At 70.8% G+C, this 57,671-nt stretch carries 41 protein-coding genes and 2 pseudogenes (1 of these 43 running past the window's edge); 10 read left to right on the top strand and 33 right to left on the bottom strand.

Features of this window, described 5'->3' with window-relative positions; genetic code table 11:
* The 10 genes from L6E10_RS38225 to L6E10_RS38180 all read right to left on the bottom strand — a co-directional run.
* On the bottom strand, positions 1 to 118 hold the start of the coding sequence (locus L6E10_RS38225) for a hypothetical protein (RefSeq protein ID WP_236225038.1). Its footprint begins 656 nt before the window's first position; only the first 118 of its 774 coding nucleotides appear in the window; the start codon lies at positions 116 to 118; the stop codon falls past the left edge of the window.
* Positions 115 to 1,857 carry a methyltransferase domain-containing protein gene (locus L6E10_RS41105; protein WP_236225037.1) on the bottom strand — a complete coding sequence of 581 codons (1,743 nt, stop codon included), beginning with the start codon at positions 1,855 to 1,857 and terminating at the stop codon, positions 115 to 117. Before L6E10_RS41105 ends, L6E10_RS38225 begins: the two co-directional genes overlap by 4 nt.
* On the bottom strand, positions 1,854 to 2,981 hold the full coding sequence (locus L6E10_RS38215; protein ID WP_236225036.1) for a glycosyltransferase: 1,128 nt from the start codon (positions 2,979 to 2,981) through the stop codon (positions 1,854 to 1,856). Before L6E10_RS38215 ends, L6E10_RS41105 begins: the two co-directional genes overlap by 4 nt.
* Positions 2,978 to 3,745 carry an alpha/beta fold hydrolase gene (locus tag L6E10_RS38210; RefSeq protein ID WP_236225035.1) on the bottom strand — a complete coding sequence of 256 codons (768 nt, stop codon included), beginning with the start codon at positions 3,743 to 3,745 and terminating at the stop codon, positions 2,978 to 2,980. Before L6E10_RS38210 ends, L6E10_RS38215 begins: the two co-directional genes overlap by 4 nt.
* Positions 3,738 to 3,998 (bottom strand): acyl carrier protein, encoded by a 261-nt coding sequence (locus L6E10_RS38205; protein ID WP_036014077.1) that lies wholly within the window; start codon positions 3,996 to 3,998, stop codon positions 3,738 to 3,740. The genes L6E10_RS38210 and L6E10_RS38205 overlap by 8 nt, the downstream gene beginning before the upstream one ends.
* Positions 3,998 to 7,663 carry a beta-ketoacyl synthase N-terminal-like domain-containing protein gene (locus L6E10_RS38200; RefSeq protein ID WP_236225034.1) on the bottom strand — a complete coding sequence of 1,222 codons (3,666 nt, stop codon included), beginning with the start codon at positions 7,661 to 7,663 and terminating at the stop codon, positions 3,998 to 4,000. The genes L6E10_RS38205 and L6E10_RS38200 overlap by 1 nt, the downstream gene beginning before the upstream one ends.
* A complete protein-coding gene (locus L6E10_RS38195; RefSeq protein WP_308102970.1) occupies positions 7,651 to 13,962 on the bottom strand; it encodes an SDR family oxidoreductase in 6,312 nt (2,103 codons plus the stop codon). The genes L6E10_RS38200 and L6E10_RS38195 overlap by 13 nt, the downstream gene beginning before the upstream one ends.
* A 195-nt stretch (positions 13,963 to 14,157) precedes the next feature.
* The gene (locus tag L6E10_RS38190) at positions 14,158 to 14,334 is read right to left on the bottom strand and encodes a hypothetical protein (RefSeq protein ID WP_236225033.1); all 177 of its coding nucleotides are present in this window, start codon (positions 14,332 to 14,334) and stop codon (positions 14,158 to 14,160) included.
* A gap of 129 nt (positions 14,335 to 14,463) precedes the next feature.
* Complete coding sequence (locus tag L6E10_RS38185) at positions 14,464 to 15,219, bottom strand: HpcH/HpaI aldolase/citrate lyase family protein (protein ID WP_236225032.1); 756 nt, start codon at positions 15,217 to 15,219, stop codon at positions 14,464 to 14,466.
* On the bottom strand, positions 15,216 to 16,385 hold the full coding sequence (locus L6E10_RS38180; protein WP_236225031.1) for a Xaa-Pro peptidase family protein: 1,170 nt from the start codon (positions 16,383 to 16,385) through the stop codon (positions 15,216 to 15,218). The genes L6E10_RS38185 and L6E10_RS38180 overlap by 4 nt, the downstream gene beginning before the upstream one ends.
* Before the next feature lie 92 nt (positions 16,386 to 16,477).
* Here L6E10_RS38180 and L6E10_RS38175 point away from each other — a divergent pair, with 92 nt between their 5' ends.
* A complete protein-coding gene (locus tag L6E10_RS38175) occupies positions 16,478 to 17,293 on the top strand; it encodes an SDR family NAD(P)-dependent oxidoreductase (RefSeq protein WP_236225030.1) in 816 nt (271 codons plus the stop codon).
* A gap of 18 nt (positions 17,294 to 17,311) precedes the next feature.
* On the opposite strand, the gene L6E10_RS38170 is transcribed toward L6E10_RS38175, so the two are convergent.
* From L6E10_RS38170 to L6E10_RS41095, 12 genes and pseudogenes are all read right to left on the bottom strand, one after another.
* Positions 17,312 to 18,586: a sedoheptulose 7-phosphate cyclase gene (locus L6E10_RS38170; RefSeq protein WP_275677295.1), complete on the bottom strand. Its 1,275-nt coding sequence runs from the start codon at positions 18,584 to 18,586 to the stop codon at positions 17,312 to 17,314.
* Between the two features lie 159 nt (positions 18,587 to 18,745).
* Positions 18,746 to 19,660: a hypothetical protein gene (locus tag L6E10_RS38165; RefSeq protein WP_236225028.1), complete on the bottom strand. Its 915-nt coding sequence runs from the start codon at positions 19,658 to 19,660 to the stop codon at positions 18,746 to 18,748.
* 131 nt (positions 19,661 to 19,791) lie between these two features.
* The gene (locus L6E10_RS38160; protein ID WP_176959729.1) at positions 19,792 to 19,932 is read right to left on the bottom strand and encodes a hypothetical protein; all 141 of its coding nucleotides are present in this window, start codon (positions 19,930 to 19,932) and stop codon (positions 19,792 to 19,794) included.
* Between the two features lie 163 nt (positions 19,933 to 20,095).
* The gene (locus L6E10_RS38155) at positions 20,096 to 21,331 is read right to left on the bottom strand and encodes a salicylate synthase (protein ID WP_236225027.1); all 1,236 of its coding nucleotides are present in this window, start codon (positions 21,329 to 21,331) and stop codon (positions 20,096 to 20,098) included.
* A 116-nt stretch (positions 21,332 to 21,447) separates the two neighbouring features.
* Positions 21,448 to 22,701: a cytochrome P450 gene (locus L6E10_RS38150; RefSeq protein WP_236225026.1), complete on the bottom strand. Its 1,254-nt coding sequence runs from the start codon at positions 22,699 to 22,701 to the stop codon at positions 21,448 to 21,450.
* Between the two features lie 63 nt (positions 22,702 to 22,764).
* On the bottom strand, positions 22,765 to 24,729 hold the full coding sequence (locus tag L6E10_RS38145) for an FAD-dependent oxidoreductase (RefSeq protein WP_236225025.1): 1,965 nt from the start codon (positions 24,727 to 24,729) through the stop codon (positions 22,765 to 22,767).
* Positions 24,726 to 25,691, bottom strand: a complete 966-nt coding sequence (locus L6E10_RS38140; protein ID WP_236225024.1) for a thioesterase domain-containing protein — start codon at positions 25,689 to 25,691, stop codon at positions 24,726 to 24,728. The genes L6E10_RS38145 and L6E10_RS38140 overlap by 4 nt, the downstream gene beginning before the upstream one ends.
* Positions 25,692 to 25,715: 24 nt before the next feature.
* On the bottom strand, positions 25,716 to 29,021 hold the full coding sequence (locus L6E10_RS38135) for an amino acid adenylation domain-containing protein (protein ID WP_236225023.1): 3,306 nt from the start codon (positions 29,019 to 29,021) through the stop codon (positions 25,716 to 25,718).
* Between the two features lie 5 nt (positions 29,022 to 29,026).
* Positions 29,027 to 32,899: an acyltransferase domain-containing protein gene (locus tag L6E10_RS38130; RefSeq protein WP_308102968.1), complete on the bottom strand. Its 3,873-nt coding sequence runs from the start codon at positions 32,897 to 32,899 to the stop codon at positions 29,027 to 29,029.
* A 46-nt stretch (positions 32,900 to 32,945) separates the two neighbouring features.
* Positions 32,946 to 33,602: pseudogene (locus L6E10_RS38125) on the bottom strand (beta-ketoacyl synthase N-terminal-like domain-containing protein); the annotation flags it as partial.
* A 675-nt stretch (positions 33,603 to 34,277) separates the two neighbouring features.
* A complete protein-coding gene (locus L6E10_RS41100) occupies positions 34,278 to 34,577 on the bottom strand; it encodes a cupin domain-containing protein (protein ID WP_308102967.1) in 300 nt (99 codons plus the stop codon).
* 23 nt (positions 34,578 to 34,600) lie between these two features.
* Entirely contained in the window at positions 34,601 to 34,879 is a 279-nt protein-coding gene (locus L6E10_RS41095) for a helix-turn-helix transcriptional regulator (RefSeq protein WP_308102966.1), read from the bottom strand.
* Positions 34,880 to 35,031: 152 nt separating this feature from the next.
* On the opposite strand from L6E10_RS41095, the gene L6E10_RS38115 reads away from it, so the two are divergent.
* Positions 35,032 to 35,649: a bifunctional 2-polyprenyl-6-hydroxyphenol methylase/3-demethylubiquinol 3-O-methyltransferase UbiG gene (locus tag L6E10_RS38115; protein WP_236225022.1), complete on the top strand. Its 618-nt coding sequence runs from the start codon at positions 35,032 to 35,034 to the stop codon at positions 35,647 to 35,649.
* A 1-nt stretch (position 35,650) separates the two neighbouring features.
* Positions 35,651 to 36,766: an alkene reductase gene (locus L6E10_RS38110; RefSeq protein ID WP_236225021.1), complete on the top strand. Its 1,116-nt coding sequence runs from the start codon at positions 35,651 to 35,653 to the stop codon at positions 36,764 to 36,766.
* 40 nt (positions 36,767 to 36,806) lie between these two features.
* Here the strand turns inward: L6E10_RS38110 and L6E10_RS38105 are convergent, their stop codons facing one another.
* On the bottom strand, positions 36,807 to 37,637 hold the full coding sequence (locus L6E10_RS38105) for an IclR family transcriptional regulator (protein ID WP_236225020.1): 831 nt from the start codon (positions 37,635 to 37,637) through the stop codon (positions 36,807 to 36,809).
* A gap of 452 nt (positions 37,638 to 38,089) precedes the next feature.
* Here L6E10_RS38105 and L6E10_RS38100 point away from each other — a divergent pair, with 452 nt between their 5' ends.
* From L6E10_RS38100 to L6E10_RS38090, 3 genes are all read left to right on the top strand, one after another.
* A complete protein-coding gene (locus L6E10_RS38100) occupies positions 38,090 to 39,013 on the top strand; it encodes an ACP S-malonyltransferase (RefSeq protein ID WP_236225019.1) in 924 nt (307 codons plus the stop codon).
* Positions 39,014 to 39,215: 202 nt separating this feature from the next.
* Complete coding sequence (locus L6E10_RS38095; protein ID WP_236225018.1) at positions 39,216 to 40,556, top strand: glycosyltransferase; 1,341 nt, start codon at positions 39,216 to 39,218, stop codon at positions 40,554 to 40,556.
* Positions 40,557 to 40,685: 129 nt separating this feature from the next.
* Positions 40,686 to 41,828, top strand: a complete 1,143-nt coding sequence (locus tag L6E10_RS38090) for a hypothetical protein (RefSeq protein WP_275677294.1) — start codon at positions 40,686 to 40,688, stop codon at positions 41,826 to 41,828.
* 104 nt (positions 41,829 to 41,932) lie between these two features.
* Here the strand turns inward: L6E10_RS38090 and L6E10_RS38085 are convergent, their stop codons facing one another.
* Entirely contained in the window at positions 41,933 to 43,414 is a 1,482-nt protein-coding gene (locus L6E10_RS38085) for a multicopper oxidase family protein (RefSeq protein ID WP_236225016.1), read from the bottom strand.
* A gap of 89 nt (positions 43,415 to 43,503) precedes the next feature.
* Between L6E10_RS38085 and L6E10_RS38080 the strand changes: the two genes are divergently transcribed.
* Entirely contained in the window at positions 43,504 to 43,839 is a 336-nt protein-coding gene (locus L6E10_RS38080; protein ID WP_236225015.1) for a hypothetical protein, read from the top strand.
* A gap of 162 nt (positions 43,840 to 44,001) precedes the next feature.
* On the opposite strand, the gene L6E10_RS38075 is transcribed toward L6E10_RS38080, so the two are convergent.
* The 8 genes from L6E10_RS38075 to L6E10_RS38040 form a co-directional block, all read right to left on the bottom strand.
* On the bottom strand, positions 44,002 to 44,907 hold the full coding sequence (locus L6E10_RS38075; protein WP_236225014.1) for a nuclear transport factor 2 family protein: 906 nt from the start codon (positions 44,905 to 44,907) through the stop codon (positions 44,002 to 44,004).
* A 111-nt stretch (positions 44,908 to 45,018) separates the two neighbouring features.
* Positions 45,019 to 46,053 (bottom strand): alcohol dehydrogenase catalytic domain-containing protein, encoded by a 1,035-nt coding sequence (locus tag L6E10_RS38070; protein WP_236225013.1) that lies wholly within the window; start codon positions 46,051 to 46,053, stop codon positions 45,019 to 45,021.
* A complete protein-coding gene (locus L6E10_RS38065) occupies positions 46,050 to 48,311 on the bottom strand; it encodes an SDR family NAD(P)-dependent oxidoreductase (protein WP_236225012.1) in 2,262 nt (753 codons plus the stop codon). Before L6E10_RS38065 ends, L6E10_RS38070 begins: the two co-directional genes overlap by 4 nt.
* 37 nt (positions 48,312 to 48,348) lie before the next feature.
* On the bottom strand, positions 48,349 to 49,035 hold the full coding sequence (locus tag L6E10_RS38060; RefSeq protein WP_236225011.1) for an O-methyltransferase: 687 nt from the start codon (positions 49,033 to 49,035) through the stop codon (positions 48,349 to 48,351).
* Positions 49,032 to 49,796: an L-tyrosine 3-hydroxylase gene (locus L6E10_RS38055; RefSeq protein WP_236225010.1), complete on the bottom strand. Its 765-nt coding sequence runs from the start codon at positions 49,794 to 49,796 to the stop codon at positions 49,032 to 49,034. The genes L6E10_RS38060 and L6E10_RS38055 overlap by 4 nt, the downstream gene beginning before the upstream one ends.
* Positions 49,793 to 51,304, bottom strand: coding sequence for a histidine ammonia-lyase (gene hutH, locus L6E10_RS38050; protein WP_236225009.1), 1,512 nt, complete (start codon positions 51,302 to 51,304; stop codon positions 49,793 to 49,795). Before hutH ends, L6E10_RS38055 begins: the two co-directional genes overlap by 4 nt.
* Positions 51,305 to 51,946: 642 nt before the next feature.
* Positions 51,947 to 52,876, bottom strand: a complete 930-nt coding sequence (locus L6E10_RS38045; RefSeq protein ID WP_240011865.1) for a LysR family transcriptional regulator — start codon at positions 52,874 to 52,876, stop codon at positions 51,947 to 51,949.
* Between the two features lie 311 nt (positions 52,877 to 53,187).
* Complete coding sequence (locus L6E10_RS38040) at positions 53,188 to 54,081, bottom strand: LysR family transcriptional regulator (protein ID WP_236225008.1); 894 nt, start codon at positions 54,079 to 54,081, stop codon at positions 53,188 to 53,190.
* 493 nt (positions 54,082 to 54,574) lie between these two features.
* Here L6E10_RS38040 and L6E10_RS38035 point away from each other — a divergent pair, with 493 nt between their 5' ends.
* Positions 54,575 to 55,186: a TetR/AcrR family transcriptional regulator gene (locus tag L6E10_RS38035; RefSeq protein WP_236225007.1), complete on the top strand. Its 612-nt coding sequence runs from the start codon at positions 54,575 to 54,577 to the stop codon at positions 55,184 to 55,186.
* Between the two features lie 12 nt (positions 55,187 to 55,198).
* On the opposite strand, the gene L6E10_RS38030 is transcribed toward L6E10_RS38035, so the two are convergent.
* A complete protein-coding gene (locus L6E10_RS38030) occupies positions 55,199 to 55,903 on the bottom strand; it encodes a helix-turn-helix domain-containing protein (protein WP_236225006.1) in 705 nt (234 codons plus the stop codon).
* Between the two features lie 545 nt (positions 55,904 to 56,448).
* On the opposite strand from L6E10_RS38030, the gene L6E10_RS38025 reads away from it, so the two are divergent.
* A complete protein-coding gene (locus L6E10_RS38025) occupies positions 56,449 to 56,766 on the top strand; it encodes an aromatic amino acid lyase (protein WP_236225005.1) in 318 nt (105 codons plus the stop codon).
* Between the two features lie 6 nt (positions 56,767 to 56,772).
* Positions 56,773 to 57,650 (top strand): annotated as a pseudogene (locus L6E10_RS38020) (IS5 family transposase).
* The last annotated feature ends 21 nt before the right edge of the window (positions 57,651 to 57,671 follow it).

Here is a 57,671-nt window from a genome sequence, read left to right as displayed (position 1 = left end):
TCAGCACGCCCGGCGCGTACCAGACGCCCCGGGCGGGCCTGCCGAACGTGCGCCGGAACGCGTGCGGCACCAGCCTGAGCTCCGGCGCCAGCTCGGGCCTGTCCGCGAGGTCCGTCATGCCCGCGGGGTCTTCCGCGCGAGCAGCCGGTAGGCGTTGCCGGTGCCGGTGCGGTGGGCCAGGAACCGGTTCACCGTCTGGTCCAGCAGCATCGCGGCGAAGAACGCCGGGATGCCGAACGTCCACACCAGGAAGCTGCGGGTCCGGCGCAGCCGCACCTTCTCCGGACGCCACGGCGCCGGCGTGCGCGGTGCCTTGTCGCCGAGCCACAGCAGCAGTGCGAGCGTGAAGTCGTTGCAGAGGTGGGCTTCCTCGCGCTCGGTGGCCACAGTGGTCAGTCCTCGTTCGGCGAGGGTCTTCTCGAGGTTGCCGATCGGCATCATGTGCTGGTGCTGCGGCTGGAACCACGGCATCCAGTACTGCCCGAAGAGCCTGCCCAGCCGCCATTCCGGGTCCGGCAGCTCGATCAGCAGGTAGCCGCCGTCGGGCAGCACGTCCGCCGCGATGTCGAGCTCCTCCCACGGATCGCGCACGTGCTCCAGGTAGTGGTGCATGCTGATCACGTCGTAGCGGCCCCGGAGCTCGCCCGCGAAGTCCTTGAAGCTGCCGCGGTAGGCGTTCTCGATCCGGCCGAGGCGGGCCGCGTCCTCGATGGCCGCGCCCTGGTCGAGCCCGTCGAACCTCGTGCCGGGCAGCACCTCTTTGGCCCCCAGGCAGAAGTGCGCGTGCCCGGAGCCGACGTCGAGCCACCGCCGGGGTCGCACGAACGGTTCCACCATGCGCGCCCGGCCGTAGTACGGCTCGGTCTTGCCGGAGAACACCGCCTCCGCCGACGTCTCGCCGAGGCCGTCGTAGAAGTCGCGGTAGTAGAAGCCCAGGCCCTCCTCGGTCAGCCGCGGGTTCTGCCAGACGTGTCCACATCGGACGCAGCGGTCCATGGTGAACGTGCCGGGCTTGCGCTGCACCAGGTCGTGCGCGGTCACCCAGCGGCGCAGCTCGGTGCCGCCGCACGAGGGGCAGTTCTCGCGCGGCGGCTCGTGGAAGTTCCGGTCGCGGTTCTGCTCGTACCAGGGCGCGGCCTGCTCCAGGTGCGCGGCCTGCCGCTTTTCCGCCGTGGACTTCCTGCCGCCCGCCGTCTTGAACCACAGGTGGGGCGTGCGCAGGACTCGCGGCACCCACAGGTCGCGTGGCCGCAGCGGCGTGCCGGCGAACACCAGCAGCGGGTGCGCCGAGTAGGCGGCCAGCGCGACGAGGCCCCACCGCCAGTCGGTGACCAGGGCGCCGAGCACGGCCGCGTAGCCGATGACCGAGCCCGCGATCCACAGCGACGGCCGCTTGCCGATCTGCCGCAACGTCGCCGCGCGGTAGCCGAGGTCGTACGGCCCGGCCTCCAGCCCCGGCGCGACCGCGATGTCGACCTCCGCGTGCACGTGGTCCTTGACCCGCCGCACGTACGCGACGAACTCCGTCGGGTCGTCGGGGTCCACGTCCTCCCGGTACTTCTCGCGCACCAGCACGGCCTGCGACGCGCTGATCCCGCGCGCCCACCGGTCCTCGCGGTACCGGCCGGGGTCGACGGCGCCGAGCAGGTCGAGCGCCGCGACCACCGGCAGGTCGCGGGGCACGAGGTCGACCAGGTCGTCGTCGGTCGCCCACGAGCCCTCCGGGTGCACCCCGGTGGCGGTGAGCAGGATGTGCTCGCCCGCTCCCCGGGACAGCACCCGCAGCTTGGACGCGCGGGCTCGCAGGCGCACCACGTCCAGCAGGACGACCAGCACCACCACCACGCTGAGGATCACCCGGCCACCACCTTCTCGAGTCGGTCGGCCGCGGCCGCCGCGCCGCCCGCCGCCAGGAACGATTCGCGCACCGACCCGGCGGCGGCCGCGTACTCCGGCTCGTCCAGCACGGACCGCAGTGCGCTGCGGATGTCCGCCGCCCGTGCCCGCGAGTAGGTCAGCCGGACGCCCGCTCCGGCCGCGACGACCTGAGCGGCGACGGTCGGCTGGTCGTCGCGGATCGGGGCCACGACGAGCGGGAGCCCGTGGGCGAGCGCTTCGCAGACCGTGTTGTGGCCGCCGTGGGTGACGACCGCGTCGAGGTGCGGCAGGAGAGCGAGCTGCGGGACGGACGGGACCACGAGGACGTTCTCCGGGGCGGGCCTCGGAGGCGCGACCACCACGGCCTGCACGTCCAGTCCCGCGACGGCGTCCAGCGCCTGGCCCACGAAGCGCTCGCCGGCGGGCCCGTTCAGCGTTCCCAGCGAGATCAGGACCCGCCGCCCACCGGCCAGCCGTTCCCACGGGAAGCCCACCCGTTCGACCCGGTGCGCCAGGGCGGGACCGACGAACGCCACCTCGTCGCCGAACTCCCCCGCCACCAACGCCTTCGAGCTGTAGACCAGCACCAGCTCCTCGGAGAACCGGACGTCCCCGCCCGCGAAGCCGTGCAGCAGGTCCCGCACCCAGGCGTCGACCTTCGGCATCGTCCTGAGCGGGTTGACCAGCTCGGCGGACGTGCTCGCCGACGTCGCCCACGGCAGCCCGGCGCCCCTCGCCACCACCGGCCCGGCCAGCGCCTGCTGGTCGGCCACGACGACGTCCGGCTGGAACGCGCGCACCGCCGTCTTCACGCCGGGCACCATCGAGTGCCCCAGCGGGATCAGGAACTCCTCCCAGAAGAACTTGAGCACCGCCATCCCGCGCAACGCGAGCCAGCGCTCCCGTTGCGCGCGGAGGCCGGCTTCCAGGACGTCGTCGATGGCCGGGAAGGTCCTCGCCCCGTCCGGGAGCAACGGCGCGAGCGTGCCGGGGTGTCCGACCCACGCGACCTCGTGCCCGCGGGCGAGCAGCTCACCGCCCACCGAGGCGGTCGGGTTGACGTGGCCGGTCAGCGGCGGCACCACGAAGAGGAACCGGCTCATGACGGCAGCCAGCCCAGCAGCACGTCGAGCAGCTCGGCGGTGGCCTCGCGCAGCACCGTGTGCCCCAGGCCGGGCACGACGTGCAGCCGGGCCGACGGGATCCGCTCGCACAGCTCCGCGGCGGCACCGACCAGCTCGGACTCGGCGCCGTAGACGCCGAGCACCGGGCACCGCACCCGCGTGAGGTCGAGCTTCGTGCCGCAGCCGAGGTCGTCGATCAGCGTGGTGCCGTTGAGCAGGGCGTCGGCGTTCACGGCGAGCTTCGCGATCTTGCGCTGCCCCAGCGCCATCAGCTGGTCCTGCGTGCGGTCGAACTCCAGGCCCAGCGCCGCGACGGTCAGCGTGTTCGTGATGTCCTCGAACCACGCGTCGCCGACCACTCCCCCGACCGCCGACTCGACGAGCACGACGCCGCCGACGCGTTCGGGCGCCCGGACGGCCGCGTGCATCGCGACGACGCCGCCGTAGCTGTTGCCCAGCAGGAAGACCGGCTCGGTCACGCCGATCCCGTCGAGCACCGCGACGAGGTCCAGCGCGCTCTCCTCCGGCGTGTACCCGGACGGCGGCCGCTCGGACAGGCCGTGCCCGCGCAGGTCGAACAGCACGGTGCCGAACCCGGCCCGGGCCAGCGGAGCGGCGAGCGTGTAGTAGAAGCTCGACAGGTTGTCCATCACCAGGCCGTGGACGAACACCACGGTCGGCGCGTCCTGGGGCCCGAGCCGTTGCACGTGGAAGCGCAGCCCTCGGGCGTGGACGTCAGACACGGGCCGTGATGTGGTCGACGAGGCGGCCGACGGACATCGCCATGATCTCGTCGATGTCCATGTCCGCCAGGAACGCCACGAGGTCGACGCCGTAGTGGGCGTTGAGCTTGTCCGCCAGCGCCACGAACTCGATCGACTCCAGGCCCAGGTCGTCGCTGAACGTGGTGTCGCGGGTGATCTCCACGCCCAGCAGGAAGTCCGGCCCGACCACCTCGGTGATCAGCTTGGCGACCTGCTGCAGCACCTCGTCCATCATGTCTCCGTTCGCACTCGGGCGGCGGCTCGCCCTGGTTCGGATGTCACGTCGGTGTGCGGGACGGCGAAGGCCCCGCGGACCCGCGTGTCCGCGCCGACGGTCAGCTCCGCCGGGTAGACCGGCCCGGCCCCGCGGTCCCAGAGCCAGGCGCGCACGGCGTCTTTCAGCGCGATGACGCGCAGCAGCCAGTCGCGCTGGGCCGGCACGTCCAGTCCGCCGTAGTGCAGCCGTTCGGCGGAGTTCAGGTAGCGGCGCATGATCAGGTCGCGCGTCGCGCTGTCGGACCAGTTCTCGGCGACCCGCAGCCATTCACCGTCCCGAGTGGACAGCATCTCGGTGCCGGGACGGAGCTTGACCTGCCAGATCCGGTCGTCGGTGGTGAACCGGCGGGTGGTCCAGCCGGTGATGCGGCACCACAGCTCCCCGTCCACCCGCAGCTCGGCGTCGGCGGTCATCGCCTGGGCCGTGACCTCGCGGATCCACGCGGTGCAGTGGACGTCGCCGGTCGGCACCGGGCCGCGGAAGACGACCTGCTCGATGCCGGTCGGCAGCACGGTCTGGTCCTCGGTGCGGCAGACCTGCATCCAATGACCGATCAGCTGCCCGGCGCTGTCGAGCAGCGCGCCGGGAGCGGGCAACGGCGTCAGCACCCCCGCGATCCCGTTGTCCGCCAGGCAGTCGATCTCCTTGACGCCCGCGAACGCCGGACCGTGGAACATCCAGTTGTCCCGGTACAGCTCGGCGGCGGTCACCGGGGCCTCGCGGACGCCTTCGAGCCGCTCGCCGACCGGCTGGGGTGTCCGCGGTGCGGTCAGCACGACACCTTCGGCGTAGTCGCCGACCTTCACCAGCACGCGGCCGGGTCCTTCCACCCCGGCCGAGATCTTCACCGTCGTCGCGGGCAGCGCCGTGAGCCAGCGCTTGGCCCTGACCTGCGCGAAGCCGTGCACGGTGCCGCCGGTGAGCCGGCGGGCGGCGTCGGCGAAGACCTCGAGCAGGCCGGTCGCGGGCACGATCGGGAACCCGTCGGCGAGGTCGGGCCAGCCGGGTGCCTGCGGGAACACCGAGTGGTCCACGAGCTCGGGCATGGTCCGCAGCGAGAACTCGCGGGTGAAGCCGGCCTCGTTCGGCCTGAGCGCGCTGACGACCTCGCGGGCGACGGCGGTGGTGTGGGCGAGGAGCTTGTTCACGGCCGCGGACATCGGGCTGTCGTCGGCCACGGGAACGGGTGCGGTGCCGAGCGGGTCGACGTGGATCTTCGGCGTGCCGAGCCGCAGCTTGACCCTGTGCGCGGTACCGCGCTTGAGCCCGAACGCCCACAGCGCTTCCGGCGCGATGTCGGCGTTCACGGCGAGGTGCGGCCTGTCGTGCAGCGTGTCGCCGACGAAGCCCGGCAGGCTGCCCTGTCCGATCTGGACGAACGCCCGGAAGCCACCGCCGTGCAACTCCTCCAGCAGCGGGCGGAAGCGGACCGGCTCGACGAGGTGCCGCAGGACCAGGTCGCGGACCTCCGCGGCGGCCATCGGTTCGAGGGAGTTCGCGGACCACACCGGGATGTCCGGGGTGCGGACCGGCAGGCTGTCGAGCATCTGCCTGGCGCGCCCCAGGTGCGGGGCCAGGGCCGGGGTGTGGAAGCCGGTGCGGAACGGCATCAGCTGCGCGATGACGCCGTGGGCCTTGAGCGTGGCGAGGACCTCTTCGAGCCGGTCGAGCGGCCCGCAGATCACCGACTGGTGCGGGCAGTTGTCGTGGCTGACCGTGACGCCGTCGACGAGGTGCCGCTCGGCGACGTCCGCGGAGCACCCCAGTGCGGCGTAGGCGATGTCGACGACCGCGACCGCGCCGGGCCCGAGCGCGGCGACGAACTCGTCGATCGTCGGGTAGATGCCGCCGACGACCATCGCGGTCCACTCGCCCATGCTGTGCCCGGCGAGCGCGCCGGGGGTGATGCCGAGCGCCATCAGCTCGCGAGCTTCGCGCCTGCCGTCGCGGAGGAGCCCGACGGCGTGGTCGACGACCTCGCCGGTGAACTCGCGCTCGAAGCCGGGGAACAGGAACGCGACCTGGTCGGTGCTCGTCAGCAGCGGCTCGGGCGAGAACCAGATGTCGTGCCTGCCGGGCCACGCCTTGCCCTGTGCCAGGACGCGTTCGGCCAGCTCGAGCTTGCGCTCGTCCGGGTTGCCGACGGCGAGCCGGAACGCCCTGTCGGCGTGGGAGGTGCGCCGGTCCCTGAGCGCTTCGGCCAGTGCCTCCGCGGTGTCGGCGGCGAAGGTCATGACCGGCTTGCGGGGCTTCGCGATCGTGTGGCCGTCCAGGACGGCGTGCGCGTTGATGCCGCCGAACCCGAAGGCGTTGACGACCGCGCGGTGCCGCCCGGTCCACTCGCGGGCCTCCCGGACCGGCGTGAACCTGGTGTCCCGCAACGCGGGGTGCGGGTTCTCGACGTGCAGGGTCGGCGGCAGGGTGTTGTGGTGCAGGGCGAGCGCGGCCTTGATCAGCCCGGCCATGCCGGCGGCGGGCATGGCGTGGCCGATCATCGACTTGACCGTGCCGATGCCGATCTCGTCGCCGTGCCCGCCGAACGCGGTGATCATCGTCCGCAGCTCGGCGGCGTCCCCGGCGGGCGTGGCGGTGCCGTGGGCCTCGATCAGCCCGGGCGGGTTCTCGCGGGGGTCGAGGCCCGCGTCGGCCCAGGCCCGTCGCACCGCGAGGAGCTGACCCTCGGGGTTGGGCGTCATCATGCTCGTCGCGCGGCCGTCGCTCGCGGTGCCGATGCCGCGGATCACCGCGTAGACGCGTTCGTCGCCGACGTCCTCCAGCCGCTTGAGCACGACCATGCCCACGCCCTCGGACAGCAGCGTGCCGTCCGCGCTCTCGTCGAACGGGCGGATGCGCTCGGTCGGGCTGAGCGCGCGGAGCTGGGTGAAGACGCTCCACAGCGTCGGGTGGTGGCAGACGTGGACGGCGCCGGCGAGCATGGCGTCCGCGCGACCCTCCTGGAGTGCGCGGACGGCGTGCTCGACGGCGACCAGCCCGGACGCGCACGCGGCGTCGACCGTGTACGCGGTGCCCTGGAGGTCGAAGCGGTTGGCGATCCTCGACGCCGCGAGGTTCGGCACGAGACCGATCGACGACTCGGGCTGCTCCGGCCCCATGCGGTCGCGGATGGCCCGGCGGACCGCGTCGAGCTCCGCGGCCGCCAGGTTAGGGAAGAGGTCCCCGACCACCGACACGACCTCGTCGGCGAGCCGCACCCGCTGGTCGAGCCGCGCACAGCCGGGCGTGAGGTAGCCGCCGCGCCCGACGACCACGCCGACGCGGTCGCGTGAGGGCAGCGCCGCCTCCCCACCGGCGTCCGCGATGGCCTCCGCGGCCGTGGCGAGGGCGAGCAGCTGGTCCGGCTCCGCTCCGTCCACAGTGGACGGCATGATGCCGAACCGCGTCGGGTCGAACTCCGCGAGGTCGTCGACGAACCCGCCCCTGCGGCAGTAGAACCGGTCACCGCCGGTGCTGCCCCGGTCGTAGTAGGTGGCCGGGTCCCAGCGCCCGGGCGGGATCTGCCCGACGGCGTCGACGCCACCCGCGATGTTGCGCCAGAACGCCGCCGCGTCGGGGGCGCCGGGGAAGACGGCGCCGATCCCGACGATCGCTACGCCTCCCATCGGTAGACCACCTGCACGTCCTCACCGCCGGCGATCTCGTTCAGCAGCGCGTCCACACCCCGCTCGGGCTCGATCAGCGGGATGCCGCGCCGCGCGTACTCCCCGGCCAGCCCGGCGGCCATGCCCGCACCGGCCCAGGGGCCCCAGTCGACGGCGACGACCCGGCGCTGCGCACCCCAGAACCGCGCCATCCGGTCGAGGGCGTCGTTCGCGGCCGAGTAGTCGGCCTGACCGCGGTTGCCGAACACGCCGCTGACGCTGCCGAACAACACGAGGAAACCGTCTTCGAACGTCTTGGCACCGTTGACCTTCGTGGCCCAGACGCGGTCGAACGACTCCTGGGTCTTGTCCTCGATCAGCCTGTCGTCGAGCACCCCGGCGCCGTGGACCACGCCGTCGAGGCGGCCGAACCGGGCCTTGACGTCGTCGACGACCCTGGCCACGGCGGCGGCGTCGGTGACGTCGCACTCGTGGTACCGGACGCTCGACGCGGTCGCCCTGAGGCGTTCGAGGGTGGCGCGGACCTCGCGTTCGGCCAGGACCCTGCGCGCCTTGGCGGGGACGTCGTCCTTCTCCCCCCGCTCGAACAGGGCCTTGACGAGCTCGGCCTCGGTGGTGGCGTGGCTGAGCCGGTGGTCCTCGGGCGCGATCGGGGTCCGGCCGATGAGCTCGACGTGGCACCCGGTGCGTTCGGCGAGTGCCCGCGCCGCGAGGGCGGTGATGCCGCGGGCACCGCCGGTCAGCAGCACCACGCTGTCGGCGTCGAGACCGAGGGGCTTCGCGTCGAGTTCCTGTTCGACCGCCTCGACGACCTGGCGCCTCCCGGCGTGGTACCCGACGACCGCCGGGCCGGGCCCGATCTCGGCGAGCAGCGCGGTGGCGATGTCGCGGTGGCTCTCCTTGGGGTTGACGTCGACCGAGCGCACGACGAGGTCCGGGTACTCGAGCGCGGCGGTGCGGACCAGCCCGTGCAGGCCGATGTCGGCCGGCAGTTCGTCGGGCTGGTGGTCGAAGCCGAACGTGCCACCGCCCGTGGTGACGACGAGGAGGTTCACGCCGTTCGTCACGCAGGCCTTGACCTCGCTGAAAGCCTCCGGCAGCCGCGCGCCGAGCCTCACCACGACGTCGACGTCCCGCAGGTCCGCCGGGAAGGCCGGTTCGACGCGGGGACGGGCGGTGTGGCGTTCGAGGAGGTCGGCGAGCTCGAGCCCGATGCCGTTGTCGTCGATGATCAGGACGGTGGTGCCGGTGAGGTCGGCGGGGGCGGCCGGGTCGGCGGGGACCACCCGGGGCACGAGCCGGACCAGGCGTCCTGAGGGCTGAGGGGGTGCGGCCTGTGCGGTGAGCGCCCGTGGCGAGGTGGCCTCTTCACCGGAGGCCTCGCCGAACCACGCGACGATCCCGTCGATGGTCTTGAGCTGCGCCAGCTCGTCCACCGCGCCGGTCGCCCCCAGCTCGGCCACCAGCTCCCCGACGATCTCGGTCCGCTTGATCGAGTCGATCGACAGGTCCGCTTCCAGGTCCAGCCCCGGCTGCAGCATCTCCACCGGATAGCCCGTGCGCGTGCTGATCGTCCGCAGCACGACCGTCGCCACGTCCTCCCGCGGCGCGGCACCGGCCTGCGGCACAGCACCGGTCGGAGTGACAACGCCGTCAGGCACCGCCTCGATCACCTGCCGCACCGCCGGCACGTTCCCCGGCACGGAAGCGGGCGCGGTGCCGAGGTAGCTCAGCAGCACGTCCCGCTGGGCGCTGACCGCGTCCCGCATCCCGTCCAGGAACTTCTCGACGATCTCGTCACGCCCCACCCCCGACCCGACCCTCACCACGGGCATCTCGGTCGCCGGTCGGAGACCGCCGGGCAGTGCGTCGCCGTTCGCGTCGCGCACGAGTCCTCCATCCACGTACCAGGACGCCCGTCGCGGCACGGTCGTCGCCGGCTCGGCCCTGTCCTCGAACAGCGGTGCGGTGTCCACCTCGACACCGGCGACCGCCAGTGCCGCCAGCGTGCGCAGGAAGGTCACGTGGCCGTCGCAGCGCAGGGCGGTGTGCGGGCGGTCGCCGAGGGTCTTGGCGACCAGCGAGCCGAGCACGCCGCCGGGGCCCGCCTCGACGAAGATCCGCGCGCCCGCGGCGTACATCGACTCGATCTGCTCGACGAAGCGCACGCGCCCGGAGAGCTGGGCGGACAGTCCGTCGAGCACGTCCACGTGCGGCGCGGCGGACACGTTCGACCACACCGGGAACCTCGGGGAGCCCCAGGACACGCGTCGGAGACGGGCGGCGAAGCGGTCGCGGGCGCCGGCCATCAGCGGGCTGTGGAACGCGGCGGCGACCGGGATGTCCTTCACGGCGAACCCGGCGCCCTCCATCACCTCGGCCGCACGACGCACAGCCTCCGTGGCACCGGAGATCACGACCTGCGCGGGCGCGTTGTGGTTGGCCACCACGACGTCCGCGGGCAGTAGGGCCTCGACCTCGTCCAGCGGGGCCGACACCGCCGCCATCGTGCCGGGGTCCTCCCCCGCGGCCGCCAGCATCGCCTCCGCGCGGGCGGCGCTGAGCTCCAGCAGTTCGGAGGCGTCGAACGCGCCCGCGGCCGACAGCGCGACCAGCTCGCCGTAGCTGTGGCCACCGGCCAGGTCCGGGCGCACGCCGACGGCGTCCAGCAGCGCGGTGACCATGAGCCCGGCGATGCCGAGCGCCGGCTGGGCGTTGCGGGTGTCGGTGATCTCGGCGCGCTGGCGGGCGACGTCCTCGGCGGTCAGCGCGGCCGGCGGGTACATGACCCGCTCGTAGCGCGCGTCGAGGAAGTCCTGCAGGCGCGGGAAGGCCGTGACGAGGTCGAGCAGCATGCCCGGTCGCTGGCTGCCCTGGCCGGGGTACAGGAACGCGATCTTCGGCCGCTCCCCCGTGCGCAACGACACCACGTCCGACGCGCGCCAGGCCTCGACGTCGGCCAAGGCGCGGCGGAGCGACGCATGATCGCCGGCCACGAACGCCGCCTGCACCGTGCCCGAGCCGCACGCCGCCGCCAGCGAACGCAACGGGGTGCGGTCGTCGGCCAGAGCCGAGAGGCGGGCGGCTTCCCGTCGTGCCGCGGCGGGATCGGCGCCGCGGATCAGGAACAGCTCGGCGGGCCACGCGGTCAGGCCGTGCCACGGCTCGTCGGCACCGGTGTAGCCGGCCAGGACGGTGTGGAAGTTCGTGCCGCCGAAACCGAACGCGCTGACGCCCGCGACCCGGTTGCCGCTCGCCCACGTGCGGTGGCCGAACGCGAACGGGCTGCTCTCGGCGTCCCAGAAGGCGTTGGGCTGCTTGACGTGCAGCGTTCCCGGGCGGACTCCGGTGTGCACGGCCAGCGCCGCCTTGATCACGCCGGCGAGCCCGGCAGCGCACTTGGTGTGGCCGATCTGCGACTTGACCGAGCCGATCGTGCACGTGCCGGGTTCGACGCCCGCGAACATCTCCGTCAGCGACCTGAGCTCGGTGCGGTCGCCCACCACGGTTCCGGTGCCGTGCGCCTCGACCAGGCCGACCTCGGTGACCGGCACCCCGGCGGAGGCGTAGGCGCGGCGCAGGGCCCGTTGCTGGCCTTCGGGACGGGGTGCGGTGAGGCCCATCGACCGGCCGTCGCTGGACGCGCCGATGCCCTTGACCACGGCGTAGATCCGGTCGCCGTCGCGTTCGGCGTCGGCGAGGCGCTTCAGCACGACCGCGGCCACGCCCTCCCCGAGCGCGATGCCGTCGGCCGCCGAGTCGAACGTGGCGCAGCGGCCCCGGGCGGACAACGCCTTCACGGAGGCGAACATCTGGTAGTCGTGCGCGCTGTTGTGCAGGTCCACCGCGCCGCACAGGACCATGTCGCTGGTGCCGCCGACGAGTTCCTTGCACGCCACGTCGAGCGCGGCGAGGCTGGACGCGCAGGCGGCGTCGACGGTGTAGTTCGCGCCGCCGAGGTCGAGGCGGTTCGCGACGCGGCCCGCGATCACGTTGCCGAGCACGCCGGGGAACGAGTCCTCGGTGAGCGCGGGCAGGTGGTCGTCCAGGCCGCGGATTCCCAGCGCGGGCAACGCGGTGCGCACGGTGTAGGCGTTCGCGAGGTCGGCTCCGGCCTCGGCGCCGAAGATCACCGACGTGCGCTCGCGGTCGAACACGCGGGTGGCGTAGCCGGCGTCCTCGAGCGCCTTGGCCGACACCTCCAGCGCGAGCAGCTGCGCGGGCTCGATGGACGTCAGCGAGGCGGGCGGGATGCCGTAGGCGAGCGGGTCGAACGCCGTGCGCGGCAGGAAACCGCCTTTGGTGAAGGTGCTCCCGTAGCGTTCGGGCGACCAGCGCTCCGGCGGGACCTCGGTGATGGAATCGGTGCCCGCCACGACGTTCGCCCAGAACTCGGCGACGTCGCGGGCGCCGGGCATGATCGCGGCCATGCCGACGATGGCGACGTCCAGCGGCGCCGAGCCGGTCGGCTCCTCGTCCGTCCCGGGGAGCACGCCGGAGACGATGTCCTCGTGCAGCCGGGCGATCGTGGTGCGCTCGGACCGCAGCGTCGCGACCTGGCCGATCATGAACATGCCCTCGCGGCGCTGCTCGTCCTCGCCGGCTTGCCGGAGACCGTCGTCGTCGCGGACGAGGCCGCGGCTCGCGAGGCGCAGCCGCCCGAGGTTGAGCTGTTCGAGCCGCTCCCAGCGCTCCTGCTTCGACAGGCCCGACACCTCGGCCCGCGCGCGTTCGAAAGTGTCCACATAGGACGTCTGCGCGCAGCGGACCGCGTGGCCGGGCGAGGTCTCCAGCAGCGCGGTGTCCTCGCACTCCAGTGCGACCTGCTGGAACACCGGCTGGATCGCGCCGTGCGCGACGGCTTCCTCGGTGAACAGGTAGGCCGTGCCGACCAGGACGCCCACGGCCGCACCCCGTGCCGCGATCGGCGCGGTCATGGCGGAGATCATCGCGGCCGAGCGGGCGTCGTGGATCCCACCGGCGAACAACGCGACGACGTCGGTCTCCCGGCCGCGCAGCACGTCGATCTGCTGCTGCCACAGGGTGAAGCTGGACCGCGGACCGGTGTGCCCGCCGCACTCCGAGCCCTCGAAGACGAACTTGCGCGCGCCCTCGTCGAGGAACCGGCGCAGCAGGGCGGGAGACGGCACGTGCAGGAACGCCTCGATGCCGGCGTCCTCCAGCTCACGGGCCTGCGTGGGCGTGCCACCGGCGACGATCGCGTACTTCGGCCGCACCGCCAGCACGGCCTCCATCTGCCGCGCCCGCAGTTCCGGCGGCGCGAAGCCGAGCAGGCCGACGCCCCACGGCCGGTCGCCGAGCCTCGCGGCGGTGTCCTCCAGCAGCATGCGGACGGCCGAACCCTCCATCAACGCGAGCGCGAGGAACGGCAGCGCACCGCCTTCGGCGACGGCGGCGACGAACGCCGGTTGGTCGCTGACGCGGGTCATCGGGCCCTGCGCGATCGGGTAGCGCAGGCCGGGGACGCGGTCGCAGAACGGTCCGGCGGGCCGGATCGGGCGGTGCTCACCCGCCAGGGTGAGATTCTCGCGAATCCCGCGCACAATCGCGCCCACGACACCACCGACGGTGCCGAACGAGCTACGGTAGAAATCAGCCAAGCACCCTTCTTGGCCGATTTCGAGCGTGTTTTGACGAACATGCACGCGCACCCCGTCGTTCACGACGGTGTCGGCGCCGTCCATCATCCGGATCGCGTTGACAAATTCGCCGGAAATGTGTTTTCGAGCTTCCGCGACGAGCGCGAGCTGTCCTTCCAGCACCACTCCGCGCGCACCGCCGGCGACGGCCGCGGCCGCCGTGTCGGGGCCGATCGACCCGGCCGCCCAGACCGGCAGATCGGTCAGCGCGAGCACCTGCTGGAGCAGCACGAAGACAGGAGAACCACCCACTCGGCCGCCGGACTCGGCACCCTTGGCGATCAGTCCGGTGGCCCCGTACTCGATCGCCGCAACGGCCTCCGCCACCGAGGTGACCACGACCAAGACGCGGCTTTCACCCAGCTCAGCGCGCTCGGGCCGGTGCCGGGCAAGATCAACCACCACCGTGTCGACGGCTTCGGGCAGCGGCACCGCCAGCGGTCCGCGCAGCCTGACGCCGAACGCGCGCGGGTGCCGCGCGCGGACGCGGGCGAGGTCGGCGGCGGCATGGGGCCCGAGGTCGAGCACACCGAGCCCGCCCGCTCGTTCGGCGGCGACCACGAGGGCCGGGTTGGGCGTGCCGAAAGGACTCAGGCACAGCACCCGTTCACGATCCGACAGCATGTTCACTGCGCTCACTTCCTCACCCGGCAGGGGTGGGGAGAAAGGAATTCAGCTAGGGTTACTACTGACCGGTACGGTGACAACGCGCTCACCGTACGCACAAACCCGAGGCGGCGTCGAGAGGGTGCTGAAACTTTCTCACATACGTAACCTGACGAATGGACCCGGATGGCGGGGCGGCTTACTCCGGTTCGCGGCTAGCGCGATGTGCTATGGCCGCGGGAGCACTTCCGCGATGTCCACCCGGACAGACATCACCCGTTCACCACGATCAGCGGGCATCTCCGCGCGATCGAAGTCGATACGCACCAACCGAGCGCTTGGCAGGGTGCGGACGACCGACTCGACGACCGGTTCGTCCTCCGCGCACCCGTCGAGTGCGATCAAGCCGTCCACAGTGGACTTCAGGACGAAGGCGCCGGTGGTTCGGCCCGGTTCCCTCGTGACACGAGGCCGCCTTCCCGAAAGCCGGGAAGGCGGCCTCGTCGGCGGGACGGGACGCATCCACTTCGTCCGCTACCGGCGCACGCTGCTCACGATGGCGCGCAAACCCTCCACCACCACGGTGTTGAAGTTGAAGAGGAGAACGCCGGCGCCCCGTTCCCGCCACTCCCCGACCTTGCCGGGATGATCCACCAGGACGCACAACGCGCACTGCGGTGCCGACACCACCGCCTCGACCACCCGGTCGACGGCCGCCCGGTAGCCCGCATGGCCGAAGTTCCCCGGCACGCCCAGGGAAAGCGACAGGTCGGTGGGGCCGATCCACACGGCGTCGACGCCGTCGGTCGCGGCGATCGCGTCGCAGTTCCGGACGGAGTCCCGGTCCTCGGCCTGGACCACGACCACCGTCTCGCGAGCGGCCTCGGCCAGGTGCTCTTCCAGGGTGCGGGTGCCGTGCCGTCCCGCCCGGGTGCTCACCGCGAGGCTGCGAATTCCTCGCGGTGGGTAGTGCGCGGCGCGGACCGCGGCTTCGGCGTCCGCGGCGTCCGACACGTGGGGCACGACGATTCCCGCCGCGCCGGCGTCGAGTGCGTGCAGCGCGGCGGCGGGATCGTTCCCGGCGAGACGCACCAGCACCGGGATGCCGGCGGCTTCGCCCGCCCTGACGTGGTGCTCCACCTCGACCGTCTCGGCGGGCGCGTGCTCGGTGTCGAGCAGCACGAAGTCGAAACCCAGGTGCCCGGCCAGTTCCACGGCGGAGTGGGCCGGCACCTTGAGGATCAGACCGAGCAGCGGGTCGCCGCCGGCCATGCGGGATCGCAAGCTCACCTGGCGCCGCCCGACAGCGGCCGGTTCCACCCGCGCGCCTCGTCTCCCGGTGCTTCCCACCCGTCCTCCGTGACGATCAGGGTGTCCTCCAGCTTGACGATGCCGACCTCGGGGTTGGACAGCGTCGTCTCCAGGGACAGGACCATGCCCACCTCGAGCGGGGCTTCCGCGTGGTCCGCGGGGTAGGGCACCGGACCGGTACCGGTCAGCCGGGGGACCTCGTGCGTGATGAGACCCATGCCGTGGGCGACGAAGAACATCTCGTCCGCGTGAGGACACGCTGCCAGCGCCTTGTCGGCCAGGTCGAAGACGTCCCCGCCGCGCCGGCCGGGCGTCACCGCGGCGCGCACGCCCTGCTGCACCGACTCGACCTCCGCCAGCAGGTCGTTCATCAAGCCGGTGGGCTCACCCGCCACCGCCATGCGGGCCAGGTCGCCGATGTACCCCTGGTACATCCCGCCGGAGTCGAGCGAGAGCGCTTCTCCTTCCCGCCACACCCTGGACGACGGCGCGCGGTTGAACTCGCTGCCGCACGACACCAGGCAGTAGTCGAAGACCAGTCCCCGATCGGTCTGCTCGCGACGGAACCGCTCGACCACGTCGATCTTGGTGTCGCCGGGCCGCGAGGCCGCGAAGGTGGCCGCCATGGAGTCGATGATCCCCACGGAGGCGGTGCGCACCAGCTCGAGCTCTTCGGGGGTCTTGATCGCCCGGATCGCTTCGAGGACCGGATGAGCTTCCACCAACGCCGCCCCCGGCAGCGCGGCGCGCAGCACCTCGGCCGCGTCGAACGGCAGGAAGGACTTCTCCACCGCGATGACCGCGTTGTCCAGACCGCGCTCCCGCAGCCCGCCGACGATCGAGTTCGCGGTGTCCACGCTCGACCACGACTGGTTGCGGACATCGGGGACCCACAGCGGGAAAACGGAGGTTCCCCACTCCTCGTTGCCGCACCCGATGTAGAACGAGTTCTCCGGCGAACCCTTGACGTACACGAGCGCCGGAAGATATCGGGACACGCCGATCGCGTCGAGGTTGGCGAAGAAGAAGTACCGGTATCCGCCGAGCAGGTGCTGGATGGAGAAACGGGTCGTCGCGATCACCACATCGGCGCCGGCCTTTTCCATCAACGCGTCCATGCGGTTCTGGTCGAACGGTAGGTCCATGACACTCCTCGAATCAATTCTGCCGCAACACGGCCAGGATCTGTATAGTGTCGATCGGCTAGTTCCCCATCGGCCCAGAAACGAGTGCAGACATGGACGAAATTTCCGGCGATGCCCAGTCTCCTGCCGCGACACGTTCAATCTTGGACCGGTTCCGGCTCACCGGCAGAACGGCTCTCGTGACCGGGGCGGGACAGGGCATCGGACGCGCGTTCGCGCACGCCCTGGGCGAAGCGGGCGCCCAGGTGGCGGTCGTCGACCTCAGCGCGGAGCGCGCGGAGGAGGTCGCCGGCGAATTGCTGGAAAAGGGCGTGAAAGCGATCTCGATCCAGGCTGACGCCGCCGACGAAAGTTCCATCGAGAGCTTCGTGCGCACGACGGTGGAGCAGTTCGGCCGACTCGACATCGCGGTGAACAATGCCGGAATCAACCTCAACTCCGCCGCCGAGGAAACAACGCTCGAAGAGTGGGACATGGTGCACAACCTCAACTTGAGGGGAGTGTTCCTCGCCTGCCAGCACGAGGCGAAGGCGATGTTCCCGCACGGGTACGGAAAAATCATCAACACCGCCTCGATGGCGTCGATGATCGTGCCTCACCCCCAGAAGCAGGTTTCGTACAACGTTTCCAAGGGGGCGGTGGTCAGCCTGACCCGGACGTTGGCCGCCGAGTGGGCCGACCGCGGGATCCGGGTGAACTGCATTTCGCCGGGAATCATCAGGACCGCCTTGATCGAGGAGTCCGAGGCGCTGGCGCCCCTGGTGGACGAGTGGGTGTCGAACATCCCGGCCGGACGGCTGGGTGAGGTCAGCGACCTGCAGGGCGCCGTCGTCTACCTGGCCGGCGAGGTCTCCGACTACATGACGGGCCACAACCTCGCGATCGAGGGAGGCCAGACCTTGTGGTAGGCCTCGCCCCGCCGGGTCTCACGCGACTTCCGCCGAACTGCCCGCGGCCATGTCCCGCTGGAGTTCGATCGCCGCGACCAGTTCCTCGTCCGAGACGTCGTTGACGAAGACGGTGTTCCCGATGCCGACGGGCAGCGGCAGTCGTTGCTGCCCGTCGCGCCGCCGGACTGTCGCGTGCAGCGCGTGCCCGAGGACCTCCGGCGTGTGCAACGGGCTCCAGGTGGGCAGCTCGAGGTCGGACATCACCGAGAACACCCGTCGGCACTCGTCCTCGCTCACGAGTCCGCGCCGGTGGGCGAGGACGGTGCTCAGTGCCATGTCGAGGCACACGGCTTCGCCGTGCAGCATCGCGGGAAGGCCGAGCATCTCGACGGCGGGGCTGAAGGTGTGCCCGTAGTCCATGCTGCGTTCGAGCGTTTCCTCCCACAGGTTCGGCTCGAGCTCTTCCAGCATGCCGGTGATCGCGGCTTCGAGGATGGCGGTGGCGGCGTCGGCCCCCTCCGGCGACCGTCCCTGGAAGTTCTCGTCCAGGACCAGCCGGCCGTGCCGCTCGAGAAGGCCGAAGAGTGCTTCGTCCTTGATCAGGCCGACCTTCAGGATCTCGGCGAGCCCGTTGCTGATGTGCCGGCGGCTCAGCGTCGCGAGGAAGCCGCGGTCGAGCAGCGTGAGCGTCGCCGCCGAATACGTGCCCAGCTGGTTCTTGTGACCGTTGAAGTTCACCCCTGTCTTCACGCCGACCCCGGCGTCGACCAGACCGACCAGGGTCGTCGGCACCCTGATGAACGGCGTTCCGCGCCGGTAGAGGCTGGCGGCGAGTCCCACGATGTCCATCACGACACCGCCGCCCACCACGATGACCGGCTCGCGCCTGCGATCGATTCCGAAGGCGTCGAGCCGCTCCACGAAGCGCAGCACGACGTCGATCTCCTTGCGCACCTCGCCCGCCTGGACCACCATGATCTCGCAAGTGACGCCGTGGTGCTCGAAGTACTGTCTCATCGCTGTGCCGTACAGCCTGTCGACGGTTTCGTCCACGACGACGAACCGCCGGTGTGTCCGGTTTCCGTCCGGGCTGCCCGCGTCGAGCAGATCTGTGCGGTTCGGGTCGAAGACGCCTTGGCACAGACGGACTTCGTAGTTGACCGGCTGCGAAGCCTTGACGTGCCAGGAGGGTTCTTCCGCCGCGGGCGCGACACTCGTTGGCGTGGAGGGCTTCCGCGGTGCGGGTGACACGACGACCTCCAGTGCACTGCCATCTTTCTCATGAACGGCGGGAATCAGCGAATCGCACATGTTCGCTCTCTTCTTGACGAGTACGATGAGATCAGCTCGACGTCAACCTGAAACACGCAGGATCGACGGCGAAGTGCCGTTGCGCTGTCGGTGCCGGTGAGCGGAGGTCTGTCGTGCCCCGGCTGACCTGGAAGCGGGTCTCGCGAGGTCATCACCGGGTCAAGACCGGATCAGGTCGCTCCCGGCCGCCACGGCGATCAAGGACCGGGCGTAGCGCGCCGCCGCCTCCGGGTGGAGGTGGAAGAACTTCACAGGTGCCACCGATTCGATCTCCAGCAGCAGCAGCCTGCCGGTGACGGGGTGGCGGAGGAAGTCGAGTCGTACCGACACCGGGTGGACCGGAACGGTCTTCAGGTAGGCGTCGTACGCGGTGTGGATGTCGGCGAGGTCGTCGCCGTGGTCGACGTGGCCGGCACGGGCGTTCGGGTGGAACTGCGTTCCGACCCGGCCCGGCGCGAGGATGGCGTCCTTGGTGATCGCGTGGGAGACCTCCCCGTCGATCATGATGATCCCGCTTTCCCCCAGCGAATCGATCGTGGAGACGTAGGGCTGGACGCACGCGGTCACGCCGGCTTCCCCGAAGGCCGCGAGCCTGTCGACCAGGTCCTGTTCTTCGGTGACCCGGGCGGCGCCGAGCGTGCCTCCCGACGAGACGGGCTTGACGACGACTGCGGCCTCTCCGAACTCACGTTCGGCGTTCGCGAGCGCTTCCACCGCCACAGCACCGATTCGCTCCCCCGGCCGGACCACCGTGGTCGGGATCGTCCTGGCACCGTGCCGCTCGACCTCGGGAAGGTATTCCTTGCTCATACCGCTCACGATGACGGCGTGCGGATTCGCCAACCGCACTCCCTGCCGGTGCAGGGAGTCCACCCAGTTCCGGAACTGCGCCAGCTTGAGCCACATGCTCCACGGCGACTGCACGGCGACCACGTCGAACGCGGTCCAGTCGACACCGTCGGAGTCGTCCCAGGCGAGGATCTGCGTCGTGCAGCCCTGTTCCTCCAGGCAGGCTCGCAGGACGGGGGTGTCGCGATCCGACCAGTCGCTGCCGGGAAAGGCGCTGGAGGTCACGAGTGCGATGTTCACGGGATGCCTCTCGGTAGTTCACAGAACAGCCGCGTGCACCACTCCACGAGTCGTCCGCCGACAATTCCCGGAGGTGCGGTCACGGTCCAACTGCGACACAGACGATTTCCTGCCGATCAGTCCGTGCCCCGGACGACGCCCGCTGCCGGGTTCTCCTCCTCGTCGTCGAACCAGTCCGGACGCAGTGGAACGCTGCACAGCGTGGGGAAGTCGTCGAGATCCGGTGCGCCACCGCGCAACTGCTCCTGAACGCTCATGGTCACTCCTGGTGAAGTCCCCCGCTGGCTTTCCTGAACGACAGCAGGAATCTAGTCCAAACCTGGTGTGACCCAGATCGCTGAGTTCCACGGTGCGGAACGCGGTCTCCCGGCCGGGGAAGGGACCTGAACGACCAGGCGGGGCCGTTTCCGGCCCCGCCGATCAGTCCGTCAAAGCGACCTGCCGCACGGGCACGAGGAAGCGCGACACGCTGCGCAGCTTCTCCCGGGTCTCCTCCAGTTCCCGTTCCGGAGTGGACTGGGCGACGATGCCCGCGCCTGCCCGCAACCAGGTGTCGCCGTCACGGCGGAACACGCTGCGGAGGACGAGAGCCGCGTCGATGGCGCCGTCCGGTTCGACGGTCAGCACGGCGCCGCTGTAGAGCCCGCGCGGCTGCGTCTCGGCGCGCCGGATCAGCTCGCAGGCGGGTGCCTTGGGGATGCCGGACGCCGTGACCGCCGGGAAGAGAGCGGCGAACGCGTCCCAGCCGGTGCGGTCCGGTGCGAGTGAACCCGAGAGCTGGGAGGCGAGGTGCTGCACGCTGCCGCGTTCCTTGACGCTCATGAACTCCTCGACGCGGACGGTCGACGGCGTGCACACGGTCGACAGTTCGGTCACCGCCAGCCGCACCGAGATCGCGTGTTCGAACACCTCCTTGGCGTCGCGGTAGAGCTCGTCACGCCGTTCCTGGTCGGCTTCGTGATCGCCGAGGAAGGCGCGCGTGCCGGCCAGCGGCTGCGTGACCACCTCACCCCCGGAGCTCACGCTGATCACGATCTCCGGGCTGAACCCGAGCACCTCCCAGCCCCGCAGGCGAAGGAGGAACGATCGCGCCGGGCTGTTGGCGAGCCGGCCGGTGAGGTACGTCGTGGGCATGTCGACGTCCTCCGGCACCGGCACCACACGGGAGAGGATCACCTTGTCCAGCACGCCGGAGCGGATCTCCGCGATGCCCGACGCGACCGCCGCCCGGTAGCCCTCCGCGTCGTGGTCGTCGACGTCGACCTCGACACGCGCCTCCGCCGGTTCGATCCCGCCGTTCAGCACGGCATCCGCGAGCCGCGACTCCAGCGCGTCCAGGTCCGCCGCGGTGAGCGCGCGCAGGAGGACCGTGCGGTTCTCGAAGCGCACTTCGCGCCGCGGGATCATCAAGGTGACCATGTCGGCCGCCGGCGCGTCGTCCAGTCCGTGCAACGCGTAGGACAGCTCGAAGGTGGCCCAGCCGTAAGCGCGCCAGTTCTCGACGTCGACCTCTGCGAGCCGGGTGGCGATCGCCGACAGCGGTTCGTCCGCCCGCGTGGTCACGGTCGCGTAGGCGCCCTCACCCCAGCAGATCGATCCCTGGTTCTCGTAGAGCACGTTGTCCTCGGCCGATCTCGCCGCGAGCGTGGCGGCCACGCGAAGAGGATCGGCCGGCGATGCGACGTGACGCTCCCAATACCTCAGTGCAGTTCTCCTTGATCGGGTTGGTTCCGGTTGCGGGGCGCGCGGATCCGGTCGTGCGCAGTGGTGGCTCAGGCGGGGAAAGCGTTGTCCACCCACAGCCGCACGGGGCCGCGGAAGCACGCGTTTTCGTGGTACCGCACGACTTCGTCGGCCGCGAGCCGGAGGTGGGGCAGGCGTGCCGTGAGTTCCTCCAGCATGACCCGCATCTCCAGCCGGGCCAGCGGAGCGCCGAAGCAGGCGTGGATTCCCCTGCCGAAGGTCAGGTGCTGCTGGGAGTTGGACCGGTGGACGTCGAACTGGTCCGGGTCGGCGAACCGCGCCGGGTCGTGGTTCGCGGAACCGATGAGGAGCAGCAGTTTGGCCCCCGCCGGGACGGTGACCCCGCCGATGTCGACCTCCCTGGTGGTGATCTTGCGCCAGGTGTGCAGGCTCGGGTCGAAGCGCAGCCCTTCCTCGACCGCGTTCGGGATCAGCGCGGGGTCGGCGCAGATCTCCTCCCACTGCTCCCGGTGCGTGAGCAGCCGTTGCAGCGTGCTCGACGACGCGTTGGTCGTGGTCTCGTGGCCGGCGAAGCTCACCGCGTGGATGACGTTGACGATCTCCTCGACCGACAGCGCGGCGGGATCCGCGAGGTGCGAGCGGAGCAGGTCGCTGGTGAAGTCGTCCCGCAGGTCCTCCTTGCGCGCGGCGACGAAGTCCGTGCAGTACCGCCAGTACTCGACCATCCTCCCCGCGATCCTGACCTGTTCGTCCTTCGTGGACCGGCCCCAGGTGAAGGCCATGCGGTTGAGGGCGAGCGCCTTGAGCGCTTCCGAGTCCGACTCGGGGAAGCCGATCAGGCTGAACACGATCTTGGCGGGCAGGGGTGCCGTCAACTCCCGCACCAGGTCGAACCGCGACCTCGAGGCGACACCGTCGAGCAGTTCGGTGGTGTAGGCGCGGATGACCGGTTCGAGCCCCGCGACCCTCCTGGCGGAGAACGCCTTGACGTTGAAGGCGCGGACCCTGGTGTGCTTGGGCGGGTCGCAGTTGGAGACGGTCGGGGTCGCGTGGAACCCGGCGTCGAGGATCTCCTTCGCCTCCTCCGCGAGCGGGTAGAACGGGGTCTGGGTGATCGCACCGGAGAAGCTCTCGTGATCGGTGAGGATCCGCTTGACGTCCTCGTGCCGGGTGACCGGCCACATGTCGAGCCGCGGCTCGTAGAAGACCGGGGCTTCCTCGCGCAGGGTGGCGAGCGCCGGGTACGGGTCGGCGATGTAGCCGGGAGCCAGCGGATCGAATCGCCCCTGCACGGGGCAACGGCCCGTGCTGCTGTTCAACATCTCATCTCCACGGATTTGACTGGGTGAACCGGAAGCTCAGGGGGAACGGCCGCTGAGGTGCCCTCACAGCCGCCTGCCGAGCATCTCGGCCTCCCGGATCGACGTGAGCATGGTTCCCGGCGCGTACGCGTCCCCGATGACGTGGACGGGCACTCCGCTCGCCGACAACGGACCCGACAGCTCGTCGACCGGCTGGCGGGGGGTCGACCAGGTGAACAGGGCCACGTCCTCGATCTCGGTGAGCCGCCCGGTGAAGACGTTCGCGCAGCGCAGCACGTGGTCCTCGTACAGCAGCGGTTCGGTCGACAACTCGATGCGCACGCCCGCCTCGTGCAGTCTCCGGTGGACGCCCAGGCGGCTCACGTACGGCACCGCGTCGCCCAGGGACGTCCTGGGCGTCATGAGCACCACCTGGCGGTAGCGCCGCGCCAGGAGGTCGGCGACCGCGTAGGTCCCGGCCGAGTGGTCGAAGTCGAACAGCACCGCTGTGCCGTCGCCCGCTCCGCTGTCGTCGCGGAGCAGGTAGTCCCGCACGCTGACGCCGTCCTCGCCGTGGACGTCCAGGGTGGGCGGTCGCATCATCTGCGCCCCGGTGGCCATGACGACGACGTCGGGACCGGTCGCGAGGACCATCTCCTCCGTCACGCGCGCACCCTGCTCGACGCGCACGCCGTTGCGCTCCACCATCCACCGCTGGTGCTCCAGGGTGGCGGCGACGTCGGCGCGTCCCGGCAACAGCGACTCCACCCTCGCCTTGCCGCCGAGGTGCGGGCCGGCCAGCAAGGTCACCCGGTGCCCGTGCCCGGCCGCCGCCGCGGCGGCCTGAAGGCCCGCCACCCCGGCGCCGACCACGGTGACCTCGCGTTTCCTGGACGCCCCGCGGACCCGGCGAGCGGCTTCACCACCGGTGCCGAGGTCGGGGTTGACCACGCAGGCGATCGTGCGGCCACTGGTGACCTCTCCCCAGCACACGTTGCAGTAGAGGCACGGCCGCACCTCTTGCTCGCGGCCCGCCCGCACCTTGGCCGGGAAGCCGGGATCGGCCACCAGGAGGCGTCCCAGGCCGACCAGGTCACCGATCCCGTCCCGGACGACGGCTTCCGCTTCGGCAGCGGAGGTGACGCGGCCGAACGCCAGGACCGGGAGGGTCACCGCCGCTCTGAGGTCGCGCTGGATCCCGAGGTACGGGCCGGGCGGGTAGTGCATGTCGGGCACGTGGTCGCCGAAGCTGAGCGAGGAGTTGCCCTGGCCGAACGCGAGGTAGTCCGGTGGAGTCTCCCGGCTCACCCGGTTCGCGATGCGGGCCGACTCCTCCGCGGTGATGCCTCCCCGCACCAGCTCGTCGCCCGGCATCTTCAAGCCCAGCAGGAAATCCGGCCCGCACACCGATCGGATGCCGGCCAGGACCTCGCGCAGGAACCTGGTCCGCCCGTCCAGGTCGCCGCCGTACTCGTCCTGCCTGGTGTTCGACCACGGCGACAGGAACTGCGTGATCAGGTGACCGTGCGCCGCGTGCACCTCGACGCCGGAGAACCCCGCGCGCTGCAGGACAGCGGCGGAAGCCACGAACGACTCGGCGATCATCCGGACCTCCGACGTGGACATCACGTGCGGAACCGTCCAGCTGTACGGGTCCGGCAGGGGCGACACCCCGATCGAGCTGTTCGACACCGGACCTCGCACCTGCTGCCTGCCCGAGTGCAGGAGCTGACCGACCATCCGGCAGTCGTGTTCCTCGACCGCGGCCGCGAGGCGCTCGAACCCCGCGGCGTTGGCGGGTTCGTACGCCGCGAGACCCGTCTGCGGGGGCACCGAGCTCGGGTGGACGAACAGCGCCTCGGAGACCACCATCGCCGCACCACCGGCGGCGCGCTCGGCGTAGAAGGTGACCGTGCGATCGGTCACCAGTCCCCGACGCGCGTAGTTGTTCATGATCGCCGGGAACACGATCCGGTTCTTCAAACGCGCGCCGCCCACCTCCAGCGGGGAGAACAGGTGCGGATACCGGTCCTGTTCCTCGGCGGTCACGCCGGGGTGCCTTCGCCCGCCGCGGAGACGATCTCGCGCAGTTCGCGGCCGATCTTGCCGATGTCCGGCTCCGCGCCGTCGAACAGCGCGCCGCCGTCGGCGTCCACGAAGATGGTGTTGATCTGGTCGCGGTGGATCGACCGCAGGGGTGCGGCGTAAGGCGACATCGCGTGGATCGCGGTCTCCTGCCGGCTGGCCTCGCCGACGGCGAGGATCGTGATGCTGCCGTCGAAGCCGGTCGGGGGGTCGTAGGTGAGCATCGCCGAGAGGTTCGCCTTGTAGATGGCCATCCGGTTGCGGAAGACGTCGAGGTCCATTCCGGACAGCAGATCGTGCTCGTCGACGTAGCGGACGACGAACTCGACCTGTGCTTCTTCGTCGAGCTCGTTCAACTCGTCCCACGGCAGGTCGATCCGCACGGCCAGCAGGCGTTCGATGATGTAGACGTAGTCCATGATCGCCCGCTGCTGCAACGAGGCGCTGTCGACCGGCAGCTCCTTCCAGGGGCGGTTGAAGTTCGGCATCAGGTGCAGGACGAGGCCGGTCCGCTCGCCCTGTTCGTGGAGCTGGCGGGCCGTCTCGTACGCGGGCAGTCCGCCCATGCAGTTCCCCGCGACGTAGTAAGGGCCCTCCGGCTGGACGCGGCGCATCTGGCGGATGCCGTGGGCGGCCAGCTCCTCGACCGTGCGGTAGGGCGACTGCTCACCGTCCATGCCGGGGGTCTGCAGGGCGTACACGCCCCACGCCTCGGGGATGTGCGGCAGGTAGTTGTTCATGTAGCTCACGCTGCCGTCCGTGGCCGGGTAGAGGAACAGGATCGGGGCGCCCTCCCGCAGCACCTTGACGTTCGACCCCTCCAGGGTGAGCAGCCGGTCGTTCCCGATGTTCTTGTTCTCCAGCAGCCGCAACAGCGCCAGTCGCTTGGTGTCGGACAGCTGCTGGAGCCGGTCGGTCGTGTTCACACTGTCTCCTGGTTCGGTGGTTCGTCAGTTGAGGTCGCCGAGCAGGCGGGCGACTTCCTCGTCCGACATCGACTCGAGCTGGTCGAGGGCGGCGCTGATGGCGAGGTCGTCCCCCACACCGCGGGTGAGGTCGTCGTCGATCCGTGCGGCGAGCGCCGACACCGTGGGGTGCGCGAAGCGGTTCTGCAGCTCCACGCGCACGCCGAAGCGCTCCTCGACCTGGAACAGCGCCCTCGTGGCCAGCAGGGAGTGCCCGCCCAGGTCGAAGAAGCCGTCGTGCCTGCCGACGCCGGTCCGGCCGAGGAGGTCGCCGTAGATCTCCGCGACGACGGTCTCGGTTTCGCCGACGGGCGGTTCGTACGCGGTGGCGGCCGGAGCCGACTCCGGGACCATCGACGAAAGCGCCGTGCGGTCGATCTTCCCGTTGGAAGTCATCGGAAGCGCCGTGTGCGCTACGAAGCGCTGCGGCACCATGTAAGCCGGGAGGACGGGAGCGAGCAGTTCTCTGAGCTGTTCCGCGGAGACGGTGTCGCCGTCGTGCGCGGCCAGGTGGGCGACGAGCACCCCGTCCGCTGTCAGGGTGACCGCGGCGTCGACGACGGCGGGGTGCCGGCGCAGCGCGTGTTCGACCTCGGCGGCCTCGACGCGGTGACCGCGCACCTTGAGCTGCTGGTCCGTCCTGCCCAGGAAGGTCAGGGTGCCGTCCGCCAGCTCGCGGACCAGGTCACCGGTGCGGTAGACGCGCTCGGGCACCTCCGCCAGGTCCGCGAATCGCCGTTCGGTCTCCTCCGGCCGGTTCAGGTAGCCGTTCGCGACGCCCTCGCCCGCGATGCACAGCTCGCCCGGCACTCCGGGTGGCACGAGCAGGCCGCGTCCGTTGACGACGTAGAACCGGGTGTTCTCGATCGGTTCTCCGATGCGCACCGGATCGGACGCGTCGACCTTCCAGCGGGCGGACCAGATCGTCGTCTCGGTGGGACCGTAGAGGTTCCACACCTCCTTGCACCCGGCCAGGAGCTGGTCGGCCAGGTCGCGGCTCATGGCCTCCCCGCCGCACAGCGCGGTGAGCCGGGACAGGCCCTTCCAACCGGAGTCGAACAGCATCCGCCACGTGGAGGGCGTCGCCTGCATGATGGTGGCACCGCTGGTGTCCAGCAGTTCGGCCAGGCGAGCCGGGTCCGACGCCTCCTCCGCGGTGGCGACGACGACCGCCGCACCGGTGACCAGCGGGAGCAGGAGCTCCAGCAGCGAGATGTCGAACGACAGGCTGGTCACCGCGAGGAACACGTCGTCCTGCCGGATCCCCGGCTTCACCGCCATCGCGTGCAGCAGGTTCAGCAGGTTGTCGTGCCGCACCTCGACACCCTTGGGCCGGCCCGTCGACCCGGACGTGTGCAGCACGTACGCGGGACTGCCGGAGGCGGGTGGCTCGAGCGGCCCGTCCGGCGTCGCGCCCGGTGACCCGTCGACGAGCAGCGGCCGGACCCGTTCAGGCAGGCGGGCGGCGACGTCCGATCGCGTGACCGCCAGGGACATGCCGGTGTCCTCGACGATCCAGGCCATCCGCTCCTCGGGCAGATCGGTGGCCAGCGGGACGAAGACCGCGCCCGCGCGGAGCGCCGCCAGCACCGCCACCACCATCTCGGGGCCGCGGTCCAGGAAGATCCCGAGTCGCCGGCCACGGCCTCCCGCGGCGTCGATGCGGCAGGCCAACGCCGACACCGCGCGGTCGAGCTCCGCGTAGCCGAGCTCACGGCCGTCGCAGAGGACGGCGACGCGCTCGGGGTCGGCCTCGGCCCACGCCGCCACGAGCCGGTCGACCGTCGTGTCCCGTGCGTGGTTCGACGCGGTGCTGTTGCGCCGGCGGAGGTTTCGGCGCTCCAGCTCGGTCATCGGGGAGACGTCACCGATCGGCAGGTCCGGGGAGCCGATCAGCGACGCGGCGAGGTGCTGCCAGCGACGGGCCATGGCCTCGATCGTCGACCGCTCGAACAGTGCCGTGTCGTAGTAGAAGCTCCCCAGCAGTTCCCGTTCGTCGGTGTCGGGGTGGAAGTGCAGTTCGAGGTCGAACTGGACGCTGCCGGTGTCGAACGGGCGCAGCTCGGCTGTGGCGCCGGGCAGCCTCAGCGGGTGGAACGCGTCCTGGAAGGCGAAGAACGCCTGGAACAGCGGGCTGCGGCTGAGGTCCCGGTTTCCGGCCACCTCGCTCACCAGCTTCTCGTACGAGTAGTTCTGGTGGTCCCAGGCGTCGGCGCACACGGCGGCGGTCCTGCGCACCAGCTCGCGGAAACTCAGCTCGGAGGACAGGCCGACGCGCAGCACCAGGGTGCTCACGAAGCACCCGGCGGTCCGCTCGAACCCGGGGTCCAGCCGGTTGGCGTACGGCGTGCCGATCGAGATGTCCTCGCGCTCGGTGGAGTGCCACAGCAGCACGAGGTACACGGCGAGCAGCGTGGCGAACCGGGTTGCCGCTTCGTCCCTGCCGAACTCCGTGAGCCGGGCGGTCAGCTCCGGCCGCAGGACGAAGTCGACCCGTGCGCCGGCGTGGCCGCGCCGGGGTGGGCGCGGGTGGTCCAGCGGCAGTTCCAGTGGAGTGCTTCCCGACAACGCCCCCACCCAGTGGTCCAGGTTCTCAGCCGAGGCGGGGCTGTCGGCGTGTGTGCGCTCCCACTCGGCGTAGTCGGTGTAGTCCAGGCTCGCGACCGCACCGCTCTCGCCGTTGAGGATCTCGGAGATCTCCCGCACGACGAGCCCGGTGGTCCACCCGTCGGCGACCAGGTGGTGCAGGGTCAGCCCCCACACGTGTTCCCGTTCCCCGGTGCGCACGAGCACCGAACGCGTCAACGGCCCACGAGCGAGGTCGAACGGCGCGATCAGGGCAGCTCGCAGCTCCCGGTCGACCTCCTCGTCGGTGGCGCCGAGGAGATCGGCGGTCCTCAGCACGGGTGTCGACTCCGGCTCGATGAACTGGACCGGCACTCCCCCGATCTCCTCGAAGGTCGCCCGCAGGCCGGGGTGGCGGCGCCAGACGGTCTCCAGCGCGGTGGCGAGCGCCGACGCGTCGACCGGCCCCTCGATCCGGTAGGTGACGGTGAACGTGTACGCCACTCCCGTCGGGTCGAGCCTGCCGAGGAACCAGATGCGGTCCTGCACACCGGTCAGCCGGCAGGCCGAGCGCCCGCCGAGCAGGTCCAGGAGCTCGGACTTGTGCTCCCTCACCGCATCCCGCTCGGCGGGATCGAGGGTTCCCGCGGCGGCCCGCAGCCGCAGCCGGTCTCCGGCCGGCGTCAGCTGCACGCCCCGCCCCAGCAGTTCCACCAGTGAGGTCATCGCGTTCACAGCTCCATCCAGTCCATCGATCCCACGACCGTCGCGGCGCCGGGAGCCGCCTGGCCGGCGCCGACCGACGTCTGCACCTCGGCCGCGAGCGCGGAGACCCCGTCCGCGCGCAGCACTCGTGAGACCGGGATCTCCACGGCCAGATCGCGCAGCACCAGGTTGCGAAGTTCCATTGCCATCAAGGAGGTCATGCCCAGCTTGCTCAGCTGGACGTCCCGCTGGACCTCGTCCTGCCGCAGGCGCAGCACCCAGGCCACCCGGTTCGCCAGCCGGTCCTCGAAGGCCGCACCGTCGTCGATGCTCCCCGCGGCCTCCTGCGGCACGACTTCTTCGGGCTCCGAGTGCGCACCGTCGTCGATCGCGCTCGTCCTGTCGCGCCGAGGGCCACGAACCCGGTCGAGCCAGTACGGTTCGCGCTGCCAGGGATAGGCGGGCAGCGGAACCGTGCGGCCACCGGCGGGCTGCACCCGGTCCCAATCGATCTCGCACCCCGCCGTGTACAGCGCCGCGACGGCTTCCAGCAGGCCCGTCCGCTCACCCCGCTTCCTGTGCGCCTTGGCGATCGTGGTGGCCGTCGCGCCGACCGAGTGCAGCGTCGCGTCGATCGCCGGGCCGAGCACGGAGTGCGGGCTGATCTCCAGGAACACCTGGTGTCCCTGCTCGGCGAGCAGGGCGACGGCCGGCCCGAGCATCACCGGTTCACGCAGGTTCCGCAGCCAGTACGACGTCCCCAGCTCTTCGCCCGCGCTCATCGCGCCGGTCACGCTGGAGCAGAACGGCACCGAGGTCGCGGCGGGCCAGACCCCGCGCAGCTCGGCGCGCAGTGCGCCGAGCAGCGGCTCCACCTGCCGGCTGTGCCCGGCCACGTCGACGACCATGCGCCGCCCGAACACGTTCGTGCGCTCGAGCTCTCCCAGCACCTCTTCGACCGCCTCGGGACTGCCGGCCAGCAGCGTCGAGGACGGACTGTTGCTCGCCGCGACCTCGACCTGGCCGTCCCACCGGCCGATGAGCGTCCGCGCCTCCTCGAGGCCGAGCTCGACCAGCGCCATCGCGCCCTGCCCGCGGATCGACGCCAAGAGTGCGCTCCGGCGGCAGATCACGAGTGCGGCGTCCTCGAGGGACAGTGCGCCGGCGGCGTGTGCCGCGGCGATCTCCCCCATGCTCTGCCCCACGACCGCGTCCGGTTCGACGCCCCAGGACTTCCACAGGGCCGTCAGCGCGACCTCCATCGCGAACAGGGCGGGCTGCACCTCCTCGATCAACGGGATGTCCGCTTCCCCGTTCTCCCGCCGCAGGTACTCGAGGACGGAGAACCCGCTGATGCGCCGGATGGCCGCGTCGCAGTCCTCGAGCGCGTCCCTGAACACCGGCTCCGTCGCGGCGAGGTCCAGGCCCATCCCCGGCCAGGCGGCGCCGTGCCCGGGGAAGACGAACACAATGGACGGTTTCTTCCACGTCGGGGCCAGCGGCCGTTCCGCGGCTCCTTCGAGCGCATCGGCCAGTTCGGTCCGCGAAGCACCCACGACGGCCAGTCGTCGCGCGTGTGGAGAGCGGCGGGCGGCCGTGTAACCGATGTCCCCGAGGTCCGCGGCGGTCCGCACGACCTCGGCGAGGGCGGTGGCCGCGTCGGCGAGCGCGGCCGGGGTGTGCGCGGACAGCGGCAGCACCACCGGCTCCCGCTCCTGCCCGTCCAGTGCGTGCGGGCGTTCCGCCGACTCGCGGCCGGTCCGGGCGTGCACGCGGGACCAGTTCACGTCCTGCCCCAGGCAGTACAGGCGGCCGAGGGAGTCGAGCAGCACGGAGCGGCTCGGCTCAGCGCGCCGGGAGGAGGGCAGCACGTGACCTTCACGCCCGGCCTCCGCCAGGCACTCGGTCACGTTGTGCACGAGGAGCGGGTGCGGGTTCACGTCGATGAAGTCGCGCCGCCCCTCGGCGACGAGCAGCCGCACCACCTCCGCGAAGAGGACCGGCTCGCGCAGGTTGTCGCACCAGTACTCGGCGTCCAGCTCGTCACCGGCCACGTCCTGGCCGACCACCGTGGAGTAGAAGGGGATGACACCGCGATGGGGACGCACGCCGCTCAGCGCCGATCGCAGCTCGGGCAGCAGCGGATCCATCTGCGGTGAGTGCGACGCGTAGTCCACCTGGATCGGCCGCAGTGTGATTCCCGACCGCGCGAGTTCGGACGAGAGGTCCCGCACGGCGTCGGCCGCTCCGGAGATCACCGTCGAGTTCGGGCCGCTGCTGACGGCGATCGAGATCTCGCCCGCGCGGCTCGCGATCACCCGGCGCGCCTCCTCGGCCGGCAGCTCGAGCACGGCCATCGCGCCCGAGCCGGACGCGGCGCCGTGCACGATCCTGCTGCGGACGCAGACGATCCGCACCGCGTCCTCCAGGCTCAGGCACCCCGCCACGTGGGCTGCCGCGATCTCGCCCAGGCTCTGTCCCACGACGGCACCGGGGTGCACTCCCCAGGAACGCCACAGAGCGGCGAGGGCGACCTGCACGGCGAAGATCGCCGGCTGCACCAGCCGCAGGTCCTCGAGCCAGGCCGGGTCGTCCGCGAGCACCACGTCCAGCACCGGCACGTCGAGGTGGGAGCGCATCGCGCGGTCGCAGCGCCGCAACGCGGCCAGGAAGGCCGGTTCGAGCACCAGGTCCTTCGCCATGCCGAGCCACTGCGATCCCTGACCGGCGAACAGGAACACCGGGTTGCCGCGATCCGCTTCCACGAGGCCCGTCGCCGTGCCGGGCAGGGGGCGGCCGTCGAGGTGCGCGGTGAGCCGCCTCGCCAGATCGGCGGGGTCCTCCGCGGTGATCGCCAGCCGCTGCCCCTCCCCGGTTTCCCGGGCCACGGCACCGGAACGCAGCGCCGGCATCGTCGCTCCGGGTTGCCCGCACGCCTCGAGGAGTTCTGCCGCCGCGGCGCGGAGCCCGTCCTCGTCCCGGGCCGACAGCGGCACCAGGTGCGACCCGCCCGTGCCCGCTTCCTCCAGGACCACGTGGCAGTTGGTGCCGCCGAAACCGAAGGCGCTCACCCCGGCGATCCCGGGACGGTCGCGCGGTGGCCACGGCGTGCGCCGCGCGGCGACCCGCAGCCGCAGGCCGTCGAAGTCGATGTGCGGGTTCGGGGTCTCGAAGTGCAGGCTCGGCGGGATGGAGCGGTGGCACAGCGCCAGAACGGTCTTGATGAAGCCCGCCATCCCCGCGGCCGCCTCGAGGTGGCCGATGTTGGTCTTCGCCGAGCCGAGCACCAGCGGGCGGTCGGCCGGGCGGCCCGCCCCGAGCACCGCGCCCAGCGCTCCCGCCTCGATCGGGTCGCCGAGCATCGTCCCGGTGCCGTGCGCCTCGACGTAGTCGACGAGCGCGGGGTCGATCCCTGCGTTGGCGTAGGCGTCTCGCAGGACCTCCACCTGAGCGGCCGGACTGGGTGCGGTCATGCCGTTGCTGAAGCCGTCGTTGTTGATCGCGCTGCCCCGGATGACGCAGTAGACGGGATTGCCGTCGGCCAGCGCGCGAGACAGCGGTTTGAGCACCACCACACCACCGCCCTCACCCCGCACGTACCCGTTCGCCCTGCTGTCGAACGCCTTGCACCGCCCGTCCGGCGCCATCGCGCCGAACCGGTCCATCGCGACCATGCTGTCCAGCGCGAGGATCAGGTTGACCCCGCCGACGAGGGCGAGCGACGACTCGCCGAGCAGGAGGCTCTGCCGTGCCTGGTGGAGGGCGACCAGCGCGGACGAACAGGCGGTGTTCAGCGTGATGGCGGGTCCGCGCAGCCCCAGGAAGTAGGAGATCCTGGCGGTGGATGATGCTGAGGTCCTGACCTGTCGCGGTGTGCTGCGTGGTCCCGGCGAGGTCACCCGCGGCCAGCTGGGCGTAGTCGTGCCACATGGCGCCGAAGAAGACGCCGGTCCGGGTGTCCCGGAGGCCGTGGGGCGCTATGCCCGCGTCGTCGAGAGCCTCCCACGACAGCTCCATCGCCAGCCGCTGCTGCGGATCCATCTCGGCCGCTTCGCGCGGTGAGATGCCGAAGAACTGCGGGTCGAAACCATCGACCTGGTCGAGAAAACCACCACGCCAGCTGTCGGCGCGGTCGTCCACCCCGGAGGCGTCGACCTGAGCTGTGCCGGCGTGCCAACGCCGCGCCGGCACGCCGCTGGTGGCGTCCACCCCGTTCGACAGCAGCGACCAGTACGCGTCGAGGTCGCCCGCGCCCGGGAACCGGCAGGACATGCCGACGACGGCGATGGGGTCGTCGGAGCGGGCGCCGCGCGTGGCCGGGGCGGGAGCCGGGCTCGGCTCCTCCGGCCGCGCGGAGGCGCTCACCGCCCGGGCGAGTGACCTGGCGGTGGGGTTCTCCCACATCATCGTGGGCCGCAGCGTCCTGCCCAGTTCGGTCCCGAGATCGGTCAGCAGGCGGACCATGTGCACCGAGTCGCGGAGGTAGCGGTTGATCCGCTCGTCCACGTCGACGAACTGAGCAGGTGTGCCGGTGAGTTCCGAAAGGCGTTCCACGAGCCACTTCTCGACCGCGGTGGCGGAAAGGTCCAAGTCGGAAGACATCACGTGGTTCCTCAGCTCTCGATGGGTCGCAGACACTTCCCCACGTGATCCACTCTGGAAGTGGATCATGAACTGGTCAACGAACCGTCCCGCGCACCGGAACACGGCAGCGGAATCGAGCCGGTCATTCCGCCTGATGCGGAAAGCATTGCCGTGCCTGGAAAATCGTGCTCCGGACCAGACCTTCCAGGCAGAACGGAGAGCAGCCGCACGCTCTGGCGGACGCGAAGTCCCTTCGGACGAGTGGGACTGCCGCCGCCGAACGTCTCGAACTCCCTGCGTTCCAACCCCTTCAAGGCCGCGCTGTGAGCTCCCGGAAGACGGCGAGTTGTGCTTCGGCGGCGTGCTCGCCGGTCACCGGAGAGGCGCGCCGCCGGTGACCGGCGGCGCGGAAAGGGCACGGGGCAGCCACGCGCCCGATCCCGTGACGACCGGAGGGCGGCCGTTCGGCACAACCGGCCGTTCCGCCGAGCGGAACAGCAACGTGACCGGAGCCGGCAGGATGATGTCCACATAGGACTTCGCCCGCGTCGTGCATCGGCTCGGGCACTTCGCTGATGCCGGAGCTGGTGGGTGGCAGCGTCCGGGGAAGGGCTCGCCGATCGGCGAGCTCGGTGCGTGGTGTCTCCGCGCAGGACCGTTGCAGGGCGTGCGAGTGCACGCCGGGGTCGATCGTCAGGCGTCGCGGATGTGGATCTGCTCCCCCTGAGGGCTGAACAGCGTCAGGATCTCGGACGCGGTGTCGCTGCTGCCGGTGATGCTGTGCGGCTGCCGTGTGTCGAACTCGGCGGCGTCGCCTTCGACGAGGGTCGTGACCTGTGTCCCGACGACGAGGTCGACCGAGCCGCTCAGCACGTAAAGCCACTCGTACCCGCCGTGGGTCGACTGCTTCGGGGGTTTTCCGTCCCGGCGGGGCGGGAGGACGACCTTGAAAGCCTGCACGGGGGCGCCGGATCGGGTCAGCGGCAGGTACACCCGCCCGTGCCGCCGGATCGGCTTCAGGTGGATGCGGGGGTCGCCCGTGGGTGGCGCGCCGACGACGTCGTCCAGGGCGACCCGGTAGACCTGGGCCAGGGGATCAGCACGTCCAGGGTGGGACGGCGGTGGCCGGACTCGAGCCGCGAGAGCGTGCTGGTCGAAAGGCCCGTCGCCTTCGCGACGTCGGACAGCTTCAGCTGCCGTCGCTGCCGCAAGTCGCGCAGCCGTGGTCCCACGGCTCCGAGCATGCTCTCGACGAGCTCTTTCGGCTGGTCCGCGGGCTCCGGTGGCGTTTGCACGTTTCGCAAGTCTAGTTGCCGTTCGCGGCAGCGGCCGCCGGAGGAGCCGACGACTTGCGAAAACCGCAAGAAAGTTTGCGGTTCCGCCGCGCGACTCCGAACCTGGGGACGAGGCGGCGCCGCTGCCGAGCACGAGAGGACGAGTACAGCGAATGACGAAGTACGACGCGGAGTTCTGGGAGCAGCACTACCGCACACTCGACCCCACGTGGGGCACCTCCCCCAACGAGGCGACGGTCGAGACGATCACCAAGCTCTTCACCGGCGTGGGCACGGCCTTGGAGCTCGGCGCCGGATACGGTGGGGACGCGCTCTGGCTCGCACGCCGCGGATGGACCGTGACGGCACTCGACGTGGCGCAAACAGCGCTCGACCGAATCGCCGCCCACGCCGCGGAACACGAAGTCTCGGACCGGGTGCGGACGATCCGCCGGGACGCCGCCACGCAGCCACTCCCGGACGGGCCGTTCGACCTGGTCTTCGGGAGTTTCTTCTACGCCCCGGGCCGTGACGACGTCTGGCGGCGGGCAGCCGCGACGGTCAAGCCCGGCGGAGCGCTGGTCGTCGTCGACCACGGCTCCAGCGCCCCGTGGTCCTGGAACCCCACACACGCGCACCCGACCCCCGAGCAGGTGGCGGGCGCGCTGGCCCTCGGCCCGGCGTGGGACGCCGAGATCCTCGGCAACCGCAGCCGCCTGGCCACCGGTCCGGGCGGACAGCGCGCGGAGGTCACCGACACGATCGTCGCCCTGCGGCGGAAGGCGGCATGACATGAGCACCCCGACCACCTCGCGACTGTGGCAGCCCCTCGGCCTCGGAGCCGTGAAGCTCGAGAACAGGCTCGTGCTGTCCCCGATGACACGCCGCCGCGCGGCTGCCGACGGCACACCGACGCCGCTCGTGGCCGAGTACTACGCGCAGCGGGCCGGGTTCGGCCTCGTCGTCACCGAAGGCGTCTACCCCAGCCGGGAGGGACGCGGCTACCCGAACCAGCCGGGACTCGTCGACGACGAACAGGAACACGGGTGGGCCGCCGTCACCGCCGCGGTGCACGCGCACGGGACACCGATCTTCGCCCAGCTCATGCACGCCGGCCGGGTCACCAGCCCCGAGGTCACGGGCACCGGCACCGTGCTCGCACCCTCCGCGATCCCCTTCGAGGACCACCACGGCCACCACTCCGCGCAAGGCACGACCGCCGCCACTTCCCGGGACATCTCGCGGCTCGTCCAGGCCCACGTCGAGGCGGCCAGGCGCGCACGCCGCGCAGGTTTCGACGGCATCGAGCTCCACGCCGCGAACGGGTACCTCCTCCAGCAGTTCCTCGCCCCCGCCTCGAACCACCGCACCGACGGGTACGGAGGGACGCCGCACCGCCGGGCGCGGTTCGTCGTCGAGGTCGCCGAGGCCGTCGCCGAGGCGATCGGCGCGGACCGCGTCGGCATTCGCGTCTCGCCCGGCGCCAACGTCCAAGGCGCCCTGGAGCTCGACGGACAGGACGTGTCAGCCACCTACGCCGCGCTCTTCGACGGTCTCCGCCAGTGCTCCCCGGCGTACGTGAGCATGATCCACCCCGACGCCGGCAGCGCCCTGGTCCAGGACCTCCGGCGCATTTCCGGCTCACCCCTGATCGTCAACACCGGGTTCTCGTCGGTCACCGACCGGAAGACCGCCGCCGATCTCGTCGACACCGGACAGGCGGACGCCGTCGCCGTCGGACGCGCCGCGATCGCCAACCCCGATCTGCCCCGACGCTGGCGGGCCGATCGCCCGGAGGCCTCCCCGGACCAGGCGACCTTCTACACGGGCGGCGCGACCGGGTACACCGACTACCCGATCGACGACGCGCCGGACGAAAGCCTCGCGGCGGGCCGGCCGCACCGATGAACGCCTTGTGAGCCCGGGCGCGTCGACGTCGTGCGCACCGTCACGTCGCGACGGATCGAAGCGGTGAATCCCGCAGACCCAGCGTGGCGTGGTGCGCGAGCCGCCGCAGTTGCGGAGCCACTGCGCGCACGTCGACCCTGACGGAGGGACCGACCACCGTGATCACGGCGGGCACGGCTCCCCAGCCCCGCAGCGCGACCGCCAGGCTCGTCACCCCGAGCCGCCACTCGTTGACGTCCGCCGCGATGCCGCCGGCCCGCGCCGAGACCAGTTCCCGCTGGAGCTGCGCCCTGTCGGTGATGGTGAGGTCGGTGTAGCGGTGCAGTTCGAGATCTTGTTCCGCCTGGATCCCCGCGTGCGCCAGCAGCAGCTTGCCCGCGGCCGTGCAGTGCAGTGGCAGCGTGTCGCCGAGGTGGCTCGCGAACCCCGCCGTCCTGCTGCCGCACACCCGCTTGACGACCCGCGCGACGCCTCCCGCACGGACGACCAGCAGAACCGGGTGCTTGACCGTCTCGTGGAGGTCCGTCAGATACGGCAGGACGCGGTCGTAGAGCCCGGGGTCGACGTCCGTGCCGGAAGACGACAGCCTCGCGACCTTGACCGTCAGCTCGTAGCGCCCGGCTGCGGTCCTGACGAAGCCCTCATCGCAGAGGAACCCCAGCATCCGATGCGTCGTCGACTTCGGCAATCCCGCCTTCCGTGCCAACTCGGCGACGCCGACCTCGCCCTGGCAAAGGCTGAAAGCCTCCAGAACGGCGAGCACCTTCGCCGCGGCGGCCTTGCCGGTCACGGCGTCCCCGTCCACTTGGCGGCTGTCACCCCCAGCCTGCGAACCCGTGCACGACGCGCTGATCGACAACACCGCCACCACCCCTCACCACCTCCTCGACGCGATCTGCGGAGGACCCGTGCTCGACGGTATGGAATCCCGGTGGGGGCGAACCTGCGGAACTCCGCAATCATCCGGAGCACCGCGGTGCGGTTTTCCGCAATCACCGCGACAGACCGCGGATTCCGCCGTTACCCGATCGGGTGACCGCACTGGCGTGCGGACAGCGAGAATCAATTCGCAGTTCAGCCGCTGTTCGCGGAGGGTGAATTCCGCACTCCGCATGCCTCGGGTCCCGCGGTGCCCGGCACCGGCCGAGCGGGAGCACGAACGTGACGAGGCCTGCTCGCCGAAGAGCGCCCGGTCTCCCGCCGTGGACGGATCACCGGCGCGCAGGGCGGGCGACCACGCCGTTCCACAGGGCGGAATGGCTCCTTGTTGGCCACCGGCGGGGCCGCGATATTTCGGGCACAGCACACCGACGAGGGAGTTTTGTGAACACGCAAAGCGCCGACCCGGTTTTCCTCTTCGCCGGCCACGGCGGTTATCTCCCGGGTGGCCTGCACGAGTTCGCGGACGACTTCGCGGGACTGCCCGCCGTGCTGGAGCGGATCAACGCGGCGTCCAGGGCCGCGGGCGGACCCGAGGTGGCCGAGTTGCTCACCGACCGCACAGCGCCGACGCTGGAAAGCCTGGTCGAGGACAACCCCGGCAGGCTCCACCTGGCGATCTTCGCGACCGAGATCTGCCTGTACGACTTCTACACCCGGTGCTGCGGCCTGTCGCCCGCCGTTCTCGTGGGCCACAGCCTCGGCGAGTTCGCCGCTCTCGCGGCCTCCGGATGTGTTTCGCTCGAAGACGCGGTCCGGCTGATCATCGCGCGCGACGAGGCACTGCGCGGAGCAGGCCTGCCCAACGGCGGCATGGTCGCGCTGCGCACCGACAGACGACACGTCGACGAACTGCTCACCGGGCTCGCCGATCGGCGGACCGTGCTCGCCGTCGACAACGGCACCGAGCAGGTCGTCGTCTCCGGCCCGGCGGAACCGCTGCAGCGACTGGTCCACCTCGCCGCGGTGGCGGGCATCGAGACGACCCGGCTGCACGTGTCCTACCCGTTCCACAACGCGCTGCTCGACGAGGCCGCGGCACGGTTCTCCGCCGTGGTGGACACGGTCACCTGTGCCGCACCGGGCATCCCGGTCCACTCCCCCGTGCTGGGGCGGCGGGTCGTGCGTCCGGCGGATGTCCGCGAAGTGCTGGCCTGTCACCTCGTGCGCCCGGTCGCGTTCCTGGACTCCCTGCTGACGCTCGGAGCCGAGGGGCACCACACCTACCTCGAGTGCAGCGTCAGATCCGTGCTGATGAAGCTCGTGCGAGCTGCCCGCGGTGATGCACCCGCGAGCATCCCTGCTTGAGCAGACCGACGATCCGGCGTTCCTCCGGCCGAGCCGGTGATCCGCAGGTGATCCTGCCCTGCGCGTCCAGGTCCGCGCACATCACCTCCCGGCACTGTCGCCGGCCACTGCCGAGTCCTGTGTGGACACCCGCTTCCCCACGTCGCTGGTCCCGTTCCGGTGACCGATCTTTTCTTCGAAATGCTCTCCTGGAGGTCAACGTATGACGCGCGTGGTCATGGCAGCGATTCCCTTTCCCGGACACGTGAACCCGCTGCGCCCCATCGCCGCCCACCTGGTGGCCCGGGGTCACGACGTCACCTTCGTGACCGGCACCAACCTGCGCGACGCGGTCCTCAGCACGGGTGCCACCTTCCACCCCCTCAAGGGGCACGCCGACTACGACGGCCCGAACGTGTACCAGACCGTCCCGGAGCTCGTCGCCGCCGAACCCGGGGTCGAGCAGATCGCCGTCTACCTCACCGAGGTGCTGGCCAAGCCCATGCGGGAGCAGCACGAGGCCGTCCAGGAAGTTCTCGCCCGGCAACCGGACACGCCCACGGTTGTGCTGCACGAGATGTACTTCAACGGCCTGTGGCCGATCCAACTGGGCGCGCCGGGCATCCGGCCCGCGCGGGTGCTCGGTCTCGGTGTCACGGTGCTTCCCCTGTACAGCGTGGACACGGCGCCTTTCGGCATGGGACTGCTGCCCGACGCGTCACCGGCCGGACGGGAGCGCAACGCCCGGCTCAACGCGGAGGTGCGCGAGGCGTTCTCCGCCGCGCAACGCCTCGCGGAGCAGCTGGTCCGCGACTGCGGCGGCACCGGCACGCTGCCCTCCTACTTCGACGCGCAGGTCGTGGTGCCCGATGAGTGCCTGCACCTGTCCATCCCCTCCCTGGAGTACCCGCGCAGCGACCTCCCCGACTCGGTTCGCTTCGTGGGCGTGCCGTGGGAGGCGGACCACCAGGACGTGCCGCTGCCGCGGTGGTGGGATGACGTGCTCAACGCCGAAAAGGTGGTTCTCGTCTCGCAGGGCACCGTCAGCAACGACGACTACTCCGAGCTGATGCTGCCCACGATCGAGGCCCTGGCCGGCCAGGACTGCCTCGTGGTCGCCACGACCGGCGGCAGGCCGGTGAGCGACCTCGGCGCCCTCCCGGACAACGTGCGTGCCGCGGAGTACATCCCGTACACGCAGCTGCTCCCGCATGTCGACGTGTTCGTCAGCAACGGCGGGTTCGGCGGGATGCAGATGGCCCTCAGCCGTGGTGTGCCCCTCGTCCTGGCGGGCGAGACCGAGGAGAAGAAGGACTCCAGCGCGCACGCCGCGTGGACCGGCGCGGCCATCAACCTCGCGACAGGCAGGCCGCGCGCCTCTGACATCGGTGCGGCGGTGAGCAAGGTGCTGCATGACGACAGCTACCGCGCCGCCGCGCAACGGCTGCAAGCCGAGTACGCGGAGTACGACGCGCTCCGCACCATCACCGACCTCGTCGAAAGCGCGGGCAAAACCCCGGTGTCGCGAGGAACCGGCGCGATCGGCGATCTCCTGCACTCCTGAGGTGCGGGACTCGGGAAACGTCCTCGCAGAACCGGCGCGACAGGTGGGGCCGTCCCGCGGAGCACAAGGCCGCCGTGGTCCCGCAACTTCGACGAAGCTCCTCAACACTCGGCAGAACGGCATGTGAAGATGCACATCTCGCGCACCAGCGAGCGTCAGCGGCGAAACTTGCTGGCGGAATTGCTTTCCGACGACAAGAAGCTGATCACGGCGTTGGAGACGACGCTCACCGAGAACGACGTCGCGGGCAACGTCGAGAACTTCGTCGGCGCTGTACCGGTCCCCCTCGGACTCTGCGGTCCCGTGCTGGTGAACGGACAACACGCCGTGGGCGAGTTCGTGGTGCCCATGGCAACGCTGGAGGGCACCCTGGTGGCCTCGTACAGCCGCGGTGCGAAGATGCTCAAGGCGTCGGGAGGCTGCGAAGTCGTCGTGACGGCCGACCGCTTCCTGCGGGGCATCCACTACCGCGTGAACAGCCTCCGTGAAGCGCAGGACCTCGTCATGTGGTGCCGGACGCAGGAACAGGTGCTTCTCGCCGTGGCGGAGAGCACCAGCGGTCATCTGCGTGCGCAGCGGTTCCACTACGAGCACGTCGGCTCCACCGTGCTGGTTTCAGTGGAGTTCACCACCGGTGACGCGATGGGCAGCAACATGGCGAGCAAAGCGATAGCCGCGGTTTCGGAGCACATCGTCCGGCACAGCGGCGTCGAGCTGGAGGAGTTCCTGCCGTACCCGGAGGACAAGAAGCCCATCCCGGCACGCCTGAAGGGCAAGGCGGTGACCGCCCGGGCGGTTCTCCCGGCGGACGTCGTGGCCTCGCAGGGGCGGACGGACGTGCTGCGGCTGGACCGGTACGTCCAGGCCTACCGGAGCACGCTCGCGCTGCACGGCAGCTCGTCGCTCAACATCCACGTCGTCAACGGCATGGCCGGTCTGTTCCAGGCGTTCGGGCAGGACATGGCCTACCTGGGCGAGTGCGCCAAGGGAATCGTGGACTCCCGCGTGACGAGCAGCGGCGACCTGGAGATCTCCCTGACGCTGCCCACGCTCATCGTGGGAACGGTCGGCGGTGGGACGGGCCTTCCGGCCTTCCAGGCCACGCTGGGCATGGTCGGCTGCGCCGGCACCGGCAAGGTGGCCAAGCTCGCCGAGATCATCGCCGCGGTGTTGCTGGCGGGCGAGATCGGGTGCGCGGTCGCCCAGTGCGCGAGCGAGTTCATCTCCGCGCACGAGTCCCTCGGACGCAACCGTCCGGACGAGTCGGACTGAGCTTCCACGCCCGGTCTCGGCTTGTCCGGCCGTCGGCATGTCCCACAGAGGTCTGCGGGCGCGGGTGGTGACCGACCTCGCGGTCACCACCCGCGCCCGGCCCCTCATCGCTTCGGCACGACTTCGAACTGGCCCATCATCGAGTGGGTCGCGTGGTCGAGGAAGTGGCAGTGGAACGGGTACCGGCCGAGGTGGGAGTCGAACGTCGCCTGGATGCGGACGACGTCGCCGGGGAACAGGCGGACGGTGTCCTTCGGGTAGGAGTCGTGGGCCGGCTCGGGCTTGCCGTTGCGGTCGAGGACCCTGAACTGCACGAGGTGCAGGTGCACTGTGTGTTGGATGCCGAGAGCGGCGTCGTCGTTCACGATCTCCCAGATCTCGGTGGAGCCGTGCTCGATCGTCGCGTCCACGCGGTCCGGGTCGAACCCCTGGTCGTTGATGACGAACTGGCCCTTCGCGAGATCGAGGCGCAGGACGAACCGCCGGGTCCTCGTGACCCGGCCTCGCAGCGCGTTGTTGGCCGGCCAGCCCGGGATCTGTCCCCGCACCAGCGGGACCCGCCCGGCCGACCAGCTGGGGATGGCGATCTCCGGCTCGGCCCACGAACCCCCGTCGCCGACCCGGAACTGCAGGATGTCGCGCTTGTTCTCGGACAGGGCCGCCACGTTCTGCAGCGCGATGGCGGTGCCCGGCGGAACCGACCGGAAGTCCACCAGCACCTCGGCGCGCTCCGCCGGCCAGACGTCGATCTCCTGCCGCACCGCGGGCACGCGCAGGAAACCACCGTCGGACGCGATCTGCAGGAACGGCGCTCCGGTGGAGAGCCGGAACTTGAACATCTCGAGGTTCGAGCCGTTGATCAGCCTGAGGCGGTACAGCTTCCGCTTGACCTCGAAGTAGGGCTGCGGCCGTCCGTTGACGAGCACCGTCGGCCGGTTGAGGAAGTCGTCCGGCACGAAGACGAGCTGGCCCCCGCTGTCGAACTTCGCGTCCCTGAGCATCAGGGGGACGTCGAACTCGCCGGTGGGCAGCGGAAGCAGCTCGTCCACGGGATCCGACAGCAGGTACGCGCCGGAAAGGCCGCGGTAGACCCGTTCGCCTTCGAGGTGGTGCGTGTGGTCGTGGTACCAGAGCGTCGCGGCCCGCTGGTCGTTCGGGTACCGGTACTCCCTGGACTGGCCGGGTGCGATCGGGTCCATCGGGTGCCCGTCGCTCGACGCCGGGACGTCAGCGCCGTGCAGGTGGACCGTGGCAGGGCCGGACAGGCCGTTGAACTGCCTGACCACCACGGCGCGACCGCGCCGGGCGCGGAGGGTCGGACCGGGGAAGCTCCCGTTGAAGGTGAGGGTCCTGGTCCGGATGCCGGGGAGGACCTCGAGCTCGGTCTCCGCGATCCGCATGTCGTAGAAGTCGGTGTCCGCCGTGCTCCGCGTGGGCTTCAGCACCGGGGGGATCGACAACGGCACCGAGAAGGGCGGCACCCCCGGCGGGTCGTCAGAGAACGCGGACGCCAGCTGCTTCGTCGGGAACACCAGGGCCGCGCCGACGACGGAACCGAGTTTGATCGCATCTCTTCTGTTCAGCACGTCGATCACCTTCAGGGAGTCGGGGAGCGAACCGCGGGTGCATCGCGACCGCGGCCAGCAGGGAGAGCACGAACGAGTACTGCAAGACGGTGATCGCCGCGGACATCGTGTTGCCGCGTGAGATCGCGTTGCCGACGGTGAGCCCCGCCAGGGGGATCGTCATCGAGGCGCTGAGGACGGCCGACGTCGCCGCGAAGACCAGCGCGGCGGTGATCCGCCTCGCCGCCGCCCACCGCCGGGTGGTGGCGGCGGCCAGCACCACGCTCACCATCGTCACGTGCGCGGCCAGCATCGTGATGCCGGCGAAGTTGGGGACGGCGCTCGCCACGATGGCAGGGGGCGGGGTGAGAGACCCACCTGTTCCGGCGTGGTGCCCGGCACCGGCCGGGAGGAGGGACACCGGCCGCGGCTTCACGTCCAAATAGGACGACCAGTCCCGGATCTGCCAGGCCACGACCGCCGCGAGGGCGATCGCGAGCAGAACCAGTGGAGTCGTGGGCCAGCTACGGCCCGATGACGACGAGGACGCGGGCCGGATTGCGATTTCGTCCTGCATGGAGCCACCTTTCCCGCCCGCGTCCTCCGGATCAGTACATCGTGTTGGGGTTGGCCGAAGTCGGCGGAGTGGGCTCGATGACCACCCAGTGCTCCAGCAGCTTTCCGTCGCGGACGCGGTACAGGTCGGCGCCGACACCGTTGTCCATGTCGAAGAGGTTCTCCAGGTGGACGAAGACGGCGACCAGGTCTCCCTCGGCGACGACGGTCTTCACGTTGGCGCGGTAGTCCGGCCGCGCGGCGAACGCGTCGTGGATGAACTGCTGCAGCGCTCCGGTTCCGTTCGGGACGTTCGGGAAGTGCTGGTAGTAGGGGTTGTCCCCGATGTAGCGGTCGAGTGCCTCGAGGCGGAGCTCGTCATCGGGCTGGTTGACGATCTCGGCGAAGGCGGCCCGAGCCACGTGCGCGCTCTCGGCGTCCGTGGAGAACGGCAGCGACTGGGAGATCTTGGGCGAGCTGAGCGTGGAGAACATGTCGTTGCCGATGCCCGCCGGCCGGACGGCCTCGTTGACCTCCCAGTGCTCGGCGATCCTGCCCTTGTCGAGGCGGAAGAGGTTGATCTTGGCGACACCCGCGTCGCCGGTCTTCCCGACGAAGTGGCTGTGCGCCACGACCAGGTCGTTCTGGGCGATGGTCCGCTTCACGGTGAACCGGAGGTCCGGGTTCTGGCTGCGCAGGCCCGCGTGGTAGGCGCGGAACGCGTCCCGGCCGTCGGCGATCGCGGGGTAGTGCTGGACGAGGTCGGGGCGCACCACCCTGTCGAGGTGGCCGAGGTCCCCGCGGTTCAGCGCGGAGTAGAAGCCGAGGACGACCGCCCTGTTCGCCCTCTCCTTCGGGCTGGCGACCGACTCGAACGCGCCCTGCGGGTGGTGGGCCGGTGCGGCGGTGACCGCCGGGCTGAGGGCGGCGATCATGGTGGCCGACAGGATGAGCGGCACGACCACACGTGAACGGATTCGAGCTCGGTAGGTCCTTGTTGGCATCTGGCTTCTCGCTTCCTGCGATTGTCGAAAACCTGACTGCGCTTGGCAAAGGCAGCTTTCAGCGTGTTAGACCCGCACGAGCACCTTGGTGGCCGTGCGCGCGGCCATCACCTCGTAGCCGGACGCGATGTCGTCCAGAGCCACCTCCTTGTCGAAGAGGGAACCGGGGGCGAGCGTGCCGGCCAGCACCTGTTCGACGAGATCGGGGAGGTAGGCGCGGGCCGGCGTGAGCCCGCCGGTGAGGGTGATGCCGCGGAAGAACACCGGCGTCACGTCGCCGATCGGCGGGCTGCCCATCACGCAGACGGTGCCGCCGGTCCGGCACAGCGCGAAAGCCGTGTTCTGGGTCTGGGGACCACCACCGCACTCCACGACCACATCGGCGCCACGCCCCTGTGTGACCGCGCGGACGAAATCGATGGACTCGGCGGCGCTTTCGGGTCCTCGGGCCAGGAAGGTGTCGGTCGCGCCGAACTCCCGGCCCTTGCCCAACCGCGCCTCGTGCCTGCCCACGAGGATGATCCGGCCGGCGCCCGCTTCCCGGGCCGCGAGCGCGGCGCACAACCCGACCGGACCGTCACCGAGGACGGCGACCGACGAGCCCGGCGCGACCCGGCCCGTCCGGACGGCGTGCAAGCCGGTCGCCATCGTGTCGGTGAGGGCGAGGAGCGAGGACAGCCGTTCGTCGTTCTCGTCCACCGGCACCGGCACCAGGGTGGCGTCGGCGAAGGGGACGCGGACCGCTTCGGCCTGTGCGCCGTCGCCGTCCACGCCGAACATGCCGCCCGCGGCGCAGGCGCTGTGCAGACCGGCCTGACAAGCGGCGCAGGTCCCGTCGGCGAAGTTGAACGGCGCGACGACCATCATCCCGGGGCGGAGCGTGGAGACCTCGGTGCCGACGTCCTCGACCACGCCGACGAACTCGTGCCCGCAGCGAGGCCCGGTGACCGGACCGGGAAGCCCGTTGTAGCCGTGCAGATCCGTGCCGCAGATCCCGGCGACGACAACGCGGACGACCGCGTCGCCGGGCGCCTGGAGCACCGCGTCCGGGACTGCTTCCACGGTCAACTCGTGCTTTCCGTGCAGGATTGCAGCCTTCATGAGGACACCTCTCGTCGGCCCGATCTGATCGATTCCGGCTCCCCCGGTTCGGCGGACCCGGAAAGCCGGGCTCGCGACAGCACGTCCTCCGTCCGGACGCACCGGCCTGCCGCGTGGTCCGCCGCGCCCGTCACCACGGAGACCAGCGCGGCCGCCGAGTCCTCGGCGGCCGTGAAACGTCCGGACCGCCGGGCCTTCAACGTCCACTCCAGGATGTCGTCCTCCCAGCGGTTCCCCGTCCGGCCGCGATCGAGGTGCGACCGGGTCATCCCGGCGTCGACCAGGCCCGGGTCGAACGCCACGGCCACCCGCGCGGAGCAGGCCAGCTCCCCGGCCAGGCTCGCGGTCACCGAGATCAACCCCGCCTTGGCGGCCGCGTAGGCGCTGGCGTGCGGCCAGCCTGCCTCGCCGGCCCTGCTCACCACGTTCACCACGCGTCCGGTGAGCGAGGGCAGCACCGCCCGCGTCACCCGCACCGCTCCGAAGAGCCCGACTTCGAAGGGCTGCCGCCACTCCGCCTCGTCCACCGTCCACAACGGACCGATCGGTCCGGCGACACCGGCGTTGTTCACCAGCACGTCGAGGCCACCCAGCTCGGCCACGACCTGGTCGACTCCGCGGGTCACCGAATCGTCGTCCGTCACGTCGAGGCGCACCCAGGCCGCGGTTCCACCGGCTCGCCGGATTCCGTCGACCGTCTCCACCAGGGCGTCCCGGTCGCGGCCGGTGACGGCGACGGACAGCCCGGCGGCGGCCAGCGCCTCCGCGAACGTCCGTCCCAGCCCGCGTCCGCCGCCGGTGACCAGCACCCGCAGCGCCGGGGGCCGCATCCGCTTGCCGGTCGAGGAGCGGGGAATCGCGCGTACCCGCTCGATGGACCGCACCCTTTTGTGCGGTGCGACGCGGTCCGCGACGTAGGCCGTGATCTCCGCGAGCGGCACCGGTTCGTCCAGCACGACGTAGGCCTTCGGGATCTCCCCCGCGACCGGGTCGGGCACGCCCGCGACGCAGGCTTCGGCCACCGCGGGGTGGCTGGTGACCACTTCCTCCAGCTCGGCCGGCGACACCTGGTGTCCCTTGTACTTGATCAGCGCCTTCGCCCGGCCGGTGATCCTCAGGAAGCCGTGCGCGTCGCGGCTCACCAGGTCGCCGGTGCGCAGCCAGCCGTCCGCGTCCGCCGCTGTGCGGGCGATCTGCGGTCCGCGCAGCCACAACTCACCCGACTCCGCGTCCGCGCCGCCGGTGAACCGCACCTCGGTGCCCGGGACGAGCACGCCGGTGGAGCCGGGCGGAACCCGGACTCCGTCCGGGCTGAAGCTCACGCACCCCGCCTCGGTCATCCCGAACCCCTGCACCACCGGGACGCCGAGGACCGCGGCGCAGCGGTCGGCGTCCACCGAGGGCAGCGGTGCGCCACCCGAGACGACCAGCCGCAGCGACGGCAGCGGCTTCCCGGCCGCGCCGAGCTCGGTCACCACGCTCGGCACCAGGTACGCCAGAGACACGCCGTGCTCGGTGACGTCGCGGGTGAAGTCCGCGGCCGAGAACGGGGTCGCGCCGATGACCAGGGTGGCGCCCGCCCGCAGCGCCGGGTTCATCGCCATCTGCATCCCGTAGACGTGCCTGAGCGGTGGTACCGACAGGACGACGTCGTCGCCGCGCACCTGGTGCAGGTGGGCGATCTGCCCGAGGTTGGCGGTCAGGTTGCGGTGCGACACCGCCACGAGCTGCGGTGTGCCCAGCGTGCCGCTGGAGCTCATCAGCACCGCCGTCCGGTCACCACCGGGCGGGGACAGCGGCAGCGGTGGCGTGGCCACCGCCTCGTCCCACGGAGTGCCGTTCGACGTGAGAGCGCCGACGCGGACGGTCGGCAGCGACACCTCCGGCGGTCCGAGGGCCGTCTCCGCGATCAGTGCCTTCGCCCCGGCGCCGTCGATCGCGGCACGCCACCGCTCGGTGGCGTCCCGCGGGTCGAGCGCGAGCACCACCGCGCCGGCCGCGAGGATCCCGTGGTAGGCGACCACGAACTCGGCGCTGTTCTCGGTCAGCACCAGCACGGTGTCGTCCTCGCCGACCCCCGACCCGCGCAACCAGGCCGCGAGCCCGGCGACGGCCGCGCGCAGCCGTCCGTACGTCCATTCGACACGCCCACCCCGGGAGCGGTCCACCACCGCGACCCGGTCGTCGTCCGGGGCACCCGGCCGCAGCACGTAGTCGCCCAGGTGTGCGTCGGCGGGCACCTCCCAGGCCGCCGTCACCGCCGCACCGGCACTTCGGCGGCTTCCCGTCCGGCCCTCACCGCTCCCCCGGGCCCTTCTTGCGGGCCAGGGTGAGCCCGTCCGCGACGGTCAGCAGGACCGACTCGACGCGGTCGTCGTTGCGGACGTGTTCGTTGAACTCGCGGATGGCGCGGGCGTTGCCCTCGGCGTCGGGTGAAGCCGCCTCGCCGGCGTAGAGCACGTTGTCGGCCACGATCAGGCCGTTGGGGCGCAGCCGGGGCACGAGCTCTTCCCAGTAGGTGCGGTAGCCGACCTTGTCGGCGTCGAGGAAGGCCAGGTCGACGAACGGCTCTTCCGGAAGGCCCCGCAGGGTGTCGGCGGCGGGCCCGAACCGCTGCTCCACCCGCTCGGCGACACCGGCCCGGTTCCAGGCGGCGGTGGCGATCCCGGCCCAGCGGTCGGTCACGTCACAGGTGATCACCCGACCGGCCGGACCCACGCCCTCGGCCAGCGCGAGCGTCGAGTACCCGGTGAACGTGCCCACCTCGACGGCCACGCGGGCGCCGGTCAGCCGGGCCAGCAGCGTGAGCAGCGCCCCCTGTTCCGGAGGTACCTGCATCTCGGCCACCTGGCCGAGGGCGAGCGTGGCGTCGATCAGTTCGCGCTGGACGTCGGTGAACGGCGGGAGCTGACCCCGGACGTACTCGAGCACCTGCGGGGTGAGCAGCACTGCCTTGTCGGGCTGTTCCGCTGTTGTCGTCATGCGTTGGCTCCATCCGCGAGAGCCGCCTCGGCGATCGGGACGAGGCGGCCGATGTGCATCGGCAGGTCGGTCTGGAAGTCGTTCACCGCGTCGCGGTCGTAGATCGCGCGCACCGGCCGCGCGGCGAGGTCCGCCAGCAGCGCCGCCACCCGAGCCCGCAGGGCCGCGGTGAAGACGTGGGCGCAGACCGGGGCCCGGTCGACGAGGAAGAAGTCGTCGAGCAGCGCCTGCTCGTCCTCGGTGGGCGCCTGGTGGGCGTCCCGCCCGGCATCGCGCAGCAGCGACCCGCCGACCGGCACGAGGCGGGCGGCGACCGTCATGTGCACCAGGCGGTTGAACTTCACCGCCTCCTTCAGCGCCGAACCGGAGGCGGGCCGCGCTCCGGCGAGCAGCGCGGCGGCGTGGCGGTGGTCGCGCGCCCACGTCCCGCTCATCGCCGGGTGCCGCGCCGCCATCCGCGGCCGGATGACCGAGTGGTAGATCTCGGGGCGGCAGCTGCCCGAGTAGAGCAGCAGCGCCGAGTAGGTGTCGTGCAGGACGGCGGCCTCGTCGAGGTCACCGCGACCGAGAGCGGCCGAGAGCAGCCGCCACACGCAGAAGGCGCCGTGGTGACCCAGCAACCAGCGGTACCAGGCGATCTCCGCCTCGCTGTCGAACGGCGGGCCGACGGCCTCGTCGGGTTCACCGGGGTGCCAGGCACACGAGGCGAGCGGGTGTTGCGGTAGCGGGACGGTGAGCCGGGGCAGCGGCGGAGCGATCACGACAGCACCTCCGCGACGTGCTCGTCCAGCACATCGGCGGCCGCGCGGATGTCCTCGTCGAGCGGACGGTCGTGGGTGATCGGCGCAACCCGCTCGGCCAGCGCCGCGACCAGCTCCGCGCAGTGCGGCGCGGTCGGTTCCCGGTCGCCGATGTGGGCGGCTTGGCGCACCGCGACGCCGAGGCAGCCGTGCAGCAGCCGCAGGAGACGAGCCTGCTCGTAGGCGGTCAGCGCGGCTTGGGTGCCGAAGGGGACGACGTCCTGGTTGTGCAGGTTGGTGGGAATGCTCTGCATCGCCGCGGGTGTGCACGCCCGGCGCATCGCCACGACGACCGACGTCGCCAGCACCTGCAAGCCCTGGATCGCGTGCTGCTTGCCCGGCTCGGCCGCGAGCATCGGGGGCCGCCCGCCGTTGCGGCCGGGATCGACGAGCAGGTCGACCTGCCGTTCGGCGAGGTTGCCGACCTGGGTCACCGCCGAGGACAGCAGGTCGGCGGCGAAGGCGGCGGGCTGGCCGAAGAAGTTCCCGCCGTGCGCGACGAGGTCTTCGTCCGGGAAGAACAGCGGGTTGTCGCTGACCCCGCGGAGGTCGTCGGCGACGGTCCGGGCCGACCACCCGGCCGCCGACCGGGCGGCGCCGAGCAGCTGCGGCGTGCACCGGATGCTGTAGGGCTCCTGCAGTGGCCTCCCCGCCACCGGCGTCGTTCCCCCGAGCCACCACGACAGCTCACGGCCGACCGCCGCGGACTCGGGATGCCCGAACGCCTCGAGCAGGGACGGCGACAGGAACGCGGGCGTCGCACCGAGCAGGTCGGCCAGGGCCGCCGTCAGCGCGACCGCGACCTTCAGGGAGCGTTGTGCCGACAGCACGGCGAGACCGGCGGCCGCCGTCGTCACCGACGTCCCGTTGACCAGTGCCAGCGCGTCCCGGCCGTCCAGCTCGAGCGGGGCCAGGCCCGCCGCGCGCAGGGCGTCGACTGCGGGCATCCGATCGCCGTCGAAGTAGGCGTACCCGTGTCCGCGCAGGCTCTGGACGGCGTGCGCCAGGGGAACCAGGTCTCCGCTGGCTCCGACCGAGCCCCAGGTCGGTATGACGGGGGCGAAGCCGGTGCCGAGCATCCGGACCAACGCGTCCACCGTGGACAGCGACGCGCCGGACAGGCCGCGGGCCAGGGACCGCGCGCGCACGAGCACCGCCGCGCGGGCGACGGGGAGCGGCAGGTCGGGCCCCTGTCCGACGGTGAGGTGCTGCAGCACGTTCTCGCACTGCGCGGTGCTGCTGTCCCGGCCGTCGAAGACGACCAGGGGGCCGAACCCCGTGGTGGCGCCGTAAACCGGGCGTTCGCACTGCGCCAGCGTCGCCTCGACGAAGCGCCTCCCGCGCTCGACGTCCGCCACGACCTGTGCGGACAACTCGATTCGCATCGGCCGGGCGGCGGCCTCCAGGTGGGTCAACTCCACGGGGGCCGAGAGATCGAGGGTGGTGGTCGCGGAATCGATCGGGCTCATCGTGTCATCGCCCCTAGTTCAGCCGAAGTGGGTGGAGCTCGTCATCAGCCGCGTCGGCCAGGTCAGCGGCCATCCGAGGTGGTCGCGCCGGTCACCGGAAGAAGTCGACCTGTCGGCGGTCAGGCCGGCGGGCCGACCTGATCTGTGAGCGCATCCGCCGGATCCGCCACCGTTCGCCGGCCTGCTCTCCCGCCTGGGAAAGCAACCTCGACCTGTCCTCGCAACGATTTGCGCCGCAAGTATGTAGCGGTGGAGCCGCCGTACAAACGAGCATTCCAACTGTCGGAACGATGGCGAGGGAGGAACCGGAGTGTCCACAAGCGACAGTCACTGCCAATCTCCGGGGAATGGTGAGTTGAACCGCCGGCGCTCCACGTGGCGCGGACTGCCCAGTCGGTCAGCAGTGTGCCTGCGGATGTCCGCAGCGCTGCCGATCGCCTTGCGGCGAGGATGTCGGGGCACCGCTGTCACCGATGGCGAGCTGCTACGTCCTCCTGGTGGCAGAACCGCTGAACTGCCGAGGTTCGCACGGACTCCGCGGTTGTCCACAGCGCAGTTCTGTCGAGGTCATGATCGCGCCAGACTGCCCGAGCGCTTCGGCTGCGCGCACCGCACGACGAACAGTCGAGGGCGACACCTCTGCTAGCCGACCGCCCGCGTGTCGTCATCAGTTCGCTCGCGCTGGGCCATGCTCGCGTCGAACGCCTTCAGCACGTTGGTCATCAGGGGCGAGCGCTGCGACTTGAGCCACGCCAGGGCGATCCCCACGGTCGACGCGTCCTCGAGGGACCGGACCGTGATGCCCGGCAAGGGGATGGAACGGGCGGACTCCGGCACGACACCGATCCCGAGACCGGCCGCGACCAGCGCGAGGAGCGTCGGCATGTTCGACACCACGTGCTTGCGCTTCGGGTTGAAGCCGGCTTTCAGGCACATCTGCAGCACCTCCTTGGCGATGCCCGCCTCCGGTTTCACCTCGGTGATGAAGGCTTCGTCGCGGAGGTCCGCCACGCGCAGCGACCTTCTCCCCGCCAGCGGGTGGTCGGCGGGGAGGACGACGACCAACCGCTCGTCGCGGACGGGGAGCAGCTCCACGTCGTCGCAGTGCACCGGCGGGTGCACGACCCCGAGGTCGAGCGTCTCCTCCCGGAGCCTGACGCACTGCTCCTCGGTCGAGAGGTCCGAGTGCACCTCGAACTCCAGGCCGGGCAGCTGCTTGCGGAGCGCCTGGACGATGCACGGCATGTGCGTCAAGGCGACCGATCCCGTGAGAGCGATCCGCAGGACCCCCGACTGGCCTTCTCCCAGGAGCCGAACGCTGCTGACCCCGGCATCGATCCGGCTCAGCGTGTTCAGAGCCTCGTCGAGGAAGAACCTGCCCGCCTCGGTGAGCTCCACCCTTCGCGTCGTCCGCGCCAAAAGGCACACACCGAGCTCGTCCTCCAGCTGCCGAATGGCGTGCGACAGGGCCGGCTGGGCCATGTTCAGCTTTTCGGCAGCCCGACCGAAATGACAGGTTTCGGCAACTGCGGCGAAGTACCTGAGGTGCCGGAGCTCCACCCTGTTCGCCATGAAAAACCTCAATCATCCGGCCACGACACCCAGGGCTCTTCGATTCCGGTCCTTACGACCGGAATCGGAAGAACGCTTTTGAAGTGGCGAACCGCCACCACCGTGTTGCGCACCACTTCATTGTCACGTTCAGTTTCAAGCCGATGACAGTATGTACATCTCCGGGCCCACGGCGCAAGCGGCGGAAATGTTAGCGCTCTCATTCAAGTGCGCACGCCTCCTGGACACGTCTTTCGAATCGAAACGAATTCTTCTCACTGATGCCACGTGCGCCCGGTCGCGCTCGGGACGGCGCGGGCCCGCATCCGCGGCTACGCCTTCGACAGCAGGCTCCCGAACGTCTTCACCACGCCGGCGAGCACCGGGGACTGCCTCGAACTGAGCCACGCGAGCGCCACCGGCACCATCGGCGCGTTGCCGAGCGGGCGGAACGTCACGCCCGGGACGGGAACCGAGCGAGCGCCGTCCGGCACCACGCCGATCCCGAGACCGGAGGCGACCAACGCGAGAAGTGTCGGCATGTTCGAGACCACGTGCTTCTTCTTCAGGCTGAAATCGGCGTTCAGGCACATCTTCATCACCGCGTTGGCGATGCCCGTCTCCGGCTTCACCCCGGTGATGAAGGACTCGTCCCGCAGGTCCGCGATGCCGAGCGACTCCTTCTCCGCGAGCGGGTGGTCGAGCGGGAGGACGACGATCAAGGGCTCCTCGCAGATCGGGATCAGTTCCACACCTTCGGGAACCGGCGGGTGCACGACCCCGAGGTCGAGCGTCTCGTCCCTGAGCCTGACGCACTGCTCCTCGGTCGAGAGGTCCGAGTGCACCTCGAACTCCAGGCCGGGCAGCTCCCTGCGGATCGACTGGATCAGGAACGGCATGTGCGCGAAGGTGACCGAGCAGGTGAGCCCGATGCGCACGAGCCCGGACTGCCCCTCGTTCAGCAGCCTGGCACCGTGGATCCCCGCGTCGACGCGGTCCAGCGTGTGCAGCGCCTCGTCGAGGAAGAACTTGCCGGCCTCGGTGAGCACCACCCGTCGCGTGGTGCGGACCAGGAGGCAGACGCCGAGTTCGTCCTCCAACTGCCGGATGGCGTTCGACAGGGCGGGCTGGGCCATGTTGAGCCGTTTCGCGGCCTGGCCGAAGTGGCACGTTTCGGCCACCGCGGCGAAATAGCGCAGATGCCGGAGTTCCACCCCGTTGCCCACGAAACCACCCGTTCACGTCGCGCCGCCGGACCGAATTCGACGCCCTCGCATCCGCCGGCCACCGGACCGGTCGCCGGGAGAACGGGACCGCCGGCTTCACCTGCCCTTGCCCGCCGTCACCTCCCGCCCACCCGAACCACCACGGAGCGGGGAACGTCCCTGCTGACGTCACGTTCAGTTGTCAGTTCACCGCAGTATGTCCGGGGTGCGCAGGGTCCGCAATAGTCTGGAACGTGAACGTTCTTGATTATAATGCCTGCTCCAGGCATTATTACCGCTTCAACCGACTAGAAGATTCACCCGATTGGGTGGTCCAAAAGTGACCCCCCACCGGTCAACCAGAACGCTGTCGTTCCCGATCGGCGATGCGGCACGACGACAACGAGCGCACAGCTCCGCTGTCCGGAACGCGGGTGGCGCGGATCCGTTGCCGGTGATAGGTAACTGGACACGAGGACCACTTCGAGCCGGAAGGACACCGGGCACCCCGTCGATGAAGCCACGAGGAGACTCCTACGGCGGCCTGTCCCGCGTCGAACGGTCCGCTCAGCGACGGGAACGGCTGGTCGAGGCCGCGGTGGAACTGTTCTCGGCGCGTGCGTACGACGATGTCACGGTCGCAGACGTGTGCTTCCGGGCGCAGGTGTCGAAGCGCTACTTCTACGAGCACTTCACCGATCGCGGCGACCTGGTCTTCCAGGTGCACGCCGAACAGAACAAGTGGCTGCTCGACGGCATGGTCGCGGCTTCGCCGCCGAACCCGTCCGGTCCGCGCGAGCTCGTCTTCCCGATGATGAAGGCGCTGGCCACCATGCTGTCGGAACACCCGCAGCGGGCGCGGATCATCTACATCGACGCGCCACGTCTCGAGTCACTGCGCCGGGAGTCCCTGCGCAGGCAGGCGGAGTTCTTCGGCCGCCTGGTCCGCGAGGTCGTCGGCCCTCAGCACGACCGGGTGCTGTTCCAGCGGGTGTCGCTGGCGCTCGTCTCCGGGATCTCCCAGGTGGTGGCCGAATGGGTGACCAGGGGGATGACCGATCCTGTCGACCCCCTGGTCGAGCACCTCACCAGGATCGTCTGCGCCGTGCTGCACGACCTCGGCTGAACACCGACCGGCTCAGCTCGCCAGACCGGCGCACAACGGTTCGTACAGGCGTCCCACGTGTGCCAACGCGGTCTGGACTTCCCCCCGCGCGACGAACGCCTGCGGCCCGCTCACCGACACCGCGGCGAAGAGGGGACCGTCCGCGACGACCGGCACGGCGGAGGTGCGCAGCCCCCGGTGGGTGACTCCGTCGTCGTGCGCGACCCGGGAGGCGGACCGGCGGGAGGAGGCTCGATGCGCCTTCAGGGTCAGCACCGCCTTCCCGGCGGCGGTCTCCAGCGCGGACCACGACCGGTCGAAGTCGACCGGGCGGGACAGCAGGCCGGCACCAGGGGGCTCGAACTGCTCCACGCAGCGGACCTCGTTGTCCTCCACGACCATCAGCTGCACGAGCAGGTGCGTCAGCTCGTACAGGCGCAACATGCCCTTCAGCGCGTGTCGCCGCAGCAGGGCGTGGTCATCGCCCGTCAGCCCGGCCGTGAGTCGCAGGTCGCCCAGTTCGTACCCGTTGGCGGTCCGCCGGACGGCCTGCTCCGCCTCCAGGGTGCGCAACAGCCGGTGCGCGGTCGTCTTGGCGAGCTGCAGGTCCCGCGCGATGTCGGCGAGTGCGCAGACCCCGCCCTTCGACCCCAGGTAGCGGATGATCAGCACCGCCTTCTCGACCGCGCCCTGGCTCTTTTCCGCGGAACACGTCCCGTCCACCAACGTCGTGCTCACCGAGGAAACGCGCGCAGACGTCATCCGAACCTCCGATGACCGGAATTCCGAGAAAATCCATGAACTCGGCGACCCTAACCGGCGTATTCCACCCGGATCAACATGCGATCGCCATATATCGACGACCAGAATGGACTGATCGGTCGCCTCCGAAATCGAGGGGCACTCATGAACATCACGACGCCGGACGCCACGGCGCAGGGCAGGGTCTCCGCGGTGGCCGAGGACGGTGACGATCGGTTCGTCGCCGCCTTCGAGGGTCCGCGGTCGCGGCACGTGACGACCCACCCGGCAGGAACGTCCTCCTGCCGCCGCTGTGCCTCCGGAACACCCGTGCCCTGTCGCTTGTGGACGTCTCGCTGCCCGCCGGAACGTGCGGCGGGTGGAAACTCCGGCGCCACAGGCGTTCCACGTGCTGGAACGTCCCCGAGGGCGGTTGTTCCGGTGAGCGGAACGGCGCGGGAACAGGCCCTTTCGCTTCCTGAAGTCCCTGGTACACAAGGCGATGGGTGCCGATCCACGCCACCCGGCACAGCGGAGGCGTCATGACCCGGACAGCGGAGAAGACGGTCCTGGACACCGGCAAGGTGCTCACGACCCGGCCGGACCGGCACCACGGCGTCCAGGGCGTGCAGATCGCCACCACGGCGATCGTCGCGGCCATGCGCCGGGCGTGCGTGCCCGCCGGTGTCCAGAGCCTTCCGACGAACCTGCACAACCAGGACATCGTGCCGTTCGGCACCCAGGCCGCTCTCACCGCTCTGGAGCAGGCGCACGACCTGAGGATCCTGCACGGCAGCCTGGCGGTGGGCCTGCGCCTAGGGCGTGTCCTGCGGATCTTTCTCATGATCGTGTGCAGATGATGGTGTGTGGTCGGACGTGGTGAGCTGACGGACAAGGCCTGGGCGAGAATCGCGCCGTTGCTGCCCGCGCAGAGCGGGCAGCGCGGTGGCCGGTGGCGCAGCCACCGGCAGGTCATCAACGCGATCCTGTGGAAGGAACGCACCGGTGCGCCCTGGCGTGACCTGCCCGAACGCTACGGGCCGTGGAAGACCGCGCACGAGCGGCTGCGGAAGTGGACCGCGGACGGCACGTGGGACCGGATCCTCGAGCACGTGATCGTCAAAGACGACTCACTCGGGACACTCGAGGACAACGTCGCGTTCGTGGTCAGCATCGACTCCACGAGCGTCCGGGCCCACCAGCACGCGGCCGGCGCCCGGAAAAAGGGGGCTGCGCGGACTGGATCGACGACCTCGCCATCGACGGCGAATGCCTCGGACGATCCCGCGGAGGACTGACCACCAAGCTCCACCTGGCCGTCGATGCCGTGGGCCTGCCGCTGGCGGTGATCCTTACTCCAGGCCAGGCCGGCGACAACCCGCAACTGTTGCCGCTGCTCGACGATATCCACGACATCGACGTCGACGGGCAGCGAGTGCGAGTCGGGCGGGTCATCGCCGACAAGGCCTATGCCCACCCGAGCACCCGCACCGCGTTACGGCAGCGGCGGATCAAGGCCACCATTCCCGAGCGTGTCGACCAGATCTCCTACCGCAAGGCCAAGGGGTCGTCCGGTGGAAGGCCACCGGATTTCGACCCCGATCTCTACAAGCTGCGCAACGTCGTCGAGCGGTGCTTCAACCGCCTCAAGCAGTTCCGCAGTCTGGCGACCAGGTTCGCCAAACGAGCCGCCTACCACCGCGCCGAGATCGTCCTGGCCTGCATCGTCCTGCACCTCAGGTGAAGATCCGCAGGACAGGGCCTA

Source organism: Lentzea sp. CC55, assembly GCF_021056325.1.
GTDB classification, from domain to species: Bacteria; Actinomycetota; Actinomycetes; order Mycobacteriales; family Pseudonocardiaceae; genus Lentzea; species Lentzea jiangxiensis.
Note: the sequence above shows the minus strand (reverse complement) of the source record. Positions and strands in the feature narration are given on the sequence as shown.

Bases quoted from the DNA above. Each gene is read 5' to 3' on its own strand.
- L6E10_RS38180 (WP_236225031.1), bottom strand. From the start codon at position 16,385: ATGGACCTACCGTTCGACCAGAACCGCATGGACGCGTTGATGGAAAAG.
- hutH (WP_236225009.1), bottom strand. From the start codon at position 51,304: ATGAGCCCGATCGATTCCGCGACCACCACCCTCGATCTCTCGGCCCCC.
- L6E10_RS38070 (WP_236225013.1), bottom strand. From the start codon at position 46,053: ATGAAGGCTGCAATCCTGCACGGAAAGCACGAGTTGACCGTGGAAGCA.
- L6E10_RS38045 (WP_240011865.1), bottom strand. From the start codon at position 52,876: ATGGCGAACAGGGTGGAGCTCCGGCACCTCAGGTACTTCGCCGCAGTT.
- L6E10_RS38160 (WP_176959729.1), bottom strand. From the start codon at position 19,932: ATGAGCGTTCAGGAGCAGTTGCGCGGTGGCGCACCGGATCTCGACGAC.
- L6E10_RS38175 (WP_236225030.1), top strand. From the start codon at position 16,478: ATGGACGAAATTTCCGGCGATGCCCAGTCTCCTGCCGCGACACGTTCA.
- L6E10_RS38110 (WP_236225021.1), top strand. From the start codon at position 35,651: ATGAGCACCCCGACCACCTCGCGACTGTGGCAGCCCCTCGGCCTCGGA.
- L6E10_RS38170 (WP_275677295.1), bottom strand. From the start codon at position 18,586: ATGTGCGATTCGCTGATTCCCGCCGTTCATGAGAAAGATGGCAGTGCA.
- L6E10_RS38135 (WP_236225023.1), bottom strand. From the start codon at position 29,021: ATGACCTCACTGGTGGAACTGCTGGGGCGGGGCGTGCAGCTGACGCCG.
- L6E10_RS38215 (WP_236225036.1), bottom strand. From the start codon at position 2,981: ATGAGCCGGTTCCTCTTCGTGGTGCCGCCGCTGACCGGCCACGTCAAC.
- L6E10_RS38200 (WP_236225034.1), bottom strand. From the start codon at position 7,663: ATGGGAGGCGTAGCGATCGTCGGGATCGGCGCCGTCTTCCCCGGCGCC.
- L6E10_RS38060 (WP_236225011.1), bottom strand. From the start codon at position 49,035: ATGACGACAACAGCGGAACAGCCCGACAAGGCAGTGCTGCTCACCCCG.
- L6E10_RS38095 (WP_236225018.1), top strand. From the start codon at position 39,216: ATGACGCGCGTGGTCATGGCAGCGATTCCCTTTCCCGGACACGTGAAC.
- L6E10_RS38025 (WP_236225005.1), top strand. From the start codon at position 56,449: ATGACCCGGACAGCGGAGAAGACGGTCCTGGACACCGGCAAGGTGCTC.
- L6E10_RS38090 (WP_275677294.1), top strand. From the start codon at position 40,686: ATGCACATCTCGCGCACCAGCGAGCGTCAGCGGCGAAACTTGCTGGCG.
- L6E10_RS38205 (WP_036014077.1), bottom strand. From the start codon at position 3,998: ATGGACGAGGTGCTGCAGCAGGTCGCCAAGCTGATCACCGAGGTGGTC.
- L6E10_RS38115 (WP_236225022.1), top strand. From the start codon at position 35,032: ATGACGAAGTACGACGCGGAGTTCTGGGAGCAGCACTACCGCACACTC.
- L6E10_RS38150 (WP_236225026.1), bottom strand. From the start codon at position 22,701: ATGTTGAACAGCAGCACGGGCCGTTGCCCCGTGCAGGGGCGATTCGAT.
- L6E10_RS38035 (WP_236225007.1), top strand. From the start codon at position 54,575: ATGAAGCCACGAGGAGACTCCTACGGCGGCCTGTCCCGCGTCGAACGG.